Consider the following 57671-nt stretch of genomic DNA (forward strand, 5'->3'; position numbering starts at 1 on the left):
CTGTCTAAGCCAAGTACTTCGCCGCTGTCATTCTGGTTCGAATTATAAAATCGATGATGAATGAAACATGACATTTCGACTAAACAAACATGACCTGCAACTTACTCAAGCGCATAAGGTCAACCAGCTAAAACTGAAAACGTGTGATCAATAACTCCATACCCAATGACCTATTCAAATACCCGCGCCAATACATTTGCAATAAAAATGAAATTGAATCATAACGTCACAGAAATCTATCTTTCATTTTTACGGTTTACCTTAGCGTCATCAACATATCGAGCAAGCAGCTCATCGATTACAACTAGGGTAATAAGAAAATGAAAAAGACAGTACTAACTACTGCAGTGTTAACGGCATTGGTATCGGTTCCATCTTTCGCGGCAACCGTTTACAAAGATGATAGCACTGAATTAAAAGTTGGCGGTCGTGTCGAATTTCGCGGCGACTTTATTGGCTCAGGCGGCGCTGAAGTTGACGGCACTATGGAAGATCAGTCACGTGCACGTCTAAACCTTAAAGGTAAGACTGATATCGGTAATGGACTGTCAGCATTCGGTGTTTACGAGGCTGAACAAAAAACAGGTAAAAGCGAGTTCAAAAACCGTTATATGTACGCTGGTGTCAGCGCTGATTTGGGCGACTTCTCTGTAGGCCGTCAAGACATGGCGGCTGTTATCATCTCTGATATGACCGATATCACAGAGTTCTCTGGTGTTCAGCAAGTCATCGACTCATCGTCTGACAAACAAGACAGCGTTTTTGCTTACCGCGGCGAATTTGATGCTTTACAAGTTCAAACAACTTACCAAGCTAACTCTGGTGACAGCCAAGATAAATACAGTATCGCTGGTCTCTACTCCTTGCCAATGGGCCTTGACTTAGGTCTTGCTTACTCTGGTGGCGATGTAGACAAAAATAACTCAGAAGATCAGATCCTTGGCGGTGTCGCCTACTCGCTAGAAAACTTATACCTCGCAGGTACCTATTCGCAAGGCTCTCTGAATGATTCTGAAGACTTTAGCGCTTATGAGCTTGTAGCGAGCTACAAAATAGCAAGTAAGTTCACGCTTGCTGGTCTTTACACTTTCCAAGAAAATGATCCAAACGGTGCGGCAAAATTCGATGCTGTCGATGGCTTTGAGCTTGTGGGGTACTACAAACTGAACAGCAACTTCCGTACTTACCTCTCTTACTATATGAACCAATTGGATGAAGAAAAGGATCCACAGGGCAAAACCGTCGAAGGTGAGGACACTCTTCGTCTGGGCGTACGTTACGACTTCTAATAAATACCAGTTCTAATAGCGAGTCTCTAGTTCAGTACATCCTTTGGCTTGGTTATATTGCCTCCTTTTCGGGGGCATTTTTTTATTGGCTCCTGGGTGAATAGAACGTATGATCTTGGACATTATTCAACATCGGAAATGTCCAATTGAATCATAACCCTATTAAAGGTGCATCCTGGATGCTGACCGCAGGTTTGGCATTCACCATAGTCAATAGCCTTGCCCAAGTAGCAAGTATCCACTTTGGTGTGTCGTCCACGACATTTGCACTCTTTCAGTACGCGATAGCTTTTTTCGCGATTTTGCCCTACCTGCAAACACTGGGTATACGCCAATCTCTGCGCACCAATCATTTTGGCTGGCATGCATTACGCATCTTCCTAGCAGTAATCGGTATCCAACTCTGGTTATGGGCTCTCGCTTACCCTGTTCCCATTTGGCAGGGCATCGCATTATTAATGACGTCCCCTTTATTCGCGACAATTGGGTCGGGTATTATTCTTAAAGAGAAAGTCGGCACAGCCCGCTGGGTAGCAACACTTACTGGCTTCGTGGGCGCAATGATTATCTTAGAACCTTGGTCAGATTCGTTTACTTGGGCAACCCTTTTGCCTGTTGGTGCCGCTTTCTTCTGGGCTGCTTATGCCATTATGGTCAAGAAACTTTCGGTAAACGATCCCCCATCAACTATGGTGGTTTATCTGCTTCTGCTGATCACGCCATTTAATATTTTGCTCGCAGCGCCAACTCTTGTGATGCCTCAAGGTTGGAATATTTGGGGAGTCTTGGTCGCCGCCGGAGTACTGACAGCACTTGCACAATGGGCAGTTGTAAAAGCGTACTCTGTAGCAGATGCATCATTTGTACAGCCATTTGATCACGCTAAGTTACCACTCAACGTCTTCGCTGGTTGGTTAGTTTTTAGCTGGGTGCCACCCGGCAGGCTATGGCTTGGGGCAACAATCATTATCGGCTCAATTGCTTTTATTACTCATTGGGAAGCTCAAAAAACAAAGTAATTTGAAAGAAATGTTTGAGTTTTAAGTTCTATATATTCAGGAAAGATAATGAGGAGCATCGTATGACGCAACCAGTCAAAATTATATTGTATCGTTGGGGGGGCAGTTGGGGCCCATTTAGCGTCAAGATCCCATGTGGCGAATGCACATTAACCAAAGATATTCTTACAGACACATTCGAGAATGAGCTTAATGGTGTACCGGTCGAGCTAGAAGTGAAAGATTGGCTGTCTCACTGGTGGGAGCCACTGAAACTGGGAGCATGGCATGCCCCTATCCTAGTTGTCGAAGGTAAAGTCGTCAGCCAAGGGGAAGCACTTAACCGCGGTGTGCTTGTGCAATCGGTCATTGCAGAGTGGACCAAGCGAGATCAACTCAAAGGTAACATTGTTTACGGTAAAGCGACTTGCCCCCACTGCACAAAAGCGAAACAACTTCTCGATGACGCTGGGGTTGAGTACAAATACCACGACGTTGTAAAAGACAGCGCAGCACTCTATCGCATGATCCCAGAAGTAAAAGCCATCATAGGTGAGAAAACACCAGTGACCGTACCTCAGATATGGCTGGATAGCCAATACGTCGGAGGTGCTGACAACTTAGAAAAGTACTTGGCAGAAAAAGGGTTAGATAACCTACCCGACAACGTAGTTGAAATTCCAAGCCAAACGGCTTAGACCCTCTACACGAAAAGGTGTCATCTAGGGTTCCGTTACCCAGAATTCAGGACACTCTCGTCTGCTTAAGAACAATAAACCCCGATTTATCATCGGGGCTTTTATTATTAACTGGTCAGTTCACTAACAAAAGGCTCTGTCTTAGTGAACTAGGTTACAATTTAACGCTTAGGCTGTTGGTATGTTTTACCGGCCGCTTTGTAAGTATCTTTTGGCTTTATCTCAAAGAAAGTCTCGAAGAACCATGCCGCAAATTTGATCAAGTGATCGCCCTCGTTCATGACATGTTCAACAAACTCTTTCTCTTCACCAGACTCGTCCGCTTGAGTCGTAATATGGTAAATACGTTTTTCACCTTCAACTTCAGCAAGACCGAATTGACCTGTCAATGATTCAGCGGCTTGTGCAACTTCCTCTTCCTTTGAGGCTTTTAATAGTTCTAGCGCTTGAGGAAGGCTTTCTATCTGGCCAATTTCTTTCAATAGTGCTTCGAATTCATTTTGTTGCATTGGTTCACCTAACGATTAGCGGGTGGTTTCTCGCACAACGCTTTTGAGTCAGCATTTGCGAGCCTATTTGCTGCGCATTTTAGAAAGTAGCGCGTAAGCTTGCAAGCACATTCAGCCTGAGCTTCTTGGTTCAGCGATACCTTAATAACCATGTTAGCCAATATTGGCTGACAGCAAAATTTGCAATTTTACTCACGTAAACACCGACTAAAGCAGTAATAGTTGGAGCCAGAAAAACGAAAAAAGCAGCCTAGTGAAGGCTGCTTTAACATCGGGGGCGCTAACTAGTTAAAATTCATAGCTAACACTGAGCTCTACAGACTGCTCAGCACCGAACCAGCAGTTCGATTGGTCGTAACACGCGTAATATTCTTCATTGAAAAGATTGTTCACGGCTAGGTTTGCGGTTGCACCAGATAGTGAATCGCTTGCCGCGCCTAAGTCATAACCAATCGACAAATCAACGGCTGTGTAAGACGGTACTTTACCTTGTGTGTTGCTCGCATCCATTTGCATTTTACCAACGTAACGAGCACCAGCGCTGAATCGAGAACCCGCTAACATACCGTCAAATACGTTATAGTTTGCCCATACATTCGCGGTATGTTCTGGCACATAGATTGGTGTCGTACCTTCCAACCCATTGCTAGAGTCCTTAGTGATCTCCATGTCAACATAGGTATATGCTGCCGCAATATCGAAGTTTTCCGTCGCGAACCAACGTCCTGACAATTCCGCACCTTGCGATACCACTTCACCCAATTGAATTTTAGGACCATAAATGTCTGTTGGGTCTGCCATCAACATGTCTTGCTTAACAATATGGAACAAAGAAAGCGTTGCTTCTTTCGACATATCATCAGCAAGGTATTTCACACCGATTTCAGCTTGTTGTGCATGCTCTGGATCAAACTCATTGCCTGCTTTATCAACGCCCGGCGCTGGTTCAAAACTTGTCGCATAACTTGCGAATGGCGCCAATCCATTGTCAAATTGGTACAGACCACCCAAACGATAGGTAAGCTGCTTGTGATCAGATGCATGAGCGTAATAATCACTCTCTGACTTGTAGTGGTCAAATCGCGCGCCAGCGATAAGTACCAATGCATCTAAACGAACTTGATCTTGTAGATAAAAACCTAATTGACTTGATGTCGTATCATCCAGGTATTCATTTTCTTTCTTCACGTCACTGAGGTTTAGTAAGTCATTATTAGGGTTGAGCGGGTCAAAGCTGTTAAAACCTCCACCATTCGAAGTGTAGGATGAGTAGTTAACGTCACCATCCATGTTTTGGTAATCTACGCCAAGCAGTAAGTTGTGTTCTAATGAACCAACATCGATAGTACCGCTCAACTGGTTATCGATAACAAAGCCTTTAAAACTCTCGTCTGTAGAGTATAAAGCACGGTTTAACTGGTTAGGCGTACTTGGATCGTAACTCAGATGATACGTATTTTTTTGGTGTAGAGACGCATCGGTATAACGTGCGTTCTGTAAGAATGTCCAATTGTCATTGAATTCATGGTTAACTTTGTAGCCAACCATCAAGACTTCACGTTCCAATATATTCCAATTCTTATCACCCATAGAAACAGACGGATCGCTTGCTTTCAGGACATCGAGTGGCATTGCTGAGTTGATGCCCATTGAAGGATCGTTTTGGTAGTACAGGTTAAAGTTAATTAACGTGCTGTCAGTGGCTTGCCAATCCACTGAGGGCGCAATCAGATAGCGCTCCTCTTCTGCGTTATCAACTTGGCTATCTTGTTTGCGTGCAAGTGCAATCAAACGATAGGAGAAATCACTGTCACCAAACTGACCCGTGGTGTCGACAGACGCTTCTTTTAGATTGCGTGAACCTGACGCAACGCCAACTTTCGTCAACTGATCGGTCTGTGGCGCTTTCGCGATCATATTCACCATACCACCTGGTGGCATTGCCCCATATAAAACAGAAGTAGGCCCTTTAAAGACCTCAACTTGCTGCATTGCGATCGGGTCAATTTGCGGTTGTAGATTCCAACCAGTCAAGAATTGAAGTGAAAGGCCATCGTAGTAGTTAACGTTATTTGTGTCAAAGCCACGAATAAAGTAAGAGTCAAACATTGCCACCGAACCACCACGATTTTCAGTGACCACACCCGGAGCATAACGAAGCGCTTGATTCAAAGATTGAACACCTCGTTGCTCTAACTGCTCCCCATCAATAATACTAATGCCTTGTGGTGTTTCTTCTGGCTCAAGTGCCGACTTAGTGGCTGTGTTACGATACGCCTTCCCCATTACAGTGACTGTTTCCAGCGTCGATTCTGACACTGGAATGGATTCTTCTGCCCAGGCCTGCACTGAAAATGTCGCCAACAAGGCGACTGTTAATGATGAATACTTAAAACGAGTGTGGGTGGTCATGATTTCCTCGGCACCAATGCTTACTACAAATAATAATAAATCTCATTTGCATTGTATGTATCTTTGAATTGGATAATTAACAATTTGGTGCAAATTGAATAATAATTTGGCCTATTTTTAGCAGAATTAGGTCAATTGATGATTGAAAGCTCAATTAACCGGAATGGAATAGAAGACTTTGTAGGAGTGATGCTTAATTAATAACTATGGTCTAATAATGGGAACCCAGTATTCCATCACCGCATCAACGGCATCCGTTTGATAGCCCGATGGGTAGACCTCAAGCTCATAACCATCGACGCCTCTATAACCGGAACTTGGCAGCCAGTTGAGTACAAACCAACTCAGTGTATGTCGAAGGTTTTTTATAGGACCACAGTGTTTGACCACGGCGTAGGTTTGTTTTGGAATGCTCAATACCTCTAGTTGAGCAGAGATGATGCTCGGTAATTGCGGCATTGAGATATCGTCATTCAGTTCAATCCCAGCCCAATAGCAGATATTCGTGCCATCAAAGCAAGCTTGAGTGAGATCGACAACACCAACAAATTGATAGCCACTCTCCTTTGCAAGCGTTACCTCTTCCTCTAAACGAGACCATAACTGAGGAACTTTCTGCGCAAAATCTTGTGTCAGCGAAAACAAACCGCTGATTTCAGACGTGATGCCTTTGATAAGAAATGACTCTCGCTCATCAATGCGTACCTCAACAAAACTGAGTGAGCCATTATCAGCCACGCTCATCGTATCTGAGACTTGTATCGGCTTTCTAAGTCCCGATCTTTTGCCTGCTTTTCGATACTGACTAGGGCTTGAACCAAACATTTGCTTAAAAGAGCGACTAAAGCTGATTTCTGAGTTGAATCCGAGCGCAAGCGCGATATCAATCACGCGTTCTTTGCTATCCAACAATTCCTCAGCCGCTTTGCTTAACTTGAGTTCTCTCACATAGTTTGCAACGGTGAGGCCGGTTTCGGCTTGGAACACTCTTTGCAGCTGCCATCGAGACCAACAGCTTTGCTTCGCAATATCTTCTAACGATAGTGCAGAACTGAGGTTCGCATGGATATAAGCTAAGACACGACTGATGCGCTCAAATGCGGGTGTATTCATAGTCAAGCTTTCACTTTCTCGAGGGTGATATAAAAAAAGGAGTTCCAATAATACTTTTATCATTTAAAGCGACTTTTATCACTTAAAGTTGAAAAGTACCACTCCCAAGCGTTCACAATTTGAAAAATCACACGAAATAAACAATAGTTAACACTATGCATATCTACTAATTGAACAAGAGCGTGTTAGAGATTCGCAACTGCACGGTATGGATAAATTCAACATCGGGTGAAGTATTTGATGAATCATGAAAAAAAAAGTATTCAATTGCTTGATGAGGTTTTAAAGCTCAATGGCAGTGCATTGCTAGACAGGGTAACACTAGAACTTCACAAGCAATTTCAAAGCTACTGCACGTGTGTGGTTGAGATAGCCCACCTAAAACATTGTGCGACGACGCTTTCTCATTCGAATGGCGGCGCTGTCGCAGATTGCCTGAGTTACGGATTAGACGGCACACCGTGTGAGCACGTCGCGCAAGATATTGGCGAACTCATTTTCTTTCAGAACGAAGTGTACAAGCTCTTTCCTGAAGACCGGATGTTACAAGATGTCGGCATACAAGCCTACATTGGACTTCCTTTGAAAACCCATACTGGAGAAGTCTTGGGCATATTGGTTTCAACGTTTACTCACTCAATAAATGCAGCAGAGGCGGAAAAAGTTATCTTCCACCATCGTTTCTACGCAAACGTCATCATTCATAGTTTAAGAGAAAAATGGATAAGTGAACGCTCTGACAAACTTCTTAACCAGCTCAGTTATGAAGTTTCACATGATAATTTAACAGGCCTGCTCAATCGAAGTTGTCTGGGTGATACGCTGGAAGCTCTAACTCAACAAGCAACTCGACCTTTTAGTCTTGCTTATCTTGATATTGATAATTTCAAGTCGATTAACGATATCAACGGTAATTACATCGGCGATCAAATCATTAAGTTCACTGCAAACGCAATTCAACAAAGCTTAACTTCACCCAATAACGCGTTTCGTGTTGCCGGAGATGAGTTTGCTTTCATTACTTATGACGAAGACCCTGTAATCATTTGTCAGGAAATTCTCAGTAAAATTGAAGTTGGTTATTCAGATAAATCGAATCGAATTTCGTTTACCGTCAGTATTGGCATCGCTCGTGCCCCCATTCATATGCTCAACAGTGATGATTTAATTCTGAATGCAAGTTTAGCGCTCAAGGACTGTAAGAAATACAGTGACACACGAATCCAGCATTATGACACCCATTTAAGTGCCTTATACCATCGCCAGACACAGTTAATTGAAGCACTAAGAGAACAGCTGCGATTGAGTATTGATGAGAACGAAGAATTATACGTTGTAGCGCAACCCATTGTTGATACGACTGGCGATCGCTGGGATTACTTCGAAATTCTTGCGCGTTGGAATAACAAAATCTATGGCAATATTTCACCTGCAGAGTTTATTGAAGCGGCTGAACAATCTGGATTGATCATCAAGTTAGGAGAACGCATTATTGAGCTCGCTTGCCTAGCCAAGCAAACACTTGAAAAACAACTAGGTTACAAGGTCAAACTTTCAATCAACTGTTCAGCACACGAACTGACTGATTCAAACCGTTACGTAAACTTCTTAGCTCTTGTCTTAGAAAAATATCATCATCAAGCAAAAGACTTTGTTATTGAGCTGACTGAAACCGTACTGTTGTCGCAAAGCGGACGTGAGCAGATGGTTCTAAACTCGCTTCGTTATCTCGGCTTCAAAGTTGCACTTGATGATTTCGGTACGGGGTATTCTAGTTTGAACTACATTCATAACTACCCGATTGACAGCATAAAAATTGACGCCACTTTTGTTCGTAATATGCTTGCGAATAAAAAGTCAGAGCAAGTAGTCTTGCTTATCGCCCAATTAGCGCAGCTGCTAGAAGTAGATTTAATTGCAGAAGGAGTTGAAGATGACCGAGCGATGCAAAAGCTACTAGAAATGGGGTGCCACCACATACAAGGCTATCTTTATTCAAGGCCACACAGTGTCGATGAACTCATTCACATCATCAACAAAAAACAAGTGAAGAGCGCATAAAAAAGACCAAACAACGTTTGGTCTTTTGAGCATTTTATAGCACTGTTTTTTCTTTGTCTTTCAGAATCTTGTCCATTTCGTTACGGTTCGCAACAAATCTCGCCATTTCCTTCCTAGGCACTGAACTTGCCATCGGAATCTTAGCTCGCATCGCGTTCACCGGACGCCCATATTCAATCAATTCGTAGTGAAGATGCGGGCCTGTTACACGACCAGTCTTACCCGATAAGCCAATACGTTGACCACGAGAAACCTTCTGACCTTTTTTCACTAAAATCTTGCTCAGGTGCAAGTAACGTGTTTTGTACTTACTACCATGCTCAATCACCACATAATTACCCGCATACGGATGTTTACGAGTCATGATCACGGTGCCATCACCCGTCGCTTCCACAGGTGTTCCAATAGGAACTGCCCAGTCCGTACCGTTATGTGGGGCGACTCGGCCCGTTACAGGATGAAGACGTTTAGGGTTGAATCCAGAACTAATGCGCCAGCCTCGGCTAACAGGATAGCGTTGAAAGGCTCTCTGTAGGCTCTCACCTTTCGCGTTATAGAATTGACCATCAGTATGAAGATAAGCGGTAATCTTACGACCACGGTTATAAATCTTAATCGCTTCTATTTCGTTCTTTCCAGTTGGCACGCCATCAATACTTTGAGTTCGACGAACCACTTCAAATCGGTCACCTGCATGTAAATCTTTCACGAAGTTAACTTGCTCTTTAAGTAGGTTAACCACTTGACTGATTTCCGCTGAGCTCAAACCTAAGCGATTTGCTGATGATGAGAAACTGCCTCGAATCACACCCACCAATGGCTCTTGCTTCCAAACACCAGGGATTGATATATCGGAGAAATCGTAAGCACCATCGTTGTTACGACGATAAACCACTTTATCAGCAGCAGAAAATTGCAGCTCCATTTTTTCCAGCTCGCCTGTTGACTCATCACGCCAAAAACGCAGCGTGTTGCCGGGTTTCAGGGTATCAAGGGCAAGAAAGTTCAAATCCGTTTCCATTACTTTCATCAATGAGCTGTAACCTAGGCCCAATTGACTGAAGATGGTACTGAGATTATCACCAGCTTGGATACGGTATTCAAAATTGGGAGGAGTGATAACTTTTGCTGTTTTTGCATCAAGAATATCTTCGACAACCCGCGATTCTGGCAGGTTCAATGCGACGGTTTTGGTAAGGGAAGACTCTTTGAGAGAGTTGGTAACACCAATCGCAACTAATATTGGTAAGGAGTACAACAATAGTGCTTTACGACTGGTCAGATTCGACAACCGTCTTGTTGTAATTTCATTTGTAGACACGGGAATTACTATCTCCTTCATAACAAGGTTCATAGCTTATGCATTCCCGAATAAGAAATCACTAGTAAATTACGAGATCTCGCGCAGAAAACACTTATTTTTTACAGATGTCAAAAAAAATCATTTTTGTTGCATATGTAAGTGATTACCTACCCGCTTAAGCGTATTCGAATTCAATAGATTTGGCTGATCCATGTTCGTTTGGTTTTTGCTATGTCGAAAGTACGAGAGAGAAATATGAGTATTACTTTCCCACTTCAGGGCAGATATTTTGATCCGATCTCCAATGAAAACACTGTTCAATAATATGACTCTACTTGGCACTGCATCATATTTAAACAAACCGATGTAATAAAAGGCCTCCGAACCCTGTGTTGTGACAATCATTGGAGCAACAATCCACGGAACACCGCTGATATCACGCTTGTCAATAAATTCGGTTGGAACCAGCACCTCTCCCTTAGTAGCACCTGCGTCGTAGCGACCTTTCAAAAAACCGTGCTCTTTGTCCCACTCTTCAAGGAAAGTGACGGCACTCTGCTCAGGCACTTGAACAGTCCAAGGGTTTCGTGACTGAATGCCGAGAACTTCCGCTAAGATTGGATTAGATTGAGCCCGTGCTTGAGGAAATTTCGCCATGATCTCTTCATCAGGAAGGCTGAAACGGTATATGCCAGCAATGACCACCACCAATAACAGAACGATTGGGATCAAAAGAATAAGTGGAATAGGTAGGATTCGATTACGAGTCATTGAGACTTCCTTGTTTGTTGATTTCTAATCTAGGTTCAAAGTATATACCAGTGAACCCACGAGGGTCTCACGCTTGACCGTTCATTTCGGCGCAAGTGTTTCAAAAATAAACTAAACTCTTTAATAGGCAACCAATAGGTAACGACAATGCTAAAAATTACCCATACCTGCGAATGTGCGTGTGGCCTAGTCCAACTTCGTTGCACCGCGGAGCCTATTCGCACCTCTATTTATCGCTGTTTTGAATGCCAAAAACGAACGGGAAGTGTATTCGGTGTTCAAGCTCGATTTCATAAAGAGCAAATCACCCTAGATGGTGATGTCACCAGTTACACCCGTGTTACCGAATCGGGCAATCATATTCAATATGATTTCTGCCCCGCTTGCGGCACGACCATGCGCCTATCTCTATCTATCGCACCAGATGACACCATCATTCCAATTGGATTATTTAACAACAAAGAATTCTCTGAACCAACGGTTTCTGTCTACGAACAAAAAAAGAGGGGCTGGGTGAGTTTCGATTGCACAATGCAGCACATGGTTTAACGTAAATCCCGACAAACCATTACAGAAACTCACCTTATTCATCTTATTACTCATTTACCATTCAAAAAAACTGAAATTTTCTTGAGAGTGATCAATCAAGTCGTAAGCAAAAGGCTTCTGATCGGTAGCATTGGCGCTATAATCTGCACCTTACATTTATAGGGTTGTATTGTGATTTCCAGGCTTCCTCGTTGGGTTGAATATGGTGCGTTTCTGCTTGCTCTCCTTGCTGGTAGTGTCAATGCCATCGGCCTTTTAAGCTTTCAACACCAGGCAATAACACATCTTTCCGGAACCGTAACTCAACTAGGGAATAGCTTATTCACAGGTGCAGACTCAAGCCTCCACCTGCTCCTTATTGTATTTAGCTTTTTGATTGGTTCTGCGTTCAGCGGATTTTTTATCGAAAGTAGTGCCCTTAAACTTGGTCGCCGCTACGGTATTGCTCTTTGTATCGAAGGCTGTTTGTTGCTGTTAGGCTTAGTTTTTTTGTTACAAAGTAGCGCATATGGTCAGTATCTTGCTTCTGCAGCCAGCGGTTTGCAGAATGCGATGATCACTACCTTCAGTGGTGCTGTCGTGCGTACAACACACATGACAGGTATTATTACCGATTTAGGTATCATGATTGGCGAAAGTTTGCGTGGTCGTCCATTCGACCGACGCAAGGCCAAATTATTCTTATTTATCTTATTTGGATTCTTACTCGGTGGCTCTGTAGGTGCTGGTCTGTTTAACGTGTTTGAACTGTACGCATTGATCTTCCCTGCATGCTTGGCTTTTATCATGGCGATCGCATACTGGTGTTACTTATTTCTCCTTAATCATGTTCAGCAAATCTAGTTTTTGTCTGACGGTTTGCGCCGTTTTCGGAGCGCTTTTTTCTTTTCTCCCTCGGCTTGTCTCTCTGCTTTAAACGATAGACGGAAATGACAGCTCAACCTGATAAGAATCACATTTACTAAGTTTTCTATTACTTCTGTCACACTGTATAGCCCATCACTCTGCAAGAGCTGCTTGTTATGATACAATTGTCTAACATAAATAACTTTTATATATACAACGAACTAACTTTTATTCAATTAACCGTAAAAATGGCTGAATAACTAGATGTATTTAATGAATAGTATTGCAAAAAGCGCAATTTACAGGTACGCTCCGCACGCTATGATTAAATAAATGTTTTTAGTGAATATTTATGTCATCAAATATGGCACTTATTGACTGGTAGTAACACGAGACAAAAAATAGTACACGAGATAAAAAATGCACAACAACACCAATGCTGCTGAAGCACCCAAGGGCAATTTCTGGATGTTCTTCATCCCATCTCTAATTGGCCTTCTCCTCTTCATGGCACCCATCTCTTACGACGGCGGTCTAACCATTCCTGTTGCAGTAATGGCAAAAGTTATCCCTGCTGTTCTTGGCGATACCTTGATTGCTATCGTTACCGCTATCATTGCTTTCATGGCCGTTGCTTCTTTGCTTTGTAAAATGTTCAAACCTGCGGCAATCCTGCGTAACAGCTTCTTGAATGGTCTATTTAATCCATCGCCATTGTGGCTTTTGGTCCGTCTTATTGGCGGGGCAGCGGTCATAATGACTTTTTTCCAAATTGGCCCTGAAGCGATTTGGGAAGAAAACACCGGTGGCCTTGTTTTGACCGGTCTTCTGCCTACACTCTTTGCCGTATTCATCTTTGCTGGTTTACTTCTGCCCTTACTGCTTAACTTTGGCCTTCTGGAGCTATTCGGTGCACTGTTAAGTAAAGTAATGCGCCCAGTATTTAACCTGCCAGGTCGCAGTGCGATCGACTGTATGGCTTCTTGGTTAGGTGACGGAAGTGTGGGTATTTTGCTGACCAGCAAACAGTACGAGAATAATTTCTACACTCAACGTGAAGCAGCTGTCGTAGGTACCACTTTCTCCGCAGTCTCTATCACCTTTAGTTTGGTTGTCATCGCGCAAGTTCAGTTAGAACATCTGTTTCTGCCTTTCTACGGGGCTATCTGTCTAGCGGGAATTGTTGCTGCGATCATCATTCCGCGCCTTCCCCCGTTAAGCCTAAAGAAAGACCACTACATCGATGGTAGTGAGCCAAATAAAGATGCTGGTGCAGTACCAGTAGGTCACACGACTTTCTCATGGGGTATGGAGCTGGCACTAAAACGCGCTGGCCAAGTGACTTCTGTAAAATCGGTATTTAAAGAAGGCATACATAATGCCATCGATATGGTATTCGGCGTACTGCCAGTGGTAATGGGTTTAGGTACTGTGGCACTGGTAATTGCAGAATACACATCATTATTCGAAATCCTGGGCCAGCCATTTATTCCTTACCTAGAACTATTGCATATTCCAGAAGCTGCCGCAGCGTCTCAAACCATCGTTGTTGGTTTTGCAGATATGTTCATCCCAGCGATTCTAGCCGCGTCTATCGATAACGAGATGACCCGCTTCGTAATTGCAGCGATGTCTGTAACACAGCTAATCTATATGTCAGAAGTAGGAGCACTGCTTCTAGGCAGTAAGATTCCTGTCAACATTCTAGAGTTGTTCATTATTTTCATACTGCGTACGCTGATCACGCTTCCTGTTATCGCTGGCGTCGCTCATTTGATTTTCTAAAATCAAATAATTTTAAAGGCCCCGCTTTGTCGGGGCTTTTTTGTGTCGATGCCCTTGCTTTACCATTTCATGCCACCTCATTGAGCAAGCAATCAAAACGCTAATAAAAACACAACCTAATTACACCTTCCCTCGCCTAATTAGCTCCCTCATTCACTCACTTTAAACACATTGATTGTTGAGATAATATTAAAACCATTGATTCAAATCATAAAAACCAACAAATTAAATGTGGTTATATAAAAACAAAAAATAACACCCTTACACCAATTCACAGATTAATAATAATAACTTAAAAAGTAGATCAACCTCACAACTTCATAAAGTAGCGTAAGTTTTGCTCTCGCCTCGATGACAAAAAGTCGCTTTTCGCCTTTAGGTTTCTGTTTCATCTGTCGATAACCAAGATTACAAACACAATATTCTGTTTACTTCTGCCAAGTGTGCCCGAGAAATAAGAGGCGCAAGCAAAGCAAACCAGCTGAAAATCAAGAGGGAAATATATGAAATTCAGGCATAAAGTGGTCACCGCTTCTTCTATTTTATTGCTTGTGACTGTGGCATTGCTGTCGACGAAACAAGTTATGACTATCCGTTCAGAGATCGAAACAAACATCGACACCAGTGTCAGTGAGATCCTATCCAGTGTTGGCAATACGGTAAAATCTGAAATAAATGCCAAGAAGGAACTCGCTCAATCAATGACCGAGATTCTTGAAATTAACCCAAGCGACCACAGATACATAAAAGAAGTGATTGAGACACCAATGCCAAAATCTAGCTTCTTGGCGATTGGCTATGCGTACGACAATAACGGATTCGTGATTGAAAACGATGATAACTGGGAAGCTGGTCCAGATTACGATCCTCGCGTTCGCCCATGGTTTGTCTCGGCAAAAGCGCAAGGCAAGCTCGTACTAACTGAACCGTACGTTGATATATCCTCTAAAAAAGTGATCATTTCTATTGGTACACCAGTGCGAAAAGCAGGCCAGTTCATCGCAGCCATGTTCTACGATATGCAATTAACCGCTCTTTCTGACTTGGTCAACCAAGTCAATTTGTTTGATGCTGGTTACCTGTTCCTCGTTACTGCGGATGGCACGACAATCGCGCACCCACAAGAGAAATACAACGGTGAGAAACTCTCAAGCTACTTACCGCAAGTAAAGCTCAAATCAGGAGCTCAGCACATTGAGATTAATGGCGAAAAATACATGGCAACCCTATCGCATATTACCGGACAAGACTGGTATGTAGGTGCATTGGTGGATGAAAGTATCGCTTATTCCGCAGTAACGACGTTACGTAATAGTGCAATCGTCTACGCTTTAATTGCAGTGATCGCATCTATTTTGGCTTTGACCATCCTTATCCGTGCTTTAATGCGCCCTCTGAATGAACTAAATCGCGCAATCCAGGCAGTGGCGTCAGGGCAAGGAGATCTAACTCAACGCCTAGATACCAATACAGATCAAGAGTTCGCTGAACTAGCGAAAGGCTTCAATACATTTATGGCGAACTTGCAGCATCAAATCATCGAATCGAAGAGCATTTCCGATCAGATTTTGAGTGGCACGCAAATTACCGCTGAAGGTGCACGTGATTCTGCTACTGCGATTCAAACTCAGTTACAGGAACTTGAGCAATTAGCCACAGCAATGCATGAGATGTCTGTGACTGCAACTGAAGTGGCGAATAACGCACAAGGCGCAGCGAGTGCAGCCAAAGAAGCAGATGAAGCAACAATGCAAGGCTCTTCTGTCGTCAACGAATCCACCGCAACCATTAACCTACTGTCAGACTGCATCGATCAAGCAGTAGAAGAAGTACAAGGTCTTGAATCAGCAACAGCAAATATCGAGACAATTCTAAAAGTGATCAACGACATCGCAGACCAAACCAATTTACTAGCATTGAATGCAGCAATCGAAGCGGCACGAGCGGGTGAATCTGGTCGTGGCTTCGCGGTAGTTGCGGATGAAGTGAGAACGCTGGCACAACGCACCCAAGAATCGACAACTGAAATTCGCAGCATGATTGAACAGCTTCAATCTGGCGCTTCTTCAGTCGCCAATGCAATGCATCAAAGCAAAGGCAGCGCTGTAGAAGCAGTAGAGAAAGCAGAACACGCCAACGGTGCACTACAACGTATTCGCGATGCGATTCAACGTATCTCTGATATGAACCTACAAATCGCGTCAGCAGCAGAAGAACAAAGTTTAGTGGCAGAAGAAATCAACAACAACACGGTCAATATAAAAGATCTGTCGACTCAGGTTGCTGATTCTGCGAACCGCACCAATGACGCAATGCAAGTTCAGAATGAAAACGTTCGCAAACAAGATGATATTCTCAACCGTTTCACGGTCTAACCTCTGTTCTAGATAGCCTTATCGACAAAAAAACCGCTTGTCCAGTTGAGGACAAGCGGTTTTCTACAAATCAATCATTTTACGTTCGTCGAGTCGATTTACACCGCTTGAGCAAACAGCAAGAAACAACCAAATAGGAAGATCATGCTCATGCCAATCGTACCACCACCCGCTTCGTAAACATCGTCCCCTACAGGAACACGGCGAACTTTCATTGTCATCGATAATGGAACAAACACCGCCAAGAACACAAGAATAATGCCTGCGTAACTAAGAATTGCGAGGAAATGCTCTGGGGCAAACACCGCACCAATTAACGGCAGAATAAATGTAGCGACAAATACAACAGGTTTACTTGCCTTTAAAAGGTCAGCATTTTGATCATAAAGCGCCATTGCCACGCCCAAGAAAGACGTCAGAAGTGCCAAACCAGTGAACATCGAAAGAATAAACTCAAGACCGTAGTACTGTTGACCAAGGACAGAGATCAACTCAGACACGCTTGAGAACTGGACCAGCTCATGCGGTGGCAAATTTCCTACTACAGCGAACAACCACAATAAGTAGCAAACTAGAGGGATCGTTGAACCGACGATGATCATGTTTCGTAGCTGTTCCTTGCTTGCTTCTTTGTTATAAGTGACTAGCGAAGGGATCACGACCATAAAACCAAAGCTTGTGAACAGAACTGAGCTTTGTTGGATCAGTGCTACCTTGTCTGAGTTAACCACTTCGCTCAGCCCTTCAAACGATACATTTGGAGCAAGAGAGAATAACGTGATAACAAGCGCGACAATCATACCAATGAACAGGCCACGGTTTAACTTGTCCACAATACCTGTCCCCGCCGACACAATAAAACCAACCAAAATGGTAAAGCCGACTTGGCTAAAAATAGTAGAAACAGGTAGGCCCATTGATGTGGTTACTTTTTGTACCAAGTCGCCTGCACCTATGATGTAGGCCATCAGAAGACATACAAGCAGCGCGTACAACAAACCATTAGTAATAAGCTGACCGCCTTTACCAAGAGTTTCACGAGCAATCGCGTTCATGCTGACGCCACCACCTACTTTACAACTCGCTTCTAATAGAAGAAGTGCAGCGTAAGTTGTGCCCGCCCAGATGAACAGCATAAGAAGAGTGCCCCAAAGGAGACCAAATTGCGCAAGCACCATTGGTATGGCAAGCATACCAGCACCAAGAGCAGTACCTGCAACAATCAAGGAGCTGCCGACAAGTTTTAGGTTCACGGTTAATACCTCTATATTTAATCCGTTTTGTTATGACTTATCGTGCTTTGGTTTAAAGCACGATCGACAGAAATGCCCTACCCTGCAACCAATGAATCCGGTGTTTTGACACTATATTTCGGTGTGTTGACACTATATTTGGTTGCAAATAACCCAGATCTGGATACAAGTACCCCAAATCAGAGCACAAGAATCCCAAACTCAAGATGGGTCTTTCCTGCTTGAGTACACTATGGGGTAGGAAGACATTTCCTAGCAAAGTTCGATTGACGGGACGTCTTACTTTGGGTTCGAAGCAAAATCAGCGCATCTTTTTTCGTCAATCCCATTCTTAATTGAATGGATTTGGTTCGCGAGGATTGTAAGGCATAAATAGGAGGATTGAAAAGTAAAAGCTTAATCACACAACTATAAATATTAACAACTCTCAATCAATGTAAGAAATATATGACAAAATGGATGTCTATTTGATCTTTTGTTGCTTAAAAGAGGAGAAAATGGGAGATGACTTTTGATTTTTAGGTGTACGTATAAATTTACACTCTATCGAAAAAGGTTAGAAACTCGGAAGATAGCCTAGATACCGCAATATCGTTATTATTCGTTCTGTTCTGACGAAGTTCGGTTCACATACCTCTCAGTGCTTATTTACGGTTCGAAGATTTAATGTAGATAAGTGCTCCAAATGCTGGGTTTGGTTCCCCAGCATTTACACCCTTTCTCTATTGAATTTTTTAATGCTTTTCTTCTCGCTATTCGCTTTATTAGATTAAGCTCACCCGTATTTTATCCCATTGATTTTTCGGTGATCTATTTGTTTTTCAAAGAAATAAATGGACAGCTGTAAGCTAAATTTATTGTGCAGAGCGGGTTGATAAGTCAGCACAACTCTTGATCTAGAGCATCGATGATGAAAGTCAGCGCCCCGATCCCCATATCTGCCACCAAAGATTCCATCGGACTTAAGTTATGGTAGATTTGGTCCAATTCCGATTGGTCAATATAACCTTTATGCAAGTACAGCTCTTTGTACTTCATCAATCGTTTCTGTGATTCATGGGTTAACCAGGTAACATCAAAACGTATTTCGCGGCTACGCTCGCTAATTTCGGCAAGCAATTGTTCTAAAACGCGTTGCGTTTTGCGAACACTCACATCACCAGTGATTGATTTATAATTCTTATATTTTTCCATTCTCTGAAACTGACTGAAATTCCGTATTTTTTTTGTGGAATGACATTCTCATCGCTATATCAACGTGGGTAAATACGTGGTGGTTAAACTGGTCCGGTTATTGCAATCTTTAGGACAAAACTGTCCTACGGGGAGTGACTATGCACATAGACCCACTGATTGAAGTACTAATTGCCCGACGTAAAGAGAGAGGTATGTCACGCGGGCAAATGGCAAAAATCGCAGGCATGAGCGAAAAGACCTATCAAAGGATTGAGAGAGGCGAGTCAGATTTAAAACTCTCCCAGTACCGCTCCATTCTGAGAACGCTCAACCTAAGTGATTTGGATATCGCATTGGATGCAAGAGGCGTTGGAAATATTTCCGCAAGTGATGTCGTGTCAGCAGCACGCTTATTGTCACCCGAAGCGCAGTCTATGTTGACCAAGCTAATCTTCTTAGTGCTACATCAGAAAGCCACCGAAAGTAAAGACCGCAAAAAATCATAAATATGCCCCCTAGACTCTAAGTTCAAACAAAGTTATGGTGGACTTATTGATAGGTTAACGGTTCGTGCTCAGCACTATGGGGGAAGTATTATGAGAAGCCTTGGAATCATGGCGACCATCATGCTTTGTCTGTGTTGGACGTCATTATCACCAGCGCAGCCACAAGTTAGCAACGCTAACAAAACGGCTACTCAACCGGGTGACAAACACGATTTACGACCGCTTCAGCGACATCATCAATCCATCAAACACTCTCATCATCACCATCGACCTTATTACCGCCCCCCCTACTACCACCGATCGTTTTTCTATCATCGGCCACCATATTCCATCAGAGACCATCGCTACCACTCGCCGTTTATCTACGTGAGACCTGGATATTGGTATCCGCCTTATCGTGGTCGGTATTCTTATTATCACCGTGATTTAGCGAACATAGCGACCTTTGCTGTCTTCGCTGGCATCACCTATGCCATCGTTCAAGACGCTTATTATCGTCGCGAAGGCGCACGCTATGTGTATGTTCGCTATCCACCAAGCGGAAATTACACCATTCTTCGTGATGAAAGTGTGAAGAACAGTGATGCTGCATCCACAAAATCAATTGTTTCGCCATCGATAAGCACAAACACAGCGCGAATGAATCCAGCACCACCTGCGCCTAAACCAGAACCTAATCGATACAAACTCGGCGAAATCGTAGACTCATTACCTCACACTAAAGAAACAGTGGTAGTGAATGGACAAAGCTATTTCAAGTACAACAACACGTGGTTTACGCCGCTCAGAACGGAACATAAGTTTAAGGTAGTGGAATCACCCTTGTAGCTAAATACGCACTCAGTAGCAGCGAATTACTGAGGGGGCCGAGACTCAGCCAAAAACGAATTGATTAATCGGCAGACCATACCGAACGGATGTCCGGCCAACCCCAGTTGGTGAGGGTGACGTCTTCTAGTACGCCTTGAAAGCGCAGTGTCTGAGTGTGATGAAACATAGGGGCGATCCAATATTCGCTAATAAGCGTTGAAGCAACAGGCTCTAATGCTTTGAGATAACCGTCCAGCGAAGTATGAGCACGCACGTACTCTAGTTGGTTATCTAGCCATTTCGCATTATCCTCACCCAAGGCGTAGTGCAACACGGAATTACTGAATAGATTGCTGTAAGCCGACGCATGACGGTTGTCGTCCAAGTTGATATTCGTCACGACCAACGTCTCATCTAAGGTGCCATTTTTGGCCTTTTCACTTAGGTCTCGGTAGGGATACATAACAATACTGACGCTGCAGCCACTCCCCTCTAGTCGATGAGAGATAGCACGCGCACATCGACGTAACGCCGTATAATTGTAACCAGCGATGGTGATCTTTTTGGGCAATTTCACCTCTTCACCAAACGGTCTTAACACGGGCTTCCAGGTTGGTAACATATTGTATGCTGGCACATTTCCAAACACGATTTTTTCCTTGAACATCACATCTGCAAGTCGCTCTGGTTGAATCAAGTCTGCAATATAACGGCGCTGTGCTAGAGACAGAGGATATTTGGAATGATGATTGAACAAAGCGAACAAACAACCGTCTTCCGTTCTACTGTGTTGGGCATCGAGAGGCGATTTGTTATCTTGAGTAGACACATAATGACCACACAAGGTCTCACTAACCTTGATAGGCGCACTACCACTGAGAGAAGGGTTTTCCATTTTTCCATCATCGACAATCCAAATCGTCACCATATCCGCTAAAACTCGGCAACCGTAATAGTTATCAAATGCTTGAAGTTTAAGTCGACTGGAATTGTGCTCAACCACGGAAAACGCCCCACTACCAATCACCAAATTGTTATTCGCAGCATTTACTTGGCTAACAGGCTGAATGCCGTATTTCACACCCGAGATAAGCCCTGCAAAACCCAAATCAGGCTGACTGAGAGTAAACACAACTTTGAGAGGGTTCGGCGCTGTAATGTCGGTAACATGAGCGAGCTCTTTTTGGTAATACTCCAATGAGCTCAGTTTCGCAAACAGGCTCATCACCGTATCAGCATCAATCGGCACACCATTGTGAAAAGTTAAACCAGGACGAAGATAAAAGGTCCATTCATAGTGTTTCTCATCGTAGCGCCAGTGGTGGGCCAGTTCTGGCTGTACAATACCGTTGTAATCACTCGACACTAAACAGCAATAAATTTGACGCAAAAAGAAACGTTCACTACTCCGGTGTAATTGGTGAGGAACAATACGCTCGAACATACGTTTATACGTAAGCTGGATATTAAGCCGCCCTTCTTGAACAGATGCGCCCGAGGTCGTTTTGAGCAAGCGTCCGAAAGCCGCCTCATTTTCATCAAGAATCGCCAACGCTTTTTCATATTTGCCAAGCTTAATGCGCTCCAGTGCAAGGCTCTCTTTTAGCGTGCTTAATTCAATATTTAAGATCAGTGTCGAGCGCTGGTTACGGCCTGACTTTGGCTGCCAACTTAACCACATGACCTCCTGCATTTGCGAAAGTAAACTACGCGCGTGACGAGGAGAGGTGAACAGTAAATCTGCCACTTCCTGCAGCGTGGTTTTAACCTCACAACCGACAGTCAGCGGAGTGAGTCGCTGGTAATAACGGAATAAATTTAGATCAGACACAGCGCGTCCTCGAGAAGTAGCCGTAGTTTATTTTACTCAATTTATCCACCCAAAAATAAGAAAACTTCCATTTACTTTGTTCCCCTTTTCTCTTCAAAGGGCCGAAAAATGCGAGGGATTGAGTGATTTTTAGCAGTTATATGGAACAAACAAAAGAAATACACTCTCTTTTTCCGCTCCTCTTTTCTATGCACAATCATACTGTAAAGATGTATGCATACTAACACTACCAGCACGAAGGAGGAAATATCATGCGAACACAAAAGAAGTCTGCAAAAGCCTTGCCTAAAATGGCAGCTTATTTCCAACAGCGTATCGCTCGTTCGAAAAACAAATTGGAAGTGATTGCACTAAAAAATATGAAAGAGTTGTTGAATTGGCAATAACTTAAAACAACCCCAAGCAGAACTTAGCTCCGGATACCACACCCCCACTTAGTTGTGTCTTTAAGTTCTGCTTTTTCTCATTTTTCTTAATTCCATTCCCTCTGTTTTCTCCAATTGTTGCATCTCCAACAGAGCAGGCGTACAATTCATCGTAATTCGACGATAATCCATTAAGGCCAGAAAATGAGTGATAAATGCAAAAGCACTTGTGACGTTTCTTTCACGACGACGCAACAACAACTCGAGAAAGAGCAAATTCTGGCAGCACAAGCAAAAGCTTTGTCACATCCAGCGCGTTTACGCATTTTACATATCCTACACACTCTCGACACAATGGGTGGTTGTTTGAATAGTGATTTGGTCTCGGAACTTGGCCTTGCTCAGTCTACGGTTTCTGAACACTTGCGTATTCTAAAGCAAGCAGGCTTTATTAGTGCTGAGCCAAACCCACCTAAGGTGTGTTACCGCATTCAACGTGGCGCGTTTGATAAGTTCAATCTAGGATTTTCTAAGTTATTTGATTAATGGCCTTTGCATGCTAATAAAGCGAGTAGAGATAAACTTACACTTAAGTATCGCTTTTCGACGATAAACGAACGAGAGATAACTATGACAACTCAAGTTATAAATAGTGCCAGCGGCAAAATGAGCTTTTTGGACCGTTACCTAACGGTTTGGATTTTTGTCGCTATGGCAATCGGCGTTGCCATTGGTGCAGCATTTCCTCAAGTTGCTGAGTGGAACGAGTCAATGTCCGTCGGCAGCACGAACGTACCGCTCGCGATCGGTTTGATTTTGATGATGTACCCACCATTAGCAAAAGTGAACTACAACTTACTCGGTACAGTCACTAAGGACAGAAAAGCAATCACACTGTCATTGGTGATGAACTGGATTGTTGGCCCGATTTTGATGTTCATCCTTGCATTAACTTTCCTCGGCGATCATCCGGGTTATATGGTTGGTATTATTTTGATCGGACTTGCTCGCTGTATTGCAATGGTACTTGTATGGAACGACATTGGTGGCGGAAACAAAGAATACGGTGCAGCTTTGGTCGCACTAAACAGCGCTTTCCAAATCGTAACTTACAGTGTAATGGCATGGTTGTTCATCACTGTCTTACCACCAATCTTTGGTTACGAAGGCTTCGTGGTTGACATCTCGATGATGGACATCGCCGAAAGTGTGCTTATTTACCTTGGTATTCCATTCCTTGCGGGCTTTTTGAGTCGTAAATGGCTTGTCGCAGCGAAAGGTGAGCAATGGTACAACGAAGTATTTATTCCTCGCATTTCGCCAATCACGCTTATCGCCCTGCTTGCAACCATCGTACTGATGTTTAGCTTGAAAGGGGAAATGATACTTGAGTTGCCAATAGACGTTCTGCGTGTTGCGATTCCACTGGCTATCTATTTCTTGTTGATGTTCTTTGTGAGCTTCTTCATCGGCAAGAAAATGGGCATCGACTATGACAAAAACGCCTCAATTGCTTTCACCGCGACTGGTAATAACTTCGAATTGGCGATTGCGGTTTCTATCGCGGTGTTTGGTTTAAACTCAGACCAAGCATTCGCCGGGGTAATTGGCCCACTGATCGAGGTGCCTGTATTGATTGCTTTGGTGAACGTGGCTCTGAAAATGAAGCAGAAATATTACCAATAACATCATGCATATCCATGGGGATGGCCTTAATAAAAAACGTTTCCCGTGAAGCTTATATTAATTACACAACCGCCCTGTAAGCCTACAGGGCGGTTGTGTATTTCGTTAAACAGCATCCGAGTGGCACTGTATAATTGAATGAATATCGTCAGCTTATCAATTTTTGATTAAATACAACAAATAGCTCATAGAATATTTAGAAAAAATTCTATTATTAATCACTAAATATTCCCCCCGATCATTGAATGAAAATGTATTACAACCCACATCATCTCTAAGTAAGCTAAAGATGACATTACTATAAATACTACGCTCGAGATCACACCTAATGAACGCCAATTTTTCAAGCTTATTAAGGTAATTAATCCACTTATAAAAGGCATAGTAACTATCAACAAAAAAAATCGTTTAATAAAATTTGTTGTTCTTCAAGAATTAAAACAAAAGCTAGATCTAATAAAATCAGATAGAAGAAATACATTAAAGCAATGACAATATTAACTTTGATGATTTCTAATGATTTTTTCATTACAAAGCCTTAATTGTAGTGTTAAAAATGTAAAGTTTAAGTGGTTAACTTTAACTTTAACTTTAACTTTACATACAACTATCCCCCCTAGAGTTGAAAAAGCAAGGTCAAGTTGTGCCCCCAGAAACGCACCACGGGCACAAACCAGTTAGATCGGTCAATCCTGACGTGTCACCATTCGCATAAGTGTAGAGCTTTATTCCACCTTGCTATTGCAATGGTTTACGCTTGATTCAGCGTCTTAAGTCTTGTAAATAAGATCTGCAGTCATTACTGTGTATTCTCAATAGATGTCACTCCAAATCAGATTGGCTCTAAGACTTTAAATATATATCAATGATAGTTTTATAATATAAACCAACTACCCCACCAATAATCCCAAAAAATAAACTGAAATCTAATACATACATTAAAATAGATGTAAATAACATTCCTATCACAGCCATAAAGTATTTTGCATTAATAGATTTAAAACCAATAATCTCAAAACCAACCCCAAAACCAATGAACATTCCAACCAATCCAAAAATCAGTATATTATCGAAGTTAGCTGGCCCAATTATTAAATGGTAGGCTGATAGTAGTAAAAAACCGACAATACCAAAAGCAACTAACTTAATTACATCCACAAGGACTACCTCCAATATTAGATGCACTCTTATGAATATACTTACTACCTTGCCACGTAGCTTGTAATTTCAAGTGTGATTTCGCTACATTTTTTCCCGCCGCAGTCCCATGAACCAAGCCTTTAAATATTTTTTTTAAGCTTGAAATTCCACTTGGGCCAACGACACTGAACAAACCACTCCAAAGTAGATCTGTTTTATCCACACAGTCCCAACTAATCCATTCACCTGTATTGCGGTAATATTTAGCGCCTTGCACCACGTAATCTACACCCGCTCCGATAGCAAATGCAAAAATTGCGTTTCTACCATCCGGGTCCACGTACCCCAACGGGTCACCATTTACATAAGCATAGAGGTTTATCCCACCTTGCTCTTGCAATGGATCACGGTTAAGCCAACGGCGCTGATACGGCGAATAGAACCGATAGCCAAAATAAACTAACCCACTCGCAAAGTCACTGCGTTTCGTTGAGTAACCAAAGGGTTGTTGGCTGAAATCGCCGCCTTCTACTTGACCATATGGGGTGTATTGATAGCTCTCAACTACCTGGCCAGAAGCGTTTAAGACTTTTTGAACATGGCCTAGATGGTTGTACACATAGGTATAGATGTCACTGCTTGTCTTCGCCACCAGTAGGCCACCGATACCACCCGGTGCAGACTTATCCCAAGCATATTCTTGAAGCACGTCTCCCTCAGCGTTACGCTGCTGAAGCTCCACTAACCCAAGGCGAACAAACTGCTTTTCTTCTACCAACGCTTTATTTTTGTATAGCTAATACTGAGCGAGCATATGGTCATGCCCGTAAGCAAATGTCTCACGATATTTCGTGTCACCCCGGGTAAAACTCAGCTCGATTAAGCGGTTTTCTGCATCGTACTCCGCCTCAAACGGAACGCCATCGTCCAAGAGCCCCTTAATTGGGTTACCGTCTTTATCCTACGTAAATGCACTGGTGTCCCCATCCGCCCCAAAAGGGTGTGTCCCATAAAGAAAGGCACCTCAATTCGGTGCCTGTCTTTTATTTATCACTTATGCAACAGCTCTACCTTTAATTCCTATACTTTTCATAACCAACTCAAATTAAATAATTATTTTCTTTCAAAAAGGTGTGTATTTTTTTATCAGAATCATTTTTATTACAGATGTAGTATGATTTTTCTCCATCTCTAATAGTTATTATTTCTCTTTCATAATGAAACACTTTTAACATATCCCAAATTTTTGCCTGGAACATCGTTAAATTTGAAATAGAAAAAATTAATTCATTAGTATGAATGACTTTCTCACCCCAGTAAGTGGTAATAATGCATTGTTTATTTTTAAACTCCAATGAATAAACCGTTTTCTTTAGTTGATAAAAGTAATTAAATGCCTGTAAGTACGTCAGTATCATCATAGGGTAAAGGTAAAGCAATATCATTATATTCGGTAAATCAGGACCTATCGTAAGCGCAAAATGTATTTGTGCCATACATAAAGTAACTAAGAGTATTATATTTACAGCATTCTGTTTTTTTGTTATCGAATTACAATATATAATCATTATCTTCTCTTTCTTGTCCTTTCTAGACCACCAACTATCCCTCCTAAATTTGAAAAAGCAAGGTCAAGTTGTGCCCCCAGAAATGTAGCTCCGGGGTAAGCTGTGAGTCCTGCGGCCGCCCCTCCACCAATACCAGCTCCCAACACAGAACCCAAATTGACGCAAGATATAGGCCTACCCTTTCTATCTAAAACATAGATCTGCCCAGCAGCATTACTAACCATTGCACCCAATACAGGATTTATAACACTTAGTAAACCACCGAACGCCCCTGTGTAAGCACCCACTAAAATATCATCGGAATCACCGCCCTGAACCCAAGCACCAATAGCTCCATTTATTGCGCCAACCCCGATTCCAATCAATATTGGATTTCTACCATCCGGGTCCACGTACCCCAACGGGTCACCATTTACATAAGCATAGAGGTTTATCCCACCTTGCTCTTGCAATGGATCACGGTTAAGCCAACGGCGCTGATACGGCGAATAGAACCGATAGCCAAAATAAACTAACCCACTCGCAAAGTCACTGCGTTTCGTTGAGTAACCAAAGGGTTGTTGGCTGAAATCGCCGCCTTCTACTTGACCATATGGGGTGTATTGATAGCTCTCAACTACCTGGCCAGAAGCGTTTAAGACTTTTTGAACATGGCCTAGATGGTTGTACACATAGGTATAGATGTCACTGCTTGTCTTCGCCACCAGTAGGCCACCAATACCACCTGGTGCCGACTTATCCCAAGCATATTCTTGAACCACCTCTCCCTCAGCGTTACGCTGCTGAAGCTCCACTAACCCAAGGCGAACAAACTGCTTTTCTTCTACCAGCGCTTTATTTTTGTATAGCTGATACTGAGCGAGCATATGGTCATACCCGTAAGCAAATGTCTCACGATATTTTGTGTCACCCCGGGTAAAACTCAGCTTGATTAAACGATTTTCTGCATCGTACTCCGCCTCAAACGGCACGCCATCATCCAAGAGTCCCTTAATTGGGTTACCGTCTTTATCGTAGACGAACGCTTTGTCGTCTCCATTCCACTCGGTGATCTGGTTAAGTTCATTGTATTTAGCATTGGATTGCTGCCTAGGTAGAAACCAAGCTGGTGTTCCTGTCTGCTCTGCAATTTGTCCTGCTTCATCAAATCGATATTGGTAATCAGCCAGAGTGCCATCTTTACTTTTGTACAAAATCGCACTTAAGTCACCCTTTTCATTTAGCGTCGTCTTTCTGGTCACGCCATTAGGTAAAACTACACTCGCAGAGAACGCCAACGGTGAATAATCGTAGTGATAAGCAAATCGCTGTCCCAACGCATTTATCTCAACGACCCTACCCAAGTCATCGTACTTATATGCGGTATTTAGCTTACCACCGGCGTACAACTCGGATAACAAATCAAGATTGTTATAGTGCAGGGTTATAGTGTCGTTGTCTCGTGGTCCATCAATCTCAGCAAGACGCCCATTTTTCTCATATTGATATCGGGTAGATCCAATCGCATCTTTCACTTCACTAAGAAGACCGAGCTCATTGTAGCTGTATTCGACACTTGGCGTTTGATCACTGTATTCAATTTTATCTAACTGCTGTTTCTTGTTGAAATGAAGGGTTTTGGTAATGCCTCTAGCATTCGTTACCTTCTTGATTCGACCTTTATTGTATTCGTACTTTAAACTACTGCCATCTGGATAAACCTTCTTACTCAGTTCTCCTGAGGAGGTGTACTCAAAAGATGTTTGGTTTTGATTTTGATCCGTAAATGATGTAACCAGACCCGCTTTTGAGCGACCAATTTGAATACTCCCTTTGGCTGGGTTGATTACCTCCGTAAGTTGCTTTTGCGCATCATACCGATACTGGTAATCCCGATCACCTGGCAATGTTTCTTTTTCAAGTACACGAGGACAACTACCAAACTGGCGCTGAATTGTCCGGCCCGCCGCATTGCGGATTTTTGTTAAGGTATTAATCTTATTGTATTCAAAGTGCGTTTCGTAATCTGCGGCATCCTTATTGGAGATCACTCGACCTATCTCATCATATCCATAACGACGGACGATCTCTGAACCTACACGAACGGATGTGACTCGGCCTTTTGCATCACGCTCAAATGTGCTGATGACACCATTTGCATCAGTGGTAGAAATTAAATTACCAGTTGAATCATAGCCATATCGCGTAGTTAATCCGTCCATGTCGGTATATTCAGTCACTCGATGGTGGTCATCATAAGTAAACTGTTCATCACCAAATGGACCGACAATACTTGTCAAATCGAGCCCATTATTCGCATAAATAAATTGCGTTGAACGACCAAGCGAGTCAATGCTTTTCAGCAACTGACCATTGTTCGTCCACGAGTACTCGCTCTTTTGTCCAAAAGGATCCGTTGCTGATTTAAGTTTATTGTCGCTGTAGTACTTGTATTCGAAGCTTGCACCATCTGGATAAGTGATTTCAGAAATTTCACCCCTGCGACCATTTGGCACCACAAATTCATAAATTGTTTTTGGGGTATCGTAGTGCGAATTGTTTTTTTCGCTCTCGTATTCTTGATAGTGGTCGGCATCTACATACCAAGATCTGCCATGGAAACCGTCAAAATAATATTCCTCTTTCCCACCGGTCGGTAAAGTCACTGTAATGCGATAGTTTTCCCACATTGCAGTACCAGGAGGATTATAAGCATCGAAGTTATTGTGTATACCGTCTGCTGGCTCGATATAAAATTGAGTTTTACCTCTTGCGTCCGTCAACGATGTTACTAAATGATCATCATCGTATGTCAAGGATGCTCGGTAACCCTCCATGTCAGTCATTGCGACTAGGTTTCGTGATTTGTCATATTCAAAAAGGGCATAACGACCAAAAGGATCGTCGACTCTTTCAATCAAACCTGAAGAGTTATATTGAAAACTCGTTACCTGACCTAACGCATCCGTCACGTGCGTCACCTTGGCCGTTTTGTCGTATCCTACTGTGACTCGATTACCCGAGTTATCGACCTCAGCTAGCAAGAAGTTTTGTAGGGCTTTGGTTCCCTCTGGTACCCCGTAAATACGTTGCGAACCGTCTGCATATGTGAGCAGCCACTTTCCATCATCACTCTTAGTCAATGATGTTGACGAGTAACGGTCTGATTGATAAACCCCATGATTATTTAATATAAAAACACTTTCGCTGCCATCTGCTTCAAAAATAGTAACGGCATCACCCGGATCCACTACCAGATAGGACGCGTAATTAAACATCCATCGATGACCAAAAGGTTCATTTTGTGCGAGCACACTTTGTGTATTGTAACTTAGCTTCACCTCAACGCCAGGGCCGACTGTTGTGTCATACCATAGCGGAGCGTCTGTCATATAAAGGTTGAGATTAATGACATTGACCGACCAAATAGGTGCGCCTCTGCCGCGGCAGTTTTTATCTGGGTTACTGCCCTCCTTATTAGGGGTATTATCATCAGGTTCTGAACCAGGATCTCCTCCTTCGCTTGGTGGACGTTGGATACCACAACAGCCCCCATGAGTGGAGTTAGCGTCTTCGAGAGACAGTGCTGTCCCGACGGATGATGAAGCCCCCTTAGACAATAAGATAGCGTTACCTTGCCATTCCTTTTCAAGCTGCTCAGCTGAAAAATGAAAACGCCGATTCATCTGTGGGTCAACAATATAAAATTGCCCAGCTTCGACTCGCTCAAGAACCCAGTAATGTCCCTTACCACCGGTTGCTGCTCTACTAACTTGTAAGATTGCTGGTTCAGCTAGAGCGGCTAGTTCACTAACTTTGGCTTTAACTGCAAGTGCGTGATAACCATATTTAACAGCTAACTGCCTCAACTCTTCTATGCTAAAACCTTCAGCCTCATTATCTGGGACATAACCGAGAACTGCTTCAGAATCCTCGAATTGACCATCACCATTGAGTAAATAGGCCAGAGCCCGTGTTCCGCAATCGAGCAAACCGCCAGCCTGATTTTTAAGAAGCGATAACTTACGCAGCCAAATTGAAGCATATGATCTCAACCTCCAGTCTGGTGCGTTCTTCACTACCTCCGCAAATAGGGTTTTTGCCTCTTCTGGATTATTTTCCATCAACCGAAGAACAGCTAAACGACTCTTCGCTTTGGCAACCATTTGTTGAGCGCCTGAATATTCAGAGTCTTGATTTGTTTGGATGACCTCGTTGAACAACTGGTTTGCCGTCGAGTATTGCCCGGTAAAGCGAGCATTACAGGCCATATGTAATGTTGCTTCAGATGCCCAAGCGCTATTTGGGTATTTCTTCCTGAAAATATCAAACTCCACCGATGCTGAAGCATATTGGTGTTTGTTCCAGTTTTGAATCGCTTGTCCAAAAGCCATACGTTCCTGCTCATCATCACTGGCTATTAAGTCCATTAGATGGAACGACTCAGGTTCGAGATTATCTTCAACAGGGTGAGTTGGGGCTAATACGCCCCCTAGTTGTCCCGCCTCACTCAATTGCTTATGTGTTGGAGCCGTGGACAAGTCCATTTCTATTCGTGATGGTGATACTTGCCTAATATCCAAAGCTTCAGTCTCACGACCACAACCTACAAGACTTATTGAGATCGCTAACCACAATGTCAAAATGCGACCATTATTCATTTTAATTACCTTATTTTTCATCGGTTTTTGTTTTTATAATGTCTGTGTCAGACAGCTTCATATCAAATTTTCCGGTCGCCACGTTCTCAACCCACAAGCCTCGATAACGGCTAAAGTTGTAATACGCCATTAAGTTGCTTTCACCTGCTCGCGGTGGCACCCCCATGTAGCCTTGCATATCGCTGCCATCAAGCGCTCGTGACCAAACTTGAACATCGTCTAAGAGAGCATCCTGAAAATCTGAAGCACCTTCCAAACGGTTCATCGCGCCAACAAGTAAACTCCTTAAGCTGTCCCCTTGAAATTCAGCCCAGTTGCCACGACTTATTTCTCGCCCATTAAGGTAAAAAATACGTTCACGCGAAGCTTTGTCGAATACAACGGCTAGGTGCAGCCATTGATCCACCTCAACCTTGTCTGACTCTGTATACCGGTCTCTACCAGCACCAGATGTCGGCTTGCCATGATCTAATCCAACATACAGTTTGTGATCATCGCCATCATTCACACCAGACAATTGATAACGACTATCCAATGTTTTGAACTTCACCCAGTACATAAAAGTCATGGACTGGTCACCAGAAGGCATGAATCCTGTGTAACCAAATGCTTCTTTATCAGTGACATCTAAGACGTGTTCACCCGAGACCACCGCTTCACCGTTAGCATCGGCCAATATGGCCTGCGCCTGAACGTACTCAGCCCAGTGGCTTATGCTCTGGTCATTGAGCTCCCCAATATCAAAGCCTTGTAAATCCCAGCCCTTTTCATACTCGAACCCATCATCAATGCCATCGCCATCACTATCTGAACTACACGGATCACCCAGATGCTGGCCTGTTTCTACTCCCATCTCCAGACCATCCGAAAGACCGTCTCCATCACTGTCTGCATTGTAAGGATCACTGCATGTTGACAACTCAAAAGTATCACTTAGCCCATCACCATCATGGTCCGTCTCAACTTCAGCTGGCGCCATCAACTTTAATTCAGACAGCTTCATATCAAAGGTGCCAGTCGCCACGTTCTCAACCCACAAGCCCCTGTAACGGCTAAAGTTGTAATACGCCATTAAGTCGCTTTCACCTGCTCGCGGTGGCACCACCATGTAGCCTTGTATGTCGCTGCCATCAAGCGCTCTTGACCAAACTTGAACATCGTCTAAGAGAGCATCCTGAAAATCTGAAGCACCTTCCATGCGGTTCATCGCGCCAACGAGTAAACTGCGCAAGCTGTTCCCTTGAAATTCAGCCCAGTTGTCACGACTTATTTCTCGCCCATTAAGGTAAAAAATACGTTCACGCGAAGCTTTGTCGAATACAACGGCTAGGTGCAGCCATTGATCCACCTCAACCTTGTCTGACTCTGTATACTGGCCTCTACCAGCACCAGATGTCGGCTTGCCATGAGCTAATCCAACATACAGTTTGTGATCATCGCCATCATTCACACCAGACAATTGATAACGACTATCCAATGTTTTGAACTTCACCCAGTACATAAAAGTCATGGACTGGTCACCAGAAGGCATGAATCCTGTGTAACCAAATGCTTCTTTATCAGTGACATCTAAGACGTGTTCACCCGAGACCACCGCTTCACCGTTGGCATCGGCCAATATGGCCTGCGCCTGAGCGTACTCAGCCCAGTGGCTTATGTTCTGATCATTGAGCTCCCCAATATCAAAGCCTTGTAAATCCCAGCCCTTTTCATACTCGAACCCATCATCAATGCCATCGCCATCACTATCTGAACTACACGGATCACCCAGATGCTGGCCTGTTTCTACTCCCATCTCCAGACCATCCGAAAGACCGTCTCCATCACTGTCTGCATTGTAAGGATCACTGCATGTTGACAACTCAAAAGTATCACTTAGCCCATCACCATCATGGTCCGTCTCAACTTCAGCTGGCGCCATCAACTTTAATTCAGACAGCTTCATATCAAAGGTGCCAGTCGCCACGTTCTCAACCCACAAGCCCCTGTAACGGCTAAAGTTGTAATACGCCATTAAGTCGCTTTCACCTGCTCGCGGTGGCACCACCATGTAGCCTTGTATGTCGCTGCCATCAAGCGCTCTTGACCAAACTTGAACATCGTTCAAGCGGGCATCCTGAAAATCTGAAGCACCTTCCAAACGGTTCATCGCGCCAACGAGTAAACTCCTCAAGCTGCTCCATCGAAATTCAACATAGGTTTCACGGCTAATTTCTCGTCCATTGAGGTAAAAAATTCGTTCACGCGAAGCTTTATCGAATACAACGGCCAGGTGCAGCCATTGATCCACCTCAACCTTGTCTGACTCTGTATCCCGGTCACTACCAGCACCAAATGTCGGCCTGCCAGAATCTAATCCAACATACAGTCGGTGATCATCGCCATCATTCACACCAGACAATTGATAACGACTATCCAATGTTTTGAACTTCACCCAGTACATAAAAGTCATGGACTGGTCACCAGATGGTATGAGCCCTGTGTAACCAAATGCTTCTTTATCAGTGACATCTAAGACGTGTTCACCCGAGACCACCGCTTCACCGTTGGCATCGGCCAATATGGCCTGCGCCTGAGCGTACTCAGCCCAGTGGCTTTTGCTCTGGTCATTGAGCTCCCCAATATCAAAGCCTTGTAAATCCCAGCCCTTTTCATACTCGAACCCATCATCAATGCCATCGCCATCACTATCAGGGCTACATGGGCTACTGAGTTGTTGACCTGTTTCGATCCCCATCTCCAGACCGTCCGATAGACCGTCGCCATCACTGTCTGCATTGTAGGGATCGCTGCATGTTGCCTGTTCAATATGGTCAGGTGCTTGGTCTTTATCACTGTCGAGAGGATATAACTGTTCAACTTCTGAGATTACTTTATTGCCGTACTTATCACGAGCCACCGCTTGAATAAAAACAGGAGATGTAAACTGAGATAAATCTAAATTCACAGAATTCACACCTTCAACTGATTCATAAAATAACGGCGGTGATTCTGGGCTTATATATAAATCAAAATTTAAGTCAGATATTTTCTTTGAAAGGTTAAAGTTTATAGTGACACTTTTAAAATTCTGGACTTCTGAAAAATCCAAAGAAAGTTTATATCCATCCAAATTATTATCATTACTTTCAGATGTAGATATAATATTTGATAGGATATCATATATGTAAACTACCGACTGATCATCACCTTGTTCTTCCTTTATTTTACTTTCAGTTATTCGCCCTAAGGGGTCATAGCTGAATTCGATCGCTGAGGCTTGGTTCGTCATAAACATGGCCAAAGCACCTAGTACTGTCCTGATACTCATCATATAGCCTTATGGTCTTTATCAAATTAATGTTATTACCGTTAAACCAACTGATTAACTTAACTTTTGCTAAGGTGATGAATAATCAATTAATAATCGATAGACAACAACAAGCTTATGGTACAGTTGAATATGACAATCACAATTTTTAACTTTATGTTATTAATTCGAGATATAACTCACACCAAGGCATATTAAATTTCTATGCTTTGGGTAGATATTAATCGCTTTATTAACTTCTATTTGAATAACGAATACTTCGAGTTACTCGCTCCTTTTCGAGCACCAAAAGCTGTTTCTGATAGATACCTATTTCGTCGTAACTATAGTTTAGTGACTACTGTAGCAGTTTATCTGTCATGAGAGAGCGTTTGGAAATTAAGGAGAGTCTATTCAACTTGGTATACCCTACCAAGCGCTGAATTTGTGGCTAAAATCTCAGACAGTTCTGGCTATCGTGCGCTTAAATACCAACGTTTCCGTACCTCTCACTCAATCAAGGAAAGCCTGATCCATAACTCTCACTTATCTCTATGTGCCATCACCATAGTGGTAACCCACTATATTTGAACGAGAATTTTGTAGAGACTCGTTCTATAATGAGAACGACTTTAATAATTCATTGATTGATGAATATTGAGGCTATGAACTCCCTAGCCAGACAAAACAGACTCACGTTACAATGAACTCAGTTCCACATTCTTCTCCAGCTTGATACGAATACAAGCACATCATCTCAGAGGAAACGTCGCATGATGAAGCGAATTATTCTGGGCACCTTAGCCCTTACTCTTTTAACAGCCTGTTCCAAAGACGATGGTAAACAAGCCCTCGGCACATTAGAGCGCGACCGCGTAACTTTTACTGCTACGTCAAGTGAGATAATTCGTGCCCTCCCCATCAAAGAGGGTAGCCAAGTAAACGAAGGGGAAGTGCTTGTTCAGCTGGATACTAAAAACCAAGAGGCAGTTTTAGCTCATGCCATCGCCGAGCAAGCGAAAGCAGACGCATATCTTTTGAAGTTGACCAATGGTGAGCGACCAGAAGACATTGCAGCCGCCCAAGCTCGCGTCGCCAGATCACAGGCACAGTTAATTGAAGCGCAAAAAAACTACCAACGTAAGGCCGAGCTCGTTCGTAAGAAGCTTGTTAGCCAATCTGAAAAAGACACAGCTTTAGCTGCAAGAGACTCTGCACGAGCCGAGCTCGACTCATCACAGGAAGAGTTCAGTAAACTGACGGCGGGCTCCCGCCCTGAGGATATTGAACAAGCCAAAGCCGCGCTCATGGCTGCAAAAGCCGATGTGGCTCTACAAGAACAAAAACTGGCAGAGTTAACCATCACCGCCACTCGGGACGGTTTACTCGATACTCTACCGTTTAATCTTGGTGAACGTGTGCCTGTCAACGGTATCGTTGCTGTAATTCAAGCAAGCCGTGTTCCTTATGCGCGTGTTTATGTGCCAGCAAACTATCGAGTCGGCTTTGTGCCAGGTAAAACCGTTCAAGTCCATGTAGATGGCGTCGATCAAGCTTATTCCGGAACCGTTCGCTGGGTCGCTACCGAGCCCTCATTTACGCCTTATTTTGCGCTTACCGAAGAAGAGCGTTCGCGTTTGATGTATCTTGCAGAAGTCGACTTGCAAGATTCTGCGCAATCCCTGCCTTCTGGTATTCCAGCACAAGTAGATTTGGTGGAGTAAGCCAATGATTGAATACGCGATTCAGGCTAAAAACGTCGTAAAAAAATTTGGTGACTTCACCGCTATCAATAACATCACGCTGAATGTACCCAAAGGCAGTATTTATGGCTTTCTTGGCCCTAATGGCTGTGGTAAATCGACAACTATTCGGGTACTAACAGGCTTGCTTAGCCCAAGTGAAGGCAATGTCGATGTGCTCGGATTAGCGATCCCAAAACAATCTGAGCTATTGCGTCTCAAGATTGGCTACATGACACAAAAGTTCTCACTCTATGACGACTTGACGGTTCGAGAGAATCTCGAATTTATTGGACAAATCTTTGGGATGGAAACCAAAACACTCAAAGCTCGCATCGAAGCGCAACTATCAACTTATGGTCTCGACCAACTGCGTAAACAACGGGTTGGCGGCATGAGTGGCGGCCAGAAACAACGTTTGTCACTTGCCGCAGCCACCATGCACAAACCGGAACTGTTGTTCTTGGATGAACCGACTTCTGCGGTTGACCCAGAGAACCGGCGTGAATTCTGGGAACAACTGTTTGATCTTTCCGATCAAGGCACAACGATTTTACTCACCACACACTACATGGACGAAGCAGAACGCTGTCATCGGCTAGCGATTATGGAAGCAGGAGAAATTCGCGCTGATGGTGAGCCCGAAGAACTCATGGCACAAATGGGCGTCAACATCGTCGAAGTTAAAGCGGATAACTTACGAAAACTAAAAGAGAAAGTGACTCAATACAAAGAGGTACGCTCCGCTGCGCAGTTGGGCATTCGCCTGCGCATTTTAATCCACCAGCATATCGAACAACCGATTGAATGGCTAACCGACCACTTTCCTGAGCTAAATGGCTGCGAGATGAACATTGCTCGTCCTAGCTTGGAAGACGTGTTCGTCAGCGTGACGGGGGAAGGTCGCCAATGATGAAATCGATTGCTCGGATAAAAGCGGTGATGATCAAAGAAATCCGCCAGCTTTCGCGCGACCGTATTACCTTTGGTATGGTCGTGATGATCCCTCTGATCCAGCTTCTGCTGTTCGGCTTTGCTATTAATACTGATATTCGCAATATTCCTGTAGGCATCGTCGATCAGAGTGGCAGTACCGCTGGACGCGTGATAATCGAATCGGTCAAAGTAACCCAAGTGGTCGAGGTGACTGAAACCTTCGCTACCGCAGAGCAAGCGCAACAAGCTATTCAAGATGGTATTGTGCGTGCCGCTCTGATTCTACCTAGCGACTTGACCCAACGTATGGTGCAAGGCCGAGAGCTTGGCCAGTGGATAGTGGATGGATCAGATACGATGATCAGTTCCGCGATTCTCTCACTGCAAACCATGCCGTTAACGGACTTTGATTTCGAGATACGCCCAGCCCCCGCTAAGACCTTTGAAGTGGCACTGTATTACAATCCAAGCCGGCGCTCGGCTGTGAACATTGTTCCTGGTTTATTGGGCGTAATTTTGACCATGACAATGATATTGTTCACCAGTGCGGCCATTGTTAGAGAGCGAGAGCGCGGCAATTTAGAGTTACTGATTACCACGCCAATCCACTCCATCGAACTGATGGTGGCTAAGATCATTCCCTACATCTTCGTCGGCTTGATCCAGGTCCTCATCATTCTTGGTTTAGGCCACTGGATATTTGGCGTGCCAATAAATGGTGCCATTAGCCAGATCCTATTTGGCACTTTGCTGTTTATCGCTGCGAGTCTAACCCTAGGCTTGGTGATATCCACGATTGCGTCTACGCAATTGCAAGCAATGCAAATGACAGTATTTATTCTTTTGCCATCGATCTTGTTGTCAGGCTTTATGTTCCCTTATGAGGGAATGCCCGTTGCCGCACAATGGATATCGGAGGCGTTGCCCGCAACCCACTTTATGCGCATTATTCGCGGTGTGGTGCTACGTGGCGCAGATTTGATGGAACTGTGGCGAGACACACTTTGGCTGCTCGGGTTCACCGTTATCGGTCTTTTTATCGCCTCACTTCGATTCAAGAAGTCACTCGATTAACCAATCCATCAAACCCCGAAATTAAAAACGCCTCCAAATTTGGAGGCGTTCTTGTTTAATCATTCATGGTATCAGTGGGGTTAATAGTACTCACCATAAGAGCAATCATGCAGATCTGAGATGCTGTAGCTTCTTAATGAGTTAATTTTGAAATTAAAAACCACTTGTTTACATACGTTTCGGCTACGGTCGCTGTAAGTGATATAACCTTCGCTGTAGACACGCTTGCCAATCGTCGAGGTGATATCAGCATCCAGTTCGAGGTGGGCTTTGTGCGCACCAACACGTTCCATCATCTCATGCACATCGAGCCATTCCTCTCGGTTGGCCATTTGGATCAGCATTGATTGCGCCTGTGTTTGTAGCTTTTGTGGATAAACGTAAAAGCGGTTGTAAGCAAAATAGGCGCTCATCAAAACCAGTATTAACACTGCTGAGGTAGTTCTTGTCATGCAAGTTGCCTCTTATCGTTATGAATTTTTTAATTGCAATCTTCTCAGTATAGGAAGCGAACTAAGTCTAGGTTAAATAATTCACACAAATAACAAGCGACGGTTAAAATCAGTTAATTCCATGACAAACCGCCGCTTAATTTAACCTCATTCTAAATAACTAGACATCTTGCAGTTATGGCGTACCGGATTCAGGCGCTATTTATCGATGGGAAACAGCTTACTTTCGAAGACAGTTGCATAGATCGGCACATCTTTCAGCTTTTCGATATCGATTTTGTATGGGTCTTCTTCCAGCACCGTAAAGTTAGCAACCTTACCCACCTCAATACTACCGAGCGTATCTTCCATTCCCCACGAATAGGCAGCTTCAATAGTAATGCCTTTGAGTGCCGCTTCACGAGAAAGTGCGAGATCTTTACGTAGTACATTACCGTTATTCGTTTGGCGAGTAGCAGCACTCCAGGCCAGCAATAACGGATCAGCAGGTGCCATTGGCATGTCCGAGTGCAACGACACTGGTATTTGCTCTTTCTCTATCGTCGCTAGTCGAACCATGGCGTGGGCACGCTCTTCCCCTAAGCCGACCTCGCCAAAACGCTCACCAAAGCCCGTCACATAGTATGGGTTGACACTGATAATCGCACCGAGCTTTTTCAGCTCTTTTACTTGCTCGTCGGTTGAGTTTGCGAAGTGTACAATCGTAAAGCGATGATCTTCGCGTGGGTATTCAGCCTGACGACGTTTCAATACCTCAATTAACTTTTCTACGCCTTCATCACCGTTGACGTGAACAAGGATTTGGTAATCTTTCTCCCAAAACAATTTGGTGATGTCTTCTACTTCTTGAGGGGTTTGAATCCATTCGCCGTGATGGCCATCAAGATAGCCGTCTTTCATCATCATTAGCTGAGAAATGATGGCGCCATCGAACAGCAGCTTAACTTGATTTTTAAAAAAGCGAATTTTGCCTTCGTCGGGGAAGGTTTTGGTGATCTCTTCAACCGCTTGCACTACCCCTTCTTTACCTTTCAAGAAATACGGTGACTTGCTTTCTGGTGTAAAGAAGGAATACATTGGCGTCTCATCAGCACCTAAGATTTCTTTATATAAGCCCACCATATCTTTAGGAATAAAGGCGCCAGGTTCGTTGTATGCCGTTACCCCTTTCTCGTGCAGCATCTCTACCATTTGATTTAAACCCGCACGAAATCTTTCCTCATTACCGAGCTCTTTGTACATGCGCGGTAACAAGTAAATCAATGCGCCACCTTCCCAGAAGTGTCCATTTTCCAGATCCGACTGTGCAGCAACCTCTTTACCTTGCTTATCAATGTCCTCTTGATTTAGGCCAAACTTCTTTACAAATGCCGAATTTACATAGAATTCATGCGCAGAACGGTGCCATATACCTATGGGGCGAGTCTCAGAGATCTTATCAAGATCAGCACGCGTCAATTGACCATGAAAAAAGTTGTTGTAGCCCCATGTCCACAATACTTCGTTGGGGTCTTCCATTTCTTTTTCTAAGGCACTCAATGCTGCAAGGTATTCCTTATGACCATTTACCGCAGGCCAGGTACGACTCGGTAACTGCCACTCTTCTGGGGCAATAACAGGCATACTCAGCGTGATAGCACCAAGGAATGGATGCAGATGTTGCTCGATAAAACCAGGCATAATGACCTTGTCTTCTAAATCGACTTTATCCGCATTTGGAAATTGTTTAAGTGCTTGCTCTTCTTTACCAACAAAGACAATCTTACCGTCATCACTCGCCACTACAGCCTCTACGCGAGGTTGGCCTTCGTCCATTGTAATGATGGTATCAGCAAGATAGATCGTCTCACCACTTGCTAGGGGCGCTGCCGCTCGAGCTTGCTTTTCTTCCTCAGTCACTGGTTTTGATTCTTGTTCTAGTCGCTGTTCTGGTTGTGATGGCTTCGCTTCTTCTGCTGGGCTGCATCCTGCCATGGTTCCAATTAATCCGAGGATGGCACCCGCCACCAGCGTTCGTTTGAGTGGTTTCATGTATTTCCCTTGTATCACTGGTTTGCTACCGCATAGTTATGACGCTCCGCTCTGAAAAGAGAGGAGCAAGGCATAGTAGAGTAAAGACAGTTTTTGTCAGCGATGACCGATTCAGCTCACAATTTTGAGAATAAAACAGCTATTAATTCAGAATATTACCTATGACCGTCGTTACTAAACGATGATCAGAGCCATTCGGCTGACTGTTTGATAAGCGAGTACATATTTTTCTGTTCATGCTTTCTGATTTCAGCCAAAAATGATCAATCCCTATCATGGAGAAAGCTGGCACGGTTACGCTCTTTATCGACGTCGGCCAACTCGCAACAGGCTGAGTTTGGAAACGAGAAAACCGCTCGCTAAACCTCGGACTTACGGCGGACAGATTGAAATCTCCTATCACCATCATTTCGGGCTCCGGATACAAATCAGTGAGAGTTTCGATGGTCCGAATCAAAGCATTTCTTCGTTGCCACAATGGCTCGGTCCTCGGTGAAGGAGGGTGTGCAGTCATCAAAGTAATAGGCTCATCCACTTGCCATAAAGCGCGAATGATCTCCTGCCCATCAGGGGTGCGATAAATCGAAACTGGATCCAAAGGATAACGACTTAAAATCATTTGATTAGAAGGGTAACCAACACCAGGCTGACCGCCATAGTAGAAAGGATAAATATCATCAAGAAGGTGTAGTTCCTGCCCAACCTTAGTCGATAATTCCGCCATTACTACCAAATCAGCAGGGTGCTTCAGTAAATAATTTATAAACTGATTGATATCTGGATTTTCGTAAAACAGATTGAACTGAATAATTCTCAGTGGGTTTTCACAAGCTTTACTGCTGTTGACTTGAGTGGGCACAAGAAATGTTACAAAAGCACAACTGATGGCGATTGAAGTAAAGGCTCTCGCCCAACGAGCACAGACCAAAAATATCAAACTGAAAGCGAGGTAGATGATTAAAACGAGGGCTGGAATCGAAGTCAGATTCTCCGCCCACCAAACATCATGATAGTGCCGCGCCAACAACCAAATCGAGGCAGGTAAAAGCAGCAAAATCCATTTGATCAGTCTCTGCACGGACACGGCTCATTTAGCAATTACGTGTCATTAAACATAGTTGCTGTTTATCCCTCCGTCAGCACATCACGAAGCATTACATAACTGTTTGCACAACATTGTATAAACATATGTCAACACAAACTGCCCAGCTTAAAAGTGCAAAAGCCTATGAATTAAACTATTCTAATGGCAAAAGAAATAAGATATTGACCTTACCCTAAGGTTAACCTTTAAAGTACTAGAGCTGTCATCAAACAAACGGGAAAAGGTATGCGTCTAAATTCGCTGCATACAATCTGGTCAACTCTATTCACGACACTGATGCTACTAGTATCAAGTGTTACTAATAGCGCCCCTTTGATGAACATCCAAATGATGTCTACTGCTATAGCTCACCATTCCACAATGACGACTACTAGTAAACATAACGGTATGAGTAACATGATGACTCATACCATAACAGAAGCTTCCTTACCCACAAATATCAACAAATTGGGAACTAGCGCGAACTGCGATGGTGGCTCCGGCATACTTCACACCTGTTGCACTGCTGCATGCACATTTGTCTACGTTCCTCTACCGACTCCTGTCAATTTGCCAATACCTGTCGTATATCGCGCAGGCGTCACTGCTGATGTCACCCACCCCACCATACAAGTCAAAAATGACTTATACAGACCTCCAATAGCCTAAATCTGTCCCAAAATCGCTCCTGCATGTATATCGCAGGTCATTTAATAAGTCCGACTAACGGTATGAAGCTGGCGACTGTTTTCGCCTTAATCCCCCAGCTTTCAACCGTAGTTCTGGCGAACACAGGATTTAGATTATGGATTTCAAGCCATACTGCCAAACTGCACCTGCCTTGTTAATAGTTTTAGCATCAGGGCCTACATTGGTATACGCAGCCAGCGCAGAGACCGTAAGAAAACATTCGGCGCCAAACAAACATACATCAACAAATCAGCTCTCACAGCTGATCAACGTCGCTTTGAGCAACGATGGCAATCGCAAGCAATACTCAGCGCAATCTGCCGCCATGCGCGAAACCGGTGTTGCAAACTCTACCTTGATGGACCCAAAACTGAAAATTGGTTTTGGTGGCTTGCCTGTCGACAACTTCAAGTTCGATCAAGACCCAATGACCAATATCTCTGTTAGTTTAATGCAGCAATTCGAACGAGGCACCACGCTCGATCTGAAAGAGAAAAAAGCCAATCAACAAGCCGATGGCTTCGGGCTTCAAGTTCATGCTCGTGAGCTTGAGGTGGTCAACAGCATGACCCAACTTTGGTTAGAGCTCGGTTATCAGCAACGCGCGGAGCAAATCATGCTTGAAAACCGCAAGTTGATGAAAGAGGTGGAAAACTTTATTCAAACCAACTATTCGATTGGTAAAAGTGAAGCGCAAGACCTGCTCAACGCTCAACTTCAAGTGAGTAAGCTCGATGATCAGCTGCAAGCCAATGCGCAGATGCAACGTCGTCTTGTCTCTCAACTCTCGGAATGGTTGGGGTCGGACTGGTTAGCGAGCGAAGGGGCCCTCCATGCAAGTAATCAACTGAGCTGGGACACGCTAAACAGCAAACTCGCTTCCAGCATCGACTCCACCAAGCACTACCAACAACTCAGCCAACACCCGATGGTTAAGATGGCCGACGTAAGCATTTCTGCCACTAAAACTCAGATAGAAATTGCTGAGCAAGCCTACAACCCGCAATTTGGCGTCGAATTAATGTACGCCTACCGCCAAGCCGACAACATGATGGGTGAACCCGCCTCTGATTTGGTCAGCGCTTACCTAACCATGGACATTCCACTCTTCACGGGAGACCGCCAAGATCGCAATCTCGCGGCCGCTCAATACCAAGTTGGTGCAGCACAATCACAAAAAGACATCTTACTAGCGCAGATGAATGCCAAGGTGAACACTTTGCTGGTTGATCGCGACAACTTAACCCAGCGTTTAGAACGTTATCAATCCACCTTATTGCCTCAAGCGGAAGCGCGAATTAAAGCCGTTGAGCGAGGTTACCAAAACAACACAGCACAGTTTAACGATGTGATTTCTGCCACGACTGACGAGTTGGCACTACAGCTAGAACAACAACGTCTACTGACCGATCTGAATATCGCAAACAGCAATTTAGCCACCCTACTCGGTGGTTTCGACTATCAAGTCGAGCAAGTAGAACTGTCTGAATTTAAAAATAATAAGGTAAAACAATGAAAACATTACAAGTGGCAACCATCGCGCTGATTGTTGGTGGTGTTTTAGGGTTTGGTGCAAACCATTTTCTTACGGGCTCGGCTCACGACATGAGTGCGATGGGTGGCGAAACGACTACCAGTTCCAACGACCCTATCTACTGGGTTGCTCCGATGGATCCAAACTATAAACGTGACAAACCGGGTAAATCCCCAATGGGCATGGATTTAATTCCGGTTTACGCGGAAGATTTATCTGGTGAGAAAAGTGCACCGGGTACTATCACTATCGATCCTTCCGTTGAAAACAACCTCGGTGTAAAGACAGCAAAAGTAACGTTGGAAAAATTATCACCGCGTATTGAGACCGTCGGCTATATCGCCTTCGATGAAAGTCTGTTGTGGCAGACAAACGTTCGTGTTTCGGGCTGGGTAGAGAAACTTTACATCAATGCTGTGGGTGAAAAAGTGAAGAAAGGCGATGTGCTTTTCACGCTCTACTCTCCAGAACTGGTTAAAGCACAAGAAGAATTACTGAATGCTTATCGCACTGGCCGCAAAGGTCTTGTAAAAGGGGCGACCGAACGCTTGGTAACACTTGGTGTAGACCGTGCTCAAATCAAATCGATATCTCGACGTGGCAAAGCTTCCCAAAGTATTGAAATTAAAGCAACTGCAGATGGCGTACTCGCAAGTTTAAATGTACGTGAAGGTGGTTATTTGTCTCCAGCTCAAGCAGTCATTAGTGCCGGGCCATTAGACAATGTTTGGGTTGATGCGGAAGTCTTTGAGCGTCAAGCACACTGGATGAAAGCAGGCTCTCAAGCCACGATGACCCTTGACGCGATTCCGGGCAATGAATGGCAAGGTGTCGTGGATTACGTGTACCCAATCCTCGATCCGAAAACACGTACGTTGCGTGTGCGTCTTAAATTCCCTAATCCAGATGGCGCATTGAAGCCAAACATGTTCGCCAATATTGCCCTGCAGCCTGTCACTGACGATGCAGTATTAACCATTCCTAAGTCCTCCGTCATTCGTTCCGGTGGTATGACTCGTGTGGTTCTGGCAGAAGGCGATGGTAAATACCGCTCAGTTCGAATTGAAGTCGGTCGTGAAGCCGGAGAGCAAATCGAGGTATTACAAGGTCTGAAGCAAGATGACAAGATAGTCACCTCTGCGCACTTCATGCTCGATTCTGAATCTAGCCAATCTGCAGATCTATCTCGTATTAACGGTGTCGAACCGGAAGCAGAAACGGCATGGGCAAAAGGTGAAATCACCGATGTAATGGAAGATCACCGTATGCTGACCATCAACCACCAGCCGGTACCAGAGTGGGATTGGCCTGGCATGGTGATGAACTTCACTTTCGCTGATGGCATTGATATGGGTGACTTGAAAACAGGCCAAGCCATTGAATTTGAAATGCAAAAGACAGAATCTGGTCAGTACCAAATCATCGACTACAAGGCAGATCAAAGCGTCATTGCAGCAGAAGTTTGGCTAACTGGTGACATCACGATGCTAATGGCTGATTTTGGCATGATCACTTTAAACCACCTGCCAGTAGCTGAATGGAACTGGGATGCAGGCGAGATGAACTTCTCGGTCGGTGAAGAGGTGGATTTATCCGGTTTTGAAGAAGGACAAAAGGTTCGATTTCTAGTTGAAAAACAAGGGGCTGACTATGTTCTTAAACAGCTAGAGGCCGTTGAGGAGTAATTATGATCAGTGCAATTATTCGTTGGTCGCTCAACAACCGTTTCCTAGTGTTGATCGCCACTCTAGCGCTCGTGCTGGGTGGACTTTACAGTGTAAAGAATACGCCTGTTGACGCAATTCCGGATCTTTCTGATGTACAAGTGATCATCAAGACAAGCTATCCGGGCCAAGCTCCTCAAGTTGTCGAGGATCAAGTCACTTACCCGCTCACCACCGCCATGCTTGCCGTGCCGGGTGCTGAGACAGTTCGTGGCTACTCTTTCTTTGGTGACTCTTACGTTTATATCATTTTCAACGATGATACCGACATGTACTGGGCACGTTCACGCGTGTTGGAGTACTTAAGCCAAGTAGCACCAAAGCTGCCACCAAACGCAAAACCAACCCTAGGTCCTGATGCAACGGGTGTGGGCTGGGTTTACAGCTACGTATTACAAGACAAAACCGGCAAGCACGATTTAGCCGAACTTCGTAGCCTGCAAGACTGGTTCTTGAAGTACGAACTGCAAACCGTTGATGGCGTCTCTGAAGTCGCGACCGTTGGTGGCATGGTGAAGCAGTACCAAGTACAAATTGATCCTGCCAAGCTGCGTGCGTACAACCTCACTTTGCAGCAAGTGAATATGGCAATCCAAAATGGTAACCAAGAAACCGGCGCGTCCGTTATTGAAGTCGCAGAAGCTGAACACATGGTTCGTACCACGGGTTACCTAACCAGCATTGAAGACATAAAATCACTGCCTCTAAAAGTCACTGAGAAAGGCACGCCGTTGCTACTAGGCGACATCGCTGACATTAACCTTGGTCCACAAATGCGCCGTGGTATCTCAGAGCTGAATGGCGAAGGGGAAGCCGTTGGTGGCGTTATCGTAATGCGCTTTGGTGAGAACGCAAGTGAAGTCATTACAAAAGTAAAAGACAAACTTGCAGAACTACAGCACGGCCTACCAGAAGGTGTTGAAATTGTTGCGACTTACGACCGTTCGACTCTGATTGATGCAGCAGTAGAAAACCTATGGCAGAAACTCGCAGAAGAGTTCATCGTGGTTGCGATTGTGTGCGCGTTGTTCCTATTCCACATTCGTTCTTCGTTGGTTATCGCTCTGAGCCTTCCTGTCGGTATTCTTACTGCGTTTATCGTGATGCATTGGCAAGGCATTAATGCCAACATTATGTCCCTTGGTGGTATCGCGATTGCCATCGGCGCTATGGTGGATGGTGCAATCGTTATGATCGAAAACGTTCACAAGCACATTGAACGAACGCCACTGACCGATAAAAACCGATGGCAAGTCATCAGTAATGCGGCCGAAGAGGTCGGTGCTCCGCTGTTCTTCTCGTTGCTGATCATAACTCTAAGCTTCGTGCCTGTGTTCGCCTTGGAAGGCCAAGAAGGCAAGATGTTCTCACCACTTGCGTTCACTAAGACTTACGCTATGGCAGCGGCTGCTGGTTTGGCTATCACGCTTGTTCCTGTACTCATGGGTTACTTCATTCGCGGTAAGGTGCTACCGGAACACAAAAACCCGGTTAACCGCGGCCTAGTCGCGTTGTACCGTCCGTTGTTGAACACCAGCTTAAAATACCCTAAGACCATGATTGTTATCGCCTTAGGTCTAATGGCGTCGGCTTACTACCCAACCAGTAAACTGGGTAGCGAGTTCATCCCGCCGCTGGATGAAGGCGATTTGATGTACATGCCAACGACCTATCCGGGTATCTCGATTGGTAAGGCACGTGAGCTGCTACAGCAAACCAATAAGCTGATCAAAACCATCCCAGAAGTACAGACGGTATGGGGCAAGATTGGCCGAGCTGAGACCGCAACCGATCCAGCGCCACTCACCATGATCGAAACCGTGATTCAGTTGAAGCCACGTGATCAATGGCGTGAAGGGGTAACGACAGAATCACTGCGTAAAGAGTTCGATGCTCTAGTGCAATTCCCGGGATTAACCAACGCTTGGGTAATGCCGATCAAAACGCGTATCGACATGCTGGCAACGGGCATCAAAACCCCTATCGGCATTAAGATCGCCGGTCCCGATCTGAAAGTGATTGAGAAGATCGGTTCTCAGTTGGAGCCAATTCTTAACGGCGTACAAGGCACCGCATCGGTTTATGCAGAACGTGTAGCAGGAGGTCGCTATGTCACGATCGACATCAAGCGGCTCGCGGCGGCGCGTTACGGCTTAAACATTACAGACATTCAACAAGTTATCTCCACCGCAGTGGGTGGCATGAATGTGGGTGAAACTATTGAAGGCTTGGAGCGTTACCCAATCAACGTTCGTTACCCACAAGACTACCGTGACTCGGTGGTAAAACTGCAAAACCTGCCGTTAGTCACTCCAAATGGCGCTCGTATTGCGCTGGCTGATGTCGCGGACATTCGTTATGAAGACGGCCCTCCGATGATCAAGACAGAAAACGCACGCCCGAACGGCTGGGTATTTGTCGACATCGATGGTCGTGACCTTGGATCTTACGTCGTGGAAGCGCAGCAGGTCGTGGCGGACCAACTCGAGCTTCCTGCGGGTTACTCGCTGGCTTGGTCTGGTCAATACGAATACATGGAACGTGCGAAAGACCGCTTGAGTGTCGTGGTACCAATCACCATCGCCATCATTATGCTGCTGCTTTACTTCAGCTTCCGTCGCGTTGGCGAAGTGATGATCATCATGCTTACCCTGCCGCTCGCTATGGTCGGTGGTTTGTGGCTGATGCATATCCTCAACTACAACTTCTCGATTGCTGTTGGGGTCGGCTTTATTGCCCTAGCAGGCGTCGCGGTGGAAATTGGAGTCATCATGCTCGTCTACCTTAACCAAGCGTGGCACCACAAAAAGCTGGATGCAGAAGAGACCATGCAAAAGCTTGAGGCGAAAGACCTAACTGATGCCATTCGTGAAGGTGCAGGCTTACGTGTTCGCCCAGTAATGATGACGGTACTAACGGTCATTATTGGCCTTATTCCAATCATGTACGGTGAAGGTACAGGGTCAGAAGTAATGCAACGTATCGCCGCGCCAATGATTGGTGGTATGGCATCAGCATTGCTGCTCACGCTATTAGTACTGCCAGCCATCTTCAAGCTGTGGAAACAACGTGAGTTGTGCCAAAGCAATGCGACTAATCACCAAACTAGCACAAAAACTAGTGATGTAAACAACAACGCTTAATCCCTACTTTCCCCTCAAACGTTCAGTTTTAAGGGGAAATAATCAGATTATTTACCAATGAAAACGAGGATATAAAAGATGAAAAAGACACTAATCACCCTTACTCTAGCCTTAACAACAGCAACAACTGCTTTTGCACAAATGGATCATTCAAACATGGATCATGGCGATATGGATCATAGCAATATGAAGCATGAAAACATGGATCACGGCAGCATGAAGATGGACCATAGCAAAATGGACCATTCAAAGATGATGGATATGCCGGGTATGTCTGCGGTAGGTATGCCAGCAAAAGGCGCAAAACCAGATAAAGTGGTACACGTACTTTTGAGTGATGACATGAAGATCAAGTTCAAGAAAGACGTTAAGATTGAGCCAAACGACGTAGTGCAGTTTGTGGTGATGAACACAGGTAAGATCAACCATGAGTTTACCATCGGTTCGGCAAAAGAGCAGCGGGAACACCGCGAAATGATGAGGAACATGAGTGGTGACCACATGCACGATTCAGGTAATGCAGTCACGGTTGAGCCGGGTAAAGCCAAGCAATTACTGTGGCACTTCCACGGAGACAACAAGGTTGAGTTCGCTTGTAACATTCCTGGTCACGCAGAAGCGGGAATGGTTAAAAAGGTTGAACTGTAAATAAATATCTAAAAAAACAAAGGAGCTGGGTTACCCGCTCCTTTTCTCATTATTGAACACTCCTTCACGTGGTTCTCTTGTGCTTACTCTGGCAGAATACGTCGATTACATACTCATTTTTGAAAGTCAGAAACTTTAATTTGGACCTTTAAACGCAAAATAATGTCATATTCACAGTGAAATTTTAAGAATTGGGGCACCTTGTGGAATACTCGATAGATCTCAACTTATATCGCTTTTTGCACCTGATTTTTGAACAAAAATCGATGGTCAAAGTGTGTCAGGCGCTAGAAATAACCAGGGCAGCGTTTTATCTTCGGCTAGCCGATTGCCGTAAACTTTTCGGAAACCAGCTATTTATCACCAGAGAAGAGCTTTACCTGCCGACCCTATTTTGTCGCCAATTGATGAATACCATTGAGCAACCGCTGAAGCATTTAGAATCTGCGCAAGCTCAAGTCAACAGCATTGATGCTCATAGGCAAACCACTCAACTGAGCTTTTTTGTACCAAATCCACTCAGTGTCATCTTTACAAACTCACTACTCGAACTTCTCGATAACAACGAGACTATTACCGACTTTTCTGTGTTAGACAGGAGCTTAGAAAACATCGAATTGACCGAATCTGGCACCCTTTCTGTTGGAGTCTCAGGCTACCCATCAGAACTAAGTGAAAGTGTCCTAGAACGCAAAATTGGTAAACTAGGTTTGTACCTCTATACCTCAAAAAGTAACCCTTTGTGGCACCAAGACCAAATAGACATTCAGGCGTTGCAAAACGAGAAACTGGTGCGAATTTCGATGGGAGCAATCGACGATGAAATTTACGGCGGAAAGGCTGGTTTTACACTCTCAAGTCGCATAATGGTACCGTCAGTGACTACAGCATTAGATTGGCTGACTAACACTAACTATGTTTTAGCTTGTTTTGCACTCCCCGACTCCGTTCTACCGCACAACATAAAAAAAATACCTCTGACTCAGGATAGTACGCAGATGTTCGTGGATATTGGCTTACAGTTCCATAAGGATTGCCTCCAACATCCAATAATCACTAAATTGGAAAAGTGCCTATCTGATACCCTACTCGACTTGTAGCCGCTTATCCCATTTATACATCATTAAAATAGTTAACAAAAATCAGCCCCTAAAAAATGATCAGAAGCAAAAAATCAGCCTGAAATAAAGTCCTGCGTGCAATAAAACGACAAAAAAAAGACAATCGCCTAACAGTCATTAGAGTATTTAATCGCTATAGTTCCGACTATATTCACCAGAGTGTGAACCGCATTAAATAACACTAAGAAAACCAACAATGAAAAAGCGACTCCTACTATTAGTCTTGTTGACCTGCTCGGGTGCAACATACGCGGCCAAACTTAATGAGGCAATCTCTGCGATTGAAGAGCATATTTCCGGACGAATCGGTGTATCTGTTTGGGATACGCAAACTGACGAGCGTTGGGACTATCGTGGTGACGAGCGCTTCCCCATGATGAGTACTTTCAAAACTCTCGCTTGTGCGACGATGCTCAGTAATATGGACAATGAAACACTCGACAAAAATGCAACCGCTAAAGTGGAAAAGCATAACATGGTAGTGTGGTCACCAGTAATGGATCGCATGGCAGGCCAAACAATCCGTATTGAACACGCATGTGAAGCAGCAATGCTGATGAGCGACAATACCGCAGCCAACATTGTTTTACGTAGTATTGATGGTCCACAAGGCGTAACTAAATTCTTGCGCTCTATTGGCGATAAAATAACACGTCTTGATCGATTTGAACCGACACTGAATGAGGCGAATCCGGGTGACAAACAAGACACCACGACGCCTAACGCCATGGTAAACACACTTAACACTCTGTTAGAAAGCGATGCTCTATCCTATGAATCACGCATTCAACTTAAAATCTGGATGCAAGACAATAAAGTCTCTGATTCTTTGATACGTTCTGTGTTACCAAAAGGCTGGTCGATTGCCGATCGCTCTGGTGCAGGTGGCTTTGGCTCACGGGGCATTACCGCAATGGTTTGGAAAGAGAACCACAGGCCTATTTACATCAGCATTTACATAACCGAGACCGACTTATCGTTACAAGCTCGCGATCAAGTCATCGCTCAAATTAGCCAATTAATATTAGATGGGTATACTAGCATTTAAATAATCAAAGTATCTGACTTACGATTAAGGGGGGAGTCAAAGTCTTCATCTCCTCCCCCCAAGCATACAAACTCTCAACTCAAATTAGAAAGTTTTGTTTATGAAAATAAAAAATATTTAATCATAATCGACATCATTTTTATTAAAGGCAATAAGATTAGATTAAAATAGATATTCTAACTAGGTTCTTCAGAGATAAGAATGACATCAAACGTATTTTCTCTGACTTCAATAATATTTAAATTTTTAGGAAAGTTCTCAAACTCACCATGATCATGTGAAACTTCAATATTTCCATCGCCTTTAACTTTAAAATAAACGGAACCATTATTAATGTATTGACCATAATTAGGATCTGACTTTTCCATATTTCGAGTTGCAATACTTGCAATAATACTTTCTCCTCCATGAGTTGGATTGAGAGTGCCCACAAGCTGATAACCTACATTATTTGTACAAGAATATACGTCGGCTCCCTCACCTTCACCGTACACTTTAGCGCTCATACAGTATTTCTTATTTGTCTCAATACCATCGACTAAGCGAATTAAAACTCCTTCCACCTCCTTAGGGGTAATTTTAAAGCGAGAAAGCCCTCCAAGACTACTAATATCAGGGTTATCTTCTGACCATTCTTGTTGTATATCACCATATTGGTCTTCGGTAAAATGCCTCCAAGCGAATACTTTGGAATATTTACCTACTTTTACAGAATGAAAGTAATCATTCAACTCCCAAGGTAAGGAATAAACTCCATCGTGTTCATCATAAAACTTTGAATATCCCTCGTAATATTTATTCTTATAAAACTCAGCACCACGAGGAAAGTCTGCTGCAATTGAAGATGTTGTTAGAAACGCTAATGATATTGCAATTAATTTTTTCATATTTTTCACTCCTTAATTCTATGTGATTTACCAATATTAAATACTGCTACCTTGAAATTTTTAATTAAACAATCATAAATTTCAAGGTAGCGATATAGAAGTTTAAACATAAGGGATTGACACAGCTATTGGGGGTTGTATTTTTGTATTTGCTTGATAATTAAGGCTCTAATATTAAAATCCATATATTCATTTAAACACTAAGTATGAATTAAATATTAAGATACCCATTATTAGTTAAAAAAACAGTTCAGAAATGAGCTAGACATCTCTAAACGATATCGAATTACTGACAGGACTAATTAATGATAAGAGCTCAAAAAAGGCAGCTTGTAAGCTACCTTTTTATAAATCAGCAGAATAGATTTACGCTTTTTTAATATCTTTAGTTGGGTAAGTGAGCGTTGCTTCGCCAGCCTGAACTCGTGCGTAGAAACCGCCGCTGCTTAGACCTTTTACTATCATTTTACCTAGATCGATACCTTTAGTCGCGACGACTACATCACCGATTGAAAACATATTAAATACCTTGTTTATGTAAATTATGACCTTAAATCGTTGGCGGTATTTAATCTGAAATCCTCCCCTGAACCTAATCAGGTTTTTTGTCGTCATGATTAACTTCCATTATCGCTCTAGCCTTTGTTTTAGCTGGATTTATCAGAATTTGATGGGAATCGATTTTATGGTCATTAGTTAACAGTACATAAAGAGAAACTTCACCAACATGGGCTAAGATAACGGTGTTATATACCCATGATACTTCGAGTTGCTGGGTATAATATTATCGCTTTGTTATCTGGAGATAGACGATGAAAAATGCCCTCACAATTCGTGCTTTAGAACGTTCAGACCTGCGCTTTATTCACGACCTCAACAATAACCGCAGTATCATGACGTATTGGTTTGAGGAACCGTACGAGTCCCACGATGAGCTAGAGGAGCTTTATCGCAAACATATTCACGACGATGCGGAGCGTCGTTTTGTTGTAGAAGATGAACACGGGGTCTTGATAGGTTTAGTGGAGCTGATTGAAATCAACTACATTCATCGTAGTGCCGAGTTTCAAATCATCATCGCGCCAGAACACCAAGGGCGAGGTTATGCGGAGGAGGTGATCAACCGTGCCTTAGACTACTCATTCTCAATCTTAAACCTACATAAAATCTATTTACTGGTTGCGTTAGATAATGAAAAGGCGATTCATCTTTACCAAAAATGCGGCTTTATTGAAGAGGGTCACCTGGTGCAAGAGTTCTTCATCAACGGCAGCTACCGCGATGTGAAACGCATGTATATCCTGCAAGACCACTACCGGACACCAGTGAAAGCGTAAATAAATGAGTTCCCACTGCACTCCAACGAATCGAAGTAAGATCGGGAACACATTTACCACCGTTTAATTAATTTTGGACTTCAAATCATTTTACTCATAGCAAGATTGGTTTTTCCAACTGTAACCAACGCTCAAGAAATACAGTGCGGGATCATCGAAACTTGCTATCGAGTTACCAGAAGGGCCTTGAACCTCAGAAGATTCAATTAAGGTCGCCTCAAACGCAAAAGAAACCGTGCTTGCTTCGTCAATCTTGTAATCAATGCCTGTACCTAATCGGTAAGCGTTTCCAGAAGGAATCGTAAGGTCGCCATTAGATTGGTCTGCGAACAAACTAGAGTCAAATGCAAAACCTGTATTCCACATGACTTTACTGTTCACCTTGTATTGTGTACCGAGCGCAATTTGGTAGGTATCTTGTGTCTCAACATCCATGACGGTTTGGTATGCACTCCAATCTTGCCAGTTCAGGTTGCCCATCACCGCCAATTTATCGTTTAACTCGTGGTAAGCACTGAATACTAATTGTTGTGGCGCTACTGCATCAGTCAAAAAGTCTTTGTCTTCAAATTCAAATTCGGTCTCGTTGGAGTAAGATAGACCTAAACGCGTACCTGAGTTCAGCTCGTAAAGTAAACCGATTCGGCCATTGACTTGTACATCGGTATCTTCAACACCAACAGATAAAGACTTGCTGGCATTTTTTACATCAATATCAAGCGTACCGTAGTGGATACCTAATGCAGCACCTACCGACCACTGATCGTTAATACGGAAAGAGGCAGATGGCTGAATGGTCAAAGCTTGAGTGATCGCATTGGGAATATCGATATGATCAAACAGGTTTTCGTATTCCAGACCAAGGCCATAGTTACCATATACACCAATACCAAGCGTCCACTTATCGTTCACTTGCTGGCTATAAAACGCAGAGCCGAGTGGCACGTACCCAATGATATTTCCCGCATCACCACCATTAGCCGTATCTAGCGTGGTATCACCGTATAAGCTGATCAGATTACCGGAAAATGACTGGCCCGCCACATTTGATAAGCCAGCAGGGTTTGCTGACATAACCGAGGCATCTTGCGCCCGCGCTGCCATACCCGCAGAAGCTAAACCGATATCAGCTGTAGAAGTCTCATATAAATACACTCCTCCGGCTTGCACTGCGGCACACGAAAAGAGGGATCCTGCAAAAACCATTTTAGTCAGATTTTTCATATTATCTTTATTCCACTTGAACTAACTACATGCGTATCCGCTCCCCTTCCAATGAAAGGTAAGTCAACAAACTTTGGATAAATTAAGGACGAGCTATTCAACGCTGTAAAACAAAGTGGAAGAATAATAGGAAGCTCTATCACCTATGGTTATATGCGTTATAACCTTACTTTTAACTGACTAAGATCAGACTAAAGCACCCCCGAAGATTGCGTTTTGATTCTGTATAGATTCAAGCCCTTCATTAAAGGCTTTCTTTTTACTTAACCCTGCTCAACAGTCGTATCTGTATGCAGAATAATAGGCTAAATATTGCGAGAAGATCTCGGTATAAGTGAACCAAAAACCTAAATCTAACGTAAGTGCCAAGATATGAACGCACCAATGGGAAAGGGCTATGAATTTGTTGATTGAATCGGTTGAGGGAGGAATCTACCTCGCCTACAACGTTGAAAACCAAACACAATCACTCATCCTTAACGAAAATAAAAGCCCGCTCAGGTTCTCAAGCCTTTGTGAGGCGAGGGATCACTTTCGCGGCAGCGGCTATTCGTCAGCAAAGCTTGTCCACCTCAACGCATCTGACGAAATGTGCGGCGAGCAAATACCCTGCGACATGCCTTTAGAAATTGAATTGAGTTGGTATTGATACTTGGCGATACCTTTGACTCCATAACGAATCGCGCTCTCTACTGATAATCTACCAAAGTTTTCTTTAGCAATTTCTGGAGCTTATCTGCATATTTTTTCTCCAAGACATACTATGCTATCAGTAGTGTATTCTACAAAAGAGCATGGTTATGAAATACAAACATATCCTAGTCGCACTGGAACTGTCTGAAGAGAGTACTGTGTTGATTGACCGCGCTGTATCCATGGCGAATTATTTCGGTTCAGAAATTTCCTTCATTCACATCGACGGCACTCATGGCGAAATTTATCGCGAGCTCGTTGACATCAGAGCGTTTCCAGAACAAAGACCACTTGGGGAACGCTCTATGGAATATTTAAGGTCATTCAGCGATTATACAGAGCAACCGTTGAAACATTTCTTTGTCGGTACTGGTGACTTGGCTGACAAACTAGAAGTGACAATCAAAGAGCAAGAAGTAGACCTCCTCATCTGTGGTCACCACCAAGATTTTTGGAGCAAGATTATTTCTTACTCTAGACATCTTATTAACAATTCTCCGGTCGATATTCTAGTTGTGCCGATTCACGATTAGCGAGACCACCGCAATAATAAAACGCGTGTCCATTCGCCCTTCTGCTTGTCCTAAGTTGGTCAATGGACATTATTTTGCGTCTTTTAAGACATACCAATCGCACTAAGTAACCCGTCGTTATTGCCGCTTTAAAAGCCCTTCCTACACCCAGTCTATCTCGACAACAAACAAAGCACGATGCTCAGAATGATTAAATTCGCAACAAAAGTTGATTGTTGTTCTGAGTAATTATTTTTGTTTGTCGCATCCAGCAACAACCCATATTATCCACACCATTGAGGATATCTTTCCTTACGCTCTTTAATAATCAAGTGCCGTACTTCCTCACTTGGCGACTCTCCTACTGATGTAAAAAATTTCCTTTTGATTCTCATTTTCTAATTTTTACAACCACCGAGCAGAGTATTAAGCACTGTGTTCAACATTACCGTCTATTCATGTAGGGAATCATCGTGGATAAATATCAAGCTGCATACGCTAAGCGTCTAGAAAAGTTGAAGTACAATCGTTCACCAAGAGCTGTTGCGCGTATTTCAGCGTGGAATGCATTTTTTAACAAAGAATATGAAATTCAAGATCTAGAGTCTCAAATAGCAGACTCAGCACGTCGTCACTACGAGCAATCTGATGTTAAAAATGAAATCAGCTTTGGTTCATTTAAACGCGCATTTTATAAAGAATCGATCGTGATTTATGACCTAACCGACGGCGCTTCAATTCAGAGAGTATTTACACCGCTACTTGTGTTAACCACAGCATGGGTGCTGTTTGTGTATTTTGCTCAGTAACTGAAGAAC

General features: G+C 43.7%; 47 protein-coding genes. 27 read left to right on the forward strand and 20 right to left on the reverse strand.

What is annotated here, in order from left to right:
• Positions 1 to 320 precede the first annotated feature (320 nt).
• From AND4_RS05280 to AND4_RS05290, 3 genes are all read left to right on the forward strand, one after another.
• Entirely contained in the window at positions 321 to 1289 is a 969-nt protein-coding gene (locus AND4_RS05280) for a porin (protein ID WP_009841879.1), read from the forward strand.
• A gap of 179 nt (positions 1290 to 1468) precedes the next feature.
• Positions 1469 to 2308 (forward strand): DMT family transporter, encoded by an 840-nt coding sequence (locus tag AND4_RS05285; protein ID WP_009841880.1) that lies wholly within the window; start codon positions 1469 to 1471, stop codon positions 2306 to 2308.
• 62 nt (positions 2309 to 2370) lie between these two features.
• Positions 2371 to 2985, forward strand: a complete 615-nt coding sequence (locus AND4_RS05290; protein WP_009841881.1) for a glutaredoxin — start codon at positions 2371 to 2373, stop codon at positions 2983 to 2985.
• Between the two features lie 161 nt (positions 2986 to 3146).
• Here the strand turns inward: AND4_RS05290 and AND4_RS05295 are convergent, their stop codons facing one another.
• From AND4_RS05295 to AND4_RS05305, 3 genes are all read right to left on the reverse strand, one after another.
• Positions 3147 to 3494, reverse strand: coding sequence for a hypothetical protein (locus tag AND4_RS05295; RefSeq protein ID WP_009841882.1), 348 nt, complete (start codon positions 3492 to 3494; stop codon positions 3147 to 3149).
• 288 nt (positions 3495 to 3782) lie between these two features.
• On the reverse strand, positions 3783 to 5906 hold the full coding sequence (locus tag AND4_RS05300) for a TonB-dependent siderophore receptor (protein ID WP_009841883.1): 2124 nt from the start codon (positions 5904 to 5906) through the stop codon (positions 3783 to 3785).
• Between the two features lie 204 nt (positions 5907 to 6110).
• Entirely contained in the window at positions 6111 to 7019 is a 909-nt protein-coding gene (locus AND4_RS05305; protein ID WP_009841884.1) for an AraC family transcriptional regulator, read from the reverse strand.
• Positions 7020 to 7259: 240 nt separating this feature from the next.
• On the opposite strand from AND4_RS05305, the gene AND4_RS05310 reads away from it, so the two are divergent.
• Positions 7260 to 9080, forward strand: a complete 1821-nt coding sequence (locus AND4_RS05310) for a bifunctional diguanylate cyclase/phosphodiesterase (RefSeq protein WP_009841885.1) — start codon at positions 7260 to 7262, stop codon at positions 9078 to 9080.
• Positions 9081 to 9114: 34 nt separating this feature from the next.
• On the opposite strand, the gene AND4_RS05315 is transcribed toward AND4_RS05310, so the two are convergent.
• Complete coding sequence (locus AND4_RS05315) at positions 9115 to 10401, reverse strand: peptidoglycan DD-metalloendopeptidase family protein (RefSeq protein WP_009841886.1); 1287 nt, start codon at positions 10399 to 10401, stop codon at positions 9115 to 9117.
• Positions 10402 to 10521: 120 nt separating this feature from the next.
• The gene (locus tag AND4_RS05320) at positions 10522 to 11154 is read right to left on the reverse strand and encodes a hypothetical protein (RefSeq protein ID WP_009841887.1); all 633 of its coding nucleotides are present in this window, start codon (positions 11152 to 11154) and stop codon (positions 10522 to 10524) included.
• A 147-nt stretch (positions 11155 to 11301) separates the two neighbouring features.
• Here AND4_RS05320 and AND4_RS05325 point away from each other — a divergent pair, with 147 nt between their 5' ends.
• The 4 genes from AND4_RS05325 (at position 11302) to AND4_RS05340 (ending at position 16709) form a co-directional block, all read left to right on the forward strand.
• A complete protein-coding gene (locus AND4_RS05325) occupies positions 11302 to 11703 on the forward strand; it encodes a GFA family protein (protein ID WP_009841888.1) in 402 nt (133 codons plus the stop codon).
• Between the two features lie 171 nt (positions 11704 to 11874).
• A complete protein-coding gene (locus tag AND4_RS05330) occupies positions 11875 to 12546 on the forward strand; it encodes a YoaK family protein (protein ID WP_009841889.1) in 672 nt (223 codons plus the stop codon).
• A 423-nt stretch (positions 12547 to 12969) separates the two neighbouring features.
• Complete coding sequence (locus AND4_RS05335) at positions 12970 to 14334, forward strand: YjiH family protein (protein ID WP_009841890.1); 1365 nt, start codon at positions 12970 to 12972, stop codon at positions 14332 to 14334.
• A 503-nt stretch (positions 14335 to 14837) separates the two neighbouring features.
• Positions 14838 to 16709, forward strand: a complete 1872-nt coding sequence (locus tag AND4_RS05340) for a methyl-accepting chemotaxis protein (protein ID WP_009841891.1) — start codon at positions 14838 to 14840, stop codon at positions 16707 to 16709.
• Positions 16710 to 16807: 98 nt separating this feature from the next.
• On the opposite strand, the gene AND4_RS05345 is transcribed toward AND4_RS05340, so the two are convergent.
• Together AND4_RS05345 and AND4_RS05350 are read right to left on the reverse strand one after the other, a co-directional pair.
• Positions 16808 to 17962 (reverse strand): aromatic amino acid transport family protein, encoded by a 1155-nt coding sequence (locus tag AND4_RS05345; RefSeq protein ID WP_009841892.1) that lies wholly within the window; start codon positions 17960 to 17962, stop codon positions 16808 to 16810.
• Positions 17963 to 18841: 879 nt separating this feature from the next.
• Positions 18842 to 19156, reverse strand: coding sequence for a hypothetical protein (locus AND4_RS05350; RefSeq protein ID WP_009841893.1), 315 nt, complete (start codon positions 19154 to 19156; stop codon positions 18842 to 18844).
• 140 nt (positions 19157 to 19296) lie between these two features.
• Between AND4_RS05350 and AND4_RS05355 the strand changes: the two genes are divergently transcribed.
• On the forward strand, positions 19297 to 19644 hold the full coding sequence (locus tag AND4_RS05355; protein WP_009841894.1) for a helix-turn-helix transcriptional regulator: 348 nt from the start codon (positions 19297 to 19299) through the stop codon (positions 19642 to 19644).
• Between the two features lie 90 nt (positions 19645 to 19734).
• Positions 19735 to 20472, forward strand: a complete 738-nt coding sequence (locus tag AND4_RS05360) for a hypothetical protein (protein ID WP_043991492.1) — start codon at positions 19735 to 19737, stop codon at positions 20470 to 20472.
• A gap of 64 nt (positions 20473 to 20536) precedes the next feature.
• On the opposite strand, the gene AND4_RS05365 is transcribed toward AND4_RS05360, so the two are convergent.
• Complete coding sequence (locus AND4_RS05365) at positions 20537 to 22285, reverse strand: SgrR family transcriptional regulator (protein WP_009841897.1); 1749 nt, start codon at positions 22283 to 22285, stop codon at positions 20537 to 20539.
• 251 nt (positions 22286 to 22536) lie between these two features.
• Between AND4_RS05365 and AND4_RS20505 the strand changes: the two genes are divergently transcribed.
• The 3 genes from AND4_RS20505 to arsB all read left to right on the forward strand — a co-directional run bounded on the left by AND4_RS20505 (position 22537) and on the right by arsB (position 24336).
• Positions 22537 to 22671 (forward strand): hypothetical protein, encoded by a 135-nt coding sequence (locus tag AND4_RS20505; RefSeq protein ID WP_009841898.1) that lies wholly within the window; start codon positions 22537 to 22539, stop codon positions 22669 to 22671.
• A gap of 183 nt (positions 22672 to 22854) precedes the next feature.
• Positions 22855 to 23196 (forward strand): winged helix-turn-helix domain-containing protein, encoded by a 342-nt coding sequence (locus tag AND4_RS05370; protein WP_009841899.1) that lies wholly within the window; start codon positions 22855 to 22857, stop codon positions 23194 to 23196.
• Positions 23197 to 23280: 84 nt separating this feature from the next.
• Complete coding sequence (arsB, locus tag AND4_RS05375) at positions 23281 to 24336, forward strand: ACR3 family arsenite efflux transporter (RefSeq protein WP_009841900.1); 1056 nt, start codon at positions 23281 to 23283, stop codon at positions 24334 to 24336.
• A gap of 391 nt (positions 24337 to 24727) precedes the next feature.
• Here arsB and AND4_RS20225 read toward each other — a convergent pair whose 3' ends face one another.
• The 6 genes from AND4_RS20225 to AND4_RS05400 form a co-directional block, all read right to left on the reverse strand.
• Positions 24728 to 24865, reverse strand: a complete 138-nt coding sequence (locus AND4_RS20225) for a hypothetical protein (protein WP_009841901.1) — start codon at positions 24863 to 24865, stop codon at positions 24728 to 24730.
• A 314-nt stretch (positions 24866 to 25179) separates the two neighbouring features.
• Positions 25180 to 25494, reverse strand: coding sequence for a hypothetical protein (locus tag AND4_RS05380; protein WP_009841902.1), 315 nt, complete (start codon positions 25492 to 25494; stop codon positions 25180 to 25182).
• Complete coding sequence (locus AND4_RS05385) at positions 25481 to 26254, reverse strand: RHS repeat-associated core domain-containing protein (protein WP_009841903.1); 774 nt, start codon at positions 26252 to 26254, stop codon at positions 25481 to 25483. The genes AND4_RS05380 and AND4_RS05385 overlap by 14 nt, the downstream gene beginning before the upstream one ends.
• A gap of 322 nt (positions 26255 to 26576) precedes the next feature.
• Entirely contained in the window at positions 26577 to 26972 is a 396-nt protein-coding gene (locus AND4_RS05390; protein WP_144017038.1) for a hypothetical protein, read from the reverse strand.
• 71 nt (positions 26973 to 27043) lie between these two features.
• Positions 27044 to 31684 (reverse strand): RHS repeat-associated core domain-containing protein, encoded by a 4641-nt coding sequence (locus AND4_RS05395; protein ID WP_009841905.1) that lies wholly within the window; start codon positions 31682 to 31684, stop codon positions 27044 to 27046.
• Between the two features lie 10 nt (positions 31685 to 31694).
• Positions 31695 to 34631: a LamG-like jellyroll fold domain-containing protein gene (locus AND4_RS05400; protein ID WP_144017039.1), complete on the reverse strand. Its 2937-nt coding sequence runs from the start codon at positions 34629 to 34631 to the stop codon at positions 31695 to 31697.
• Between the two features lie 1118 nt (positions 34632 to 35749).
• On the opposite strand from AND4_RS05400, the gene AND4_RS05405 reads away from it, so the two are divergent.
• Genes AND4_RS05405 through AND4_RS05415 form a run of 3 tightly spaced genes read left to right on the forward strand, consistent with a single transcriptional unit; the run spans position 35750 to position 38725 of the window.
• Positions 35750 to 36697: an HlyD family efflux transporter periplasmic adaptor subunit gene (locus AND4_RS05405; RefSeq protein WP_043991516.1), complete on the forward strand. Its 948-nt coding sequence runs from the start codon at positions 35750 to 35752 to the stop codon at positions 36695 to 36697.
• Between the two features lie 4 nt (positions 36698 to 36701).
• Positions 36702 to 37628: an ABC transporter ATP-binding protein gene (locus AND4_RS05410; protein ID WP_009841908.1), complete on the forward strand. Its 927-nt coding sequence runs from the start codon at positions 36702 to 36704 to the stop codon at positions 37626 to 37628.
• Entirely contained in the window at positions 37628 to 38725 is a 1098-nt protein-coding gene (locus tag AND4_RS05415; protein ID WP_186004049.1) for an ABC transporter permease, read from the forward strand. Before AND4_RS05410 ends, AND4_RS05415 begins: the two co-directional genes overlap by 1 nt.
• 80 nt (positions 38726 to 38805) lie before the next feature.
• On the opposite strand, the gene AND4_RS05420 is transcribed toward AND4_RS05415, so the two are convergent.
• The 3 genes from AND4_RS05420 to AND4_RS05430 form a co-directional block, all read right to left on the reverse strand.
• Positions 38806 to 39177, reverse strand: coding sequence for a hypothetical protein (locus AND4_RS05420; protein WP_009841910.1), 372 nt, complete (start codon positions 39175 to 39177; stop codon positions 38806 to 38808).
• A 198-nt stretch (positions 39178 to 39375) separates the two neighbouring features.
• Complete coding sequence (locus tag AND4_RS05425; protein WP_009841911.1) at positions 39376 to 41208, reverse strand: amidohydrolase; 1833 nt, start codon at positions 41206 to 41208, stop codon at positions 39376 to 39378.
• Between the two features lie 142 nt (positions 41209 to 41350).
• Positions 41351 to 42286 (reverse strand): endonuclease/exonuclease/phosphatase family protein, encoded by a 936-nt coding sequence (locus tag AND4_RS05430; protein ID WP_009841912.1) that lies wholly within the window; start codon positions 42284 to 42286, stop codon positions 41351 to 41353.
• A 252-nt stretch (positions 42287 to 42538) separates the two neighbouring features.
• Here AND4_RS05430 and AND4_RS20430 point away from each other — a divergent pair, with 252 nt between their 5' ends.
• The 7 genes from AND4_RS20430 (at position 42539) to blaCARB (ending at position 52200) form a co-directional block, all read left to right on the forward strand.
• Positions 42539 to 42961 (forward strand): hypothetical protein, encoded by a 423-nt coding sequence (locus AND4_RS20430; protein ID WP_009841913.1) that lies wholly within the window; start codon positions 42539 to 42541, stop codon positions 42959 to 42961.
• 136 nt (positions 42962 to 43097) lie between these two features.
• Positions 43098 to 44498 carry a TolC family protein gene (locus tag AND4_RS05435; RefSeq protein WP_009841914.1) on the forward strand — a complete coding sequence of 467 codons (1401 nt, stop codon included), beginning with the start codon at positions 43098 to 43100 and terminating at the stop codon, positions 44496 to 44498.
• Positions 44495 to 46201 (forward strand): efflux RND transporter periplasmic adaptor subunit, encoded by a 1707-nt coding sequence (locus AND4_RS05440; RefSeq protein WP_009841915.1) that lies wholly within the window; start codon positions 44495 to 44497, stop codon positions 46199 to 46201. Before AND4_RS05435 ends, AND4_RS05440 begins: the two co-directional genes overlap by 4 nt.
• Before the next feature lie 2 nt (positions 46202 to 46203).
• Positions 46204 to 49383, forward strand: coding sequence for an efflux RND transporter permease subunit (locus AND4_RS05445; protein ID WP_009841916.1), 3180 nt, complete (start codon positions 46204 to 46206; stop codon positions 49381 to 49383).
• Between the two features lie 78 nt (positions 49384 to 49461).
• The gene (locus AND4_RS05450; RefSeq protein ID WP_009841917.1) at positions 49462 to 50031 is read left to right on the forward strand and encodes a cupredoxin family protein; all 570 of its coding nucleotides are present in this window, start codon (positions 49462 to 49464) and stop codon (positions 50029 to 50031) included.
• A 203-nt stretch (positions 50032 to 50234) separates the two neighbouring features.
• Entirely contained in the window at positions 50235 to 51131 is an 897-nt protein-coding gene (locus tag AND4_RS05455) for a LysR family transcriptional regulator (RefSeq protein ID WP_009841918.1), read from the forward strand.
• Between the two features lie 217 nt (positions 51132 to 51348).
• Complete coding sequence (gene blaCARB / locus AND4_RS05460; protein ID WP_009841919.1) at positions 51349 to 52200, forward strand: CARB/PSE/RTG family carbenicillin-hydrolyzing class A beta-lactamase; 852 nt, start codon at positions 51349 to 51351, stop codon at positions 52198 to 52200.
• Between the two features lie 176 nt (positions 52201 to 52376).
• Here blaCARB and AND4_RS05465 read toward each other — a convergent pair whose 3' ends face one another.
• Positions 52377 to 53087: a beta/gamma crystallin domain-containing protein gene (locus AND4_RS05465; protein WP_009841920.1), complete on the reverse strand. Its 711-nt coding sequence runs from the start codon at positions 53085 to 53087 to the stop codon at positions 52377 to 52379.
• A gap of 366 nt (positions 53088 to 53453) precedes the next feature.
• A complete protein-coding gene (locus AND4_RS19875) occupies positions 53454 to 53606 on the reverse strand; it encodes a hypothetical protein (RefSeq protein WP_086026795.1) in 153 nt (50 codons plus the stop codon).
• A gap of 293 nt (positions 53607 to 53899) precedes the next feature.
• Between AND4_RS19875 and speG the strand changes: the two genes are divergently transcribed.
• Entirely contained in the window at positions 53900 to 54424 is a 525-nt protein-coding gene (speG, locus tag AND4_RS05475) for a spermidine N1-acetyltransferase (RefSeq protein WP_009841922.1), read from the forward strand.
• A 90-nt stretch (positions 54425 to 54514) separates the two neighbouring features.
• Here the strand turns inward: speG and AND4_RS05480 are convergent, their stop codons facing one another.
• The gene (locus AND4_RS05480; RefSeq protein ID WP_009841923.1) at positions 54515 to 55648 is read right to left on the reverse strand and encodes an outer membrane protein transport protein; all 1134 of its coding nucleotides are present in this window, start codon (positions 55646 to 55648) and stop codon (positions 54515 to 54517) included.
• A gap of 397 nt (positions 55649 to 56045) precedes the next feature.
• On the opposite strand from AND4_RS05480, the gene AND4_RS05485 reads away from it, so the two are divergent.
• The 3 genes from AND4_RS05485 to AND4_RS05495 all read left to right on the forward strand — a co-directional run bounded on the left by AND4_RS05485 (position 56046) and on the right by AND4_RS05495 (position 57662).
• Positions 56046 to 56297, forward strand: a complete 252-nt coding sequence (locus AND4_RS05485) for a DUF6482 family protein (protein ID WP_009841924.1) — start codon at positions 56046 to 56048, stop codon at positions 56295 to 56297.
• Between the two features lie 151 nt (positions 56298 to 56448).
• Positions 56449 to 56874: a universal stress protein gene (locus tag AND4_RS05490; protein ID WP_009841925.1), complete on the forward strand. Its 426-nt coding sequence runs from the start codon at positions 56449 to 56451 to the stop codon at positions 56872 to 56874.
• A 452-nt stretch (positions 56875 to 57326) separates the two neighbouring features.
• Complete coding sequence (locus AND4_RS05495) at positions 57327 to 57662, forward strand: hypothetical protein (RefSeq protein ID WP_009841926.1); 336 nt, start codon at positions 57327 to 57329, stop codon at positions 57660 to 57662.
• Positions 57663 to 57671: the final 9 nt, after the last annotated feature.

The organism is Vibrio sp. AND4 (assembly GCF_000171815.1).
Lineage (GTDB): Bacteria > Pseudomonadota > Gammaproteobacteria > Enterobacterales > Vibrionaceae > Vibrio.

What these genes read in the sequence shown, in the direction of transcription:
- AND4_RS05440 (WP_009841915.1), top strand. Translation starts at nt 44,495, where the DNA reads ATGAAAACATTACAAGTGGCAACCATCGCGCTGATTGTTGGTGGTGTT.
- AND4_RS05280 (WP_009841879.1), top strand. Translation starts at nt 321, where the DNA reads ATGAAAAAGACAGTACTAACTACTGCAGTGTTAACGGCATTGGTATCG.
- AND4_RS05320 (WP_009841887.1), bottom strand. Translation starts at nt 11,154, where the DNA reads ATGACTCGTAATCGAATCCTACCTATTCCACTTATTCTTTTGATCCCA.
- AND4_RS05420 (WP_009841910.1), bottom strand. Translation starts at nt 39,177, where the DNA reads ATGACAAGAACTACCTCAGCAGTGTTAATACTGGTTTTGATGAGCGCC.
- AND4_RS20430 (WP_009841913.1), top strand. Translation starts at nt 42,539, where the DNA reads ATGCGTCTAAATTCGCTGCATACAATCTGGTCAACTCTATTCACGACA.
- AND4_RS05290 (WP_009841881.1), top strand. Translation starts at nt 2,371, where the DNA reads ATGACGCAACCAGTCAAAATTATATTGTATCGTTGGGGGGGCAGTTGG.
- AND4_RS05300 (WP_009841883.1), bottom strand. Translation starts at nt 5,906, where the DNA reads ATGACCACCCACACTCGTTTTAAGTATTCATCATTAACAGTCGCCTTG.
- blaCARB (WP_009841919.1), top strand. Translation starts at nt 51,349, where the DNA reads ATGAAAAAGCGACTCCTACTATTAGTCTTGTTGACCTGCTCGGGTGCA.
- AND4_RS05490 (WP_009841925.1), top strand. Translation starts at nt 56,449, where the DNA reads ATGAAATACAAACATATCCTAGTCGCACTGGAACTGTCTGAAGAGAGT.
- AND4_RS05310 (WP_009841885.1), top strand. Translation starts at nt 7,260, where the DNA reads ATGAATCATGAAAAAAAAAGTATTCAATTGCTTGATGAGGTTTTAAAG.
- AND4_RS05325 (WP_009841888.1), top strand. Translation starts at nt 11,302, where the DNA reads ATGCTAAAAATTACCCATACCTGCGAATGTGCGTGTGGCCTAGTCCAA.
- AND4_RS05370 (WP_009841899.1), top strand. Translation starts at nt 22,855, where the DNA reads ATGAGTGATAAATGCAAAAGCACTTGTGACGTTTCTTTCACGACGACG.
- AND4_RS05350 (WP_009841893.1), bottom strand. Translation starts at nt 19,156, where the DNA reads ATGGAAAAATATAAGAATTATAAATCAATCACTGGTGATGTGAGTGTT.
- AND4_RS05295 (WP_009841882.1), bottom strand. Translation starts at nt 3,494, where the DNA reads ATGCAACAAAATGAATTCGAAGCACTATTGAAAGAAATTGGCCAGATA.
- AND4_RS05360 (WP_043991492.1), top strand. Translation starts at nt 19,735, where the DNA reads ATGAGAAGCCTTGGAATCATGGCGACCATCATGCTTTGTCTGTGTTGG.
- AND4_RS05435 (WP_009841914.1), top strand. Translation starts at nt 43,098, where the DNA reads ATGGATTTCAAGCCATACTGCCAAACTGCACCTGCCTTGTTAATAGTT.
- AND4_RS05425 (WP_009841911.1), bottom strand. Translation starts at nt 41,208, where the DNA reads ATGAAACCACTCAAACGAACGCTGGTGGCGGGTGCCATCCTCGGATTA.
- AND4_RS05390 (WP_144017038.1), bottom strand. Translation starts at nt 26,972, where the DNA reads ATGGCACAAATACATTTTGCGCTTACGATAGGTCCTGATTTACCGAAT.
- AND4_RS05480 (WP_009841923.1), bottom strand. Translation starts at nt 55,648, where the DNA reads ATGAAAAATCTGACTAAAATGGTTTTTGCAGGATCCCTCTTTTCGTGT.
- AND4_RS19875 (WP_086026795.1), bottom strand. Translation starts at nt 53,606, where the DNA reads ATGTTTTCAATCGGTGATGTAGTCGTCGCGACTAAAGGTATCGATCTA.
- AND4_RS05410 (WP_009841908.1), top strand. Translation starts at nt 36,702, where the DNA reads ATGATTGAATACGCGATTCAGGCTAAAAACGTCGTAAAAAAATTTGGT.
- AND4_RS05405 (WP_043991516.1), top strand. Translation starts at nt 35,750, where the DNA reads ATGAAGCGAATTATTCTGGGCACCTTAGCCCTTACTCTTTTAACAGCC.
- AND4_RS05285 (WP_009841880.1), top strand. Translation starts at nt 1,469, where the DNA reads ATGCTGACCGCAGGTTTGGCATTCACCATAGTCAATAGCCTTGCCCAA.
- AND4_RS20505 (WP_009841898.1), top strand. Translation starts at nt 22,537, where the DNA reads ATGCGAACACAAAAGAAGTCTGCAAAAGCCTTGCCTAAAATGGCAGCT.
- AND4_RS05335 (WP_009841890.1), top strand. Translation starts at nt 12,970, where the DNA reads ATGCACAACAACACCAATGCTGCTGAAGCACCCAAGGGCAATTTCTGG.
- speG (WP_009841922.1), top strand. Translation starts at nt 53,900, where the DNA reads ATGAAAAATGCCCTCACAATTCGTGCTTTAGAACGTTCAGACCTGCGC.
- AND4_RS20225 (WP_009841901.1), bottom strand. Translation starts at nt 24,865, where the DNA reads ATGAAAAAATCATTAGAAATCATCAAAGTTAATATTGTCATTGCTTTA.
- AND4_RS05395 (WP_009841905.1), bottom strand. Translation starts at nt 31,684, where the DNA reads ATGAATAATGGTCGCATTTTGACATTGTGGTTAGCGATCTCAATAAGT.
- AND4_RS05465 (WP_009841920.1), bottom strand. Translation starts at nt 53,087, where the DNA reads ATGAAAAAATTAATTGCAATATCATTAGCGTTTCTAACAACATCTTCA.
- AND4_RS05415 (WP_186004049.1), top strand. Translation starts at nt 37,628, where the DNA reads ATGAAATCGATTGCTCGGATAAAAGCGGTGATGATCAAAGAAATCCGC.
- AND4_RS05485 (WP_009841924.1), top strand. Translation starts at nt 56,046, where the DNA reads ATGAATTTGTTGATTGAATCGGTTGAGGGAGGAATCTACCTCGCCTAC.
- AND4_RS05305 (WP_009841884.1), bottom strand. Translation starts at nt 7,019, where the DNA reads ATGAATACACCCGCATTTGAGCGCATCAGTCGTGTCTTAGCTTATATC.
- AND4_RS05445 (WP_009841916.1), top strand. Translation starts at nt 46,204, where the DNA reads ATGATCAGTGCAATTATTCGTTGGTCGCTCAACAACCGTTTCCTAGTG.
- AND4_RS05355 (WP_009841894.1), top strand. Translation starts at nt 19,297, where the DNA reads ATGCACATAGACCCACTGATTGAAGTACTAATTGCCCGACGTAAAGAG.
- AND4_RS05450 (WP_009841917.1), top strand. Translation starts at nt 49,462, where the DNA reads ATGAAAAAGACACTAATCACCCTTACTCTAGCCTTAACAACAGCAACA.
- AND4_RS05340 (WP_009841891.1), top strand. Translation starts at nt 14,838, where the DNA reads ATGAAATTCAGGCATAAAGTGGTCACCGCTTCTTCTATTTTATTGCTT.
- arsB (WP_009841900.1), top strand. Translation starts at nt 23,281, where the DNA reads ATGACAACTCAAGTTATAAATAGTGCCAGCGGCAAAATGAGCTTTTTG.